Annotated in this window: 56 protein-coding genes (2 of these 56 only partly in view); 25 read left to right on the forward strand and 31 right to left on the reverse strand. The window is 37.7% G+C overall.

What is annotated here, in order from left to right; genetic code table 11:
• From rpsD to LQ227_RS12375, 4 genes are all read left to right on the forward strand, one after another.
• Window positions 1-15, forward strand: partial view of a 30S ribosomal protein S4 gene (gene rpsD / locus LQ227_RS12360; RefSeq protein WP_029282720.1) — the 3' portion only. The gene continues 594 nt to the left of window position 1, outside the view; only the last 15 of its 609 coding nucleotides appear in the window; the start codon falls outside the window, past its left edge; its stop codon occupies window positions 13-15.
• Window positions 16-100: 85 nt separating this feature from the next.
• On the forward strand, window positions 101-1,093 hold the full coding sequence (locus LQ227_RS12365; protein WP_025145205.1) for a DNA-directed RNA polymerase subunit alpha: 993 nt from the start codon (window positions 101-103) through the stop codon (window positions 1,091-1,093).
• Between the two features lie 111 nt (window positions 1,094-1,204).
• Window positions 1,205-1,729 (forward strand): 50S ribosomal protein L17, encoded by a 525-nt coding sequence (gene rplQ / locus LQ227_RS12370; protein WP_029278659.1) that lies wholly within the window; start codon window positions 1,205-1,207, stop codon window positions 1,727-1,729.
• A gap of 336 nt (window positions 1,730-2,065) precedes the next feature.
• On the forward strand, window positions 2,066-5,035 hold the full coding sequence (locus LQ227_RS12375) for a glycoside hydrolase domain-containing protein (protein ID WP_230149487.1): 2,970 nt from the start codon (window positions 2,066-2,068) through the stop codon (window positions 5,033-5,035).
• 105 nt (window positions 5,036-5,140) lie between these two features.
• On the opposite strand, the gene LQ227_RS12380 is transcribed toward LQ227_RS12375, so the two are convergent.
• Window positions 5,141-5,773, reverse strand: coding sequence for a gluconate 2-dehydrogenase subunit 3 family protein (locus LQ227_RS12380; protein ID WP_230144622.1), 633 nt, complete (start codon window positions 5,771-5,773; stop codon window positions 5,141-5,143).
• An 11-nt stretch (window positions 5,774-5,784) separates the two neighbouring features.
• Window positions 5,785-7,521 carry a GMC family oxidoreductase gene (locus LQ227_RS12385; protein ID WP_230149488.1) on the reverse strand — a complete coding sequence of 579 codons (1,737 nt, stop codon included), beginning with the start codon at window positions 7,519-7,521 and terminating at the stop codon, window positions 5,785-5,787.
• Between the two features lie 244 nt (window positions 7,522-7,765).
• Between LQ227_RS12385 and LQ227_RS12390 the strand changes: the two genes are divergently transcribed.
• Window positions 7,766-8,953 (forward strand): SAM-dependent methyltransferase, encoded by a 1,188-nt coding sequence (locus LQ227_RS12390; RefSeq protein ID WP_230149490.1) that lies wholly within the window; start codon window positions 7,766-7,768, stop codon window positions 8,951-8,953.
• 148 nt (window positions 8,954-9,101) lie between these two features.
• Here LQ227_RS12390 and LQ227_RS12395 read toward each other — a convergent pair whose 3' ends face one another.
• Together LQ227_RS12395 and LQ227_RS12400 are read right to left on the reverse strand one after the other, a co-directional pair.
• Window positions 9,102-9,677 (reverse strand): murein L,D-transpeptidase catalytic domain-containing protein, encoded by a 576-nt coding sequence (locus LQ227_RS12395; RefSeq protein WP_256450279.1) that lies wholly within the window; start codon window positions 9,675-9,677, stop codon window positions 9,102-9,104.
• Between the two features lie 65 nt (window positions 9,678-9,742).
• Window positions 9,743-10,102, reverse strand: coding sequence for a DUF1304 domain-containing protein (locus LQ227_RS12400; RefSeq protein ID WP_230149494.1), 360 nt, complete (start codon window positions 10,100-10,102; stop codon window positions 9,743-9,745).
• A 456-nt stretch (window positions 10,103-10,558) separates the two neighbouring features.
• Between LQ227_RS12400 and dnaK the strand changes: the two genes are divergently transcribed.
• Window positions 10,559-12,469: a molecular chaperone DnaK gene (gene dnaK / locus LQ227_RS12405; RefSeq protein WP_230144626.1), complete on the forward strand. Its 1,911-nt coding sequence runs from the start codon at window positions 10,559-10,561 to the stop codon at window positions 12,467-12,469.
• A 705-nt stretch (window positions 12,470-13,174) separates the two neighbouring features.
• Here dnaK and LQ227_RS12410 read toward each other — a convergent pair.
• From LQ227_RS12410 to LQ227_RS12430, 5 genes are all read right to left on the reverse strand, one after another.
• Window positions 13,175-14,251, reverse strand: coding sequence for a phosphotransferase enzyme family protein (locus LQ227_RS12410; RefSeq protein ID WP_230144627.1), 1,077 nt, complete (start codon window positions 14,249-14,251; stop codon window positions 13,175-13,177).
• On the reverse strand, window positions 14,242-15,141 hold the full coding sequence (locus LQ227_RS12415) for a sugar phosphate nucleotidyltransferase (RefSeq protein WP_230149496.1): 900 nt from the start codon (window positions 15,139-15,141) through the stop codon (window positions 14,242-14,244). The genes LQ227_RS12410 and LQ227_RS12415 overlap by 10 nt, the downstream gene beginning before the upstream one ends.
• A 120-nt stretch (window positions 15,142-15,261) precedes the next feature.
• Window positions 15,262-16,836, reverse strand: coding sequence for a helicase HerA-like domain-containing protein (locus LQ227_RS12420; protein WP_230149498.1), 1,575 nt, complete (start codon window positions 16,834-16,836; stop codon window positions 15,262-15,264).
• Window positions 16,837-16,930: 94 nt separating this feature from the next.
• Window positions 16,931-17,236 carry a chaperone modulator CbpM gene (locus LQ227_RS12425; RefSeq protein WP_057932139.1) on the reverse strand — a complete coding sequence of 102 codons (306 nt, stop codon included), beginning with the start codon at window positions 17,234-17,236 and terminating at the stop codon, window positions 16,931-16,933.
• A gap of 5 nt (window positions 17,237-17,241) precedes the next feature.
• Complete coding sequence (locus LQ227_RS12430) at window positions 17,242-18,138, reverse strand: DnaJ C-terminal domain-containing protein (protein WP_230144630.1); 897 nt, start codon at window positions 18,136-18,138, stop codon at window positions 17,242-17,244.
• 238 nt (window positions 18,139-18,376) lie between these two features.
• Here LQ227_RS12430 and LQ227_RS12435 point away from each other — a divergent pair, with 238 nt between their 5' ends.
• Window positions 18,377-18,541: a hypothetical protein gene (locus LQ227_RS12435; protein WP_230144631.1), complete on the forward strand. Its 165-nt coding sequence runs from the start codon at window positions 18,377-18,379 to the stop codon at window positions 18,539-18,541.
• Window positions 18,542-18,719: 178 nt separating this feature from the next.
• Here the strand turns inward: LQ227_RS12435 and LQ227_RS12440 are convergent, their stop codons facing one another.
• The gene (locus tag LQ227_RS12440; RefSeq protein ID WP_230144632.1) at window positions 18,720-21,137 is read right to left on the reverse strand and encodes a S9 family peptidase; all 2,418 of its coding nucleotides are present in this window, start codon (window positions 21,135-21,137) and stop codon (window positions 18,720-18,722) included.
• A gap of 381 nt (window positions 21,138-21,518) precedes the next feature.
• A complete protein-coding gene (locus LQ227_RS12445) occupies window positions 21,519-21,935 on the reverse strand; it encodes a DUF1801 domain-containing protein (RefSeq protein WP_230144633.1) in 417 nt (138 codons plus the stop codon).
• 274 nt (window positions 21,936-22,209) lie between these two features.
• Between LQ227_RS12445 and LQ227_RS12450 the strand changes: the two genes are divergently transcribed.
• The 7 genes from LQ227_RS12450 (at window position 22,210) to xth (ending at window position 28,573) form a co-directional block, all read left to right on the forward strand.
• Window positions 22,210-22,635 carry a helix-turn-helix domain-containing protein gene (locus tag LQ227_RS12450; protein WP_230144634.1) on the forward strand — a complete coding sequence of 142 codons (426 nt, stop codon included), beginning with the start codon at window positions 22,210-22,212 and terminating at the stop codon, window positions 22,633-22,635.
• 147 nt (window positions 22,636-22,782) lie between these two features.
• Window positions 22,783-23,928, forward strand: coding sequence for a Gfo/Idh/MocA family protein (locus tag LQ227_RS12455; RefSeq protein ID WP_230149500.1), 1,146 nt, complete (start codon window positions 22,783-22,785; stop codon window positions 23,926-23,928).
• A gap of 697 nt (window positions 23,929-24,625) precedes the next feature.
• Window positions 24,626-25,702: a PAS domain-containing sensor histidine kinase gene (locus tag LQ227_RS12460; protein WP_230149502.1), complete on the forward strand. Its 1,077-nt coding sequence runs from the start codon at window positions 24,626-24,628 to the stop codon at window positions 25,700-25,702.
• A gap of 40 nt (window positions 25,703-25,742) precedes the next feature.
• The gene (locus tag LQ227_RS12465) at window positions 25,743-26,393 is read left to right on the forward strand and encodes a response regulator transcription factor (RefSeq protein ID WP_230149504.1); all 651 of its coding nucleotides are present in this window, start codon (window positions 25,743-25,745) and stop codon (window positions 26,391-26,393) included.
• 124 nt (window positions 26,394-26,517) lie between these two features.
• On the forward strand, window positions 26,518-27,036 hold the full coding sequence (locus LQ227_RS12470) for an RNA polymerase sigma factor (protein ID WP_057932132.1): 519 nt from the start codon (window positions 26,518-26,520) through the stop codon (window positions 27,034-27,036).
• Between the two features lie 79 nt (window positions 27,037-27,115).
• Complete coding sequence (locus tag LQ227_RS12475; RefSeq protein ID WP_230149506.1) at window positions 27,116-27,484, forward strand: two-component system response regulator; 369 nt, start codon at window positions 27,116-27,118, stop codon at window positions 27,482-27,484.
• 312 nt (window positions 27,485-27,796) lie between these two features.
• On the forward strand, window positions 27,797-28,573 hold the full coding sequence (gene xth, locus LQ227_RS12480) for an exodeoxyribonuclease III (protein WP_230144640.1): 777 nt from the start codon (window positions 27,797-27,799) through the stop codon (window positions 28,571-28,573).
• 2 nt (window positions 28,574-28,575) lie between these two features.
• Here xth and LQ227_RS12485 read toward each other — a convergent pair whose 3' ends face one another.
• The 7 genes from LQ227_RS12485 to LQ227_RS12515 all read right to left on the reverse strand — a co-directional run bounded on the left by LQ227_RS12485 (window position 28,576) and on the right by LQ227_RS12515 (window position 34,443).
• Entirely contained in the window at window positions 28,576-28,986 is a 411-nt protein-coding gene (locus LQ227_RS12485; RefSeq protein WP_230144641.1) for a PAS domain-containing protein, read from the reverse strand.
• 187 nt (window positions 28,987-29,173) lie between these two features.
• Window positions 29,174-29,440 carry a hypothetical protein gene (locus LQ227_RS12490; RefSeq protein WP_029275483.1) on the reverse strand — a complete coding sequence of 89 codons (267 nt, stop codon included), beginning with the start codon at window positions 29,438-29,440 and terminating at the stop codon, window positions 29,174-29,176.
• Window positions 29,440-30,555: a M42 family metallopeptidase gene (locus LQ227_RS12495; protein ID WP_057932128.1), complete on the reverse strand. Its 1,116-nt coding sequence runs from the start codon at window positions 30,553-30,555 to the stop codon at window positions 29,440-29,442. Before LQ227_RS12495 ends, LQ227_RS12490 begins: the two co-directional genes overlap by 1 nt.
• A 56-nt stretch (window positions 30,556-30,611) precedes the next feature.
• Window positions 30,612-31,025, reverse strand: coding sequence for a GNAT family N-acetyltransferase (locus LQ227_RS12500; RefSeq protein ID WP_230144643.1), 414 nt, complete (start codon window positions 31,023-31,025; stop codon window positions 30,612-30,614).
• Window positions 31,026-31,027: 2 nt separating this feature from the next.
• Window positions 31,028-31,621 (reverse strand): hypothetical protein, encoded by a 594-nt coding sequence (locus tag LQ227_RS12505; protein WP_230149508.1) that lies wholly within the window; start codon window positions 31,619-31,621, stop codon window positions 31,028-31,030.
• Window positions 31,622-31,639: 18 nt separating this feature from the next.
• Window positions 31,640-32,812 (reverse strand): MFS transporter, encoded by a 1,173-nt coding sequence (locus tag LQ227_RS12510; RefSeq protein WP_230144645.1) that lies wholly within the window; start codon window positions 32,810-32,812, stop codon window positions 31,640-31,642.
• Window positions 32,813-32,901: 89 nt separating this feature from the next.
• On the reverse strand, window positions 32,902-34,443 hold the full coding sequence (locus LQ227_RS12515; RefSeq protein WP_230144646.1) for an acyl-CoA carboxylase subunit beta: 1,542 nt from the start codon (window positions 34,441-34,443) through the stop codon (window positions 32,902-32,904).
• Window positions 34,444-35,410: 967 nt separating this feature from the next.
• Here LQ227_RS12515 and LQ227_RS12520 point away from each other — a divergent pair.
• The 3 genes from LQ227_RS12520 to can all read left to right on the forward strand — a co-directional run bounded on the left by LQ227_RS12520 (window position 35,411) and on the right by can (window position 38,053).
• Complete coding sequence (locus LQ227_RS12520; RefSeq protein WP_230146655.1) at window positions 35,411-35,641, forward strand: hypothetical protein; 231 nt, start codon at window positions 35,411-35,413, stop codon at window positions 35,639-35,641.
• A gap of 145 nt (window positions 35,642-35,786) precedes the next feature.
• Entirely contained in the window at window positions 35,787-37,394 is a 1,608-nt protein-coding gene (locus tag LQ227_RS12525) for a SulP family inorganic anion transporter (protein WP_230144648.1), read from the forward strand.
• Between the two features lie 2 nt (window positions 37,395-37,396).
• Window positions 37,397-38,053: a carbonate dehydratase gene (gene can / locus LQ227_RS12530; protein WP_230144649.1), complete on the forward strand. Its 657-nt coding sequence runs from the start codon at window positions 37,397-37,399 to the stop codon at window positions 38,051-38,053.
• A gap of 64 nt (window positions 38,054-38,117) precedes the next feature.
• Here the strand turns inward: can and LQ227_RS12535 are convergent, their stop codons facing one another.
• The 8 genes from LQ227_RS12535 to LQ227_RS12570 all read right to left on the reverse strand — a co-directional run bounded on the left by LQ227_RS12535 (window position 38,118) and on the right by LQ227_RS12570 (window position 46,992).
• Window positions 38,118-38,378 (reverse strand): hypothetical protein, encoded by a 261-nt coding sequence (locus LQ227_RS12535; protein ID WP_230144650.1) that lies wholly within the window; start codon window positions 38,376-38,378, stop codon window positions 38,118-38,120.
• Between the two features lie 113 nt (window positions 38,379-38,491).
• Complete coding sequence (locus LQ227_RS12540; RefSeq protein WP_230144651.1) at window positions 38,492-40,000, reverse strand: arylsulfatase; 1,509 nt, start codon at window positions 39,998-40,000, stop codon at window positions 38,492-38,494.
• 69 nt (window positions 40,001-40,069) lie between these two features.
• Window positions 40,070-41,704: an L-glutamate gamma-semialdehyde dehydrogenase gene (pruA, locus tag LQ227_RS12545; RefSeq protein ID WP_230144652.1), complete on the reverse strand. Its 1,635-nt coding sequence runs from the start codon at window positions 41,702-41,704 to the stop codon at window positions 40,070-40,072.
• Window positions 41,705-41,928: 224 nt separating this feature from the next.
• Window positions 41,929-42,654 (reverse strand): LytTR family DNA-binding domain-containing protein, encoded by a 726-nt coding sequence (locus LQ227_RS12550; protein ID WP_230144653.1) that lies wholly within the window; start codon window positions 42,652-42,654, stop codon window positions 41,929-41,931.
• Complete coding sequence (locus LQ227_RS12555) at window positions 42,651-43,787, reverse strand: sensor histidine kinase (RefSeq protein ID WP_230144654.1); 1,137 nt, start codon at window positions 43,785-43,787, stop codon at window positions 42,651-42,653. The genes LQ227_RS12550 and LQ227_RS12555 overlap by 4 nt, the downstream gene beginning before the upstream one ends.
• Window positions 43,784-45,196: a S41 family peptidase gene (locus tag LQ227_RS12560; RefSeq protein WP_230144655.1), complete on the reverse strand. Its 1,413-nt coding sequence runs from the start codon at window positions 45,194-45,196 to the stop codon at window positions 43,784-43,786. Before LQ227_RS12560 ends, LQ227_RS12555 begins: the two co-directional genes overlap by 4 nt.
• A 71-nt stretch (window positions 45,197-45,267) precedes the next feature.
• Entirely contained in the window at window positions 45,268-45,447 is a 180-nt protein-coding gene (locus tag LQ227_RS12565) for a hypothetical protein (RefSeq protein ID WP_057932114.1), read from the reverse strand.
• A gap of 132 nt (window positions 45,448-45,579) precedes the next feature.
• On the reverse strand, window positions 45,580-46,992 hold the full coding sequence (locus tag LQ227_RS12570) for a S41 family peptidase (protein ID WP_230144656.1): 1,413 nt from the start codon (window positions 46,990-46,992) through the stop codon (window positions 45,580-45,582).
• A gap of 287 nt (window positions 46,993-47,279) precedes the next feature.
• Here LQ227_RS12570 and LQ227_RS12575 point away from each other — a divergent pair, with 287 nt between their 5' ends.
• The 8 genes from LQ227_RS12575 (at window position 47,280) to LQ227_RS12610 (ending at window position 55,084) form a co-directional block, all read left to right on the forward strand.
• Window positions 47,280-47,513: a hypothetical protein gene (locus LQ227_RS12575; RefSeq protein WP_230149510.1), complete on the forward strand. Its 234-nt coding sequence runs from the start codon at window positions 47,280-47,282 to the stop codon at window positions 47,511-47,513.
• A 100-nt stretch (window positions 47,514-47,613) separates the two neighbouring features.
• Complete coding sequence (locus LQ227_RS12580; RefSeq protein WP_230149512.1) at window positions 47,614-49,323, forward strand: hypothetical protein; 1,710 nt, start codon at window positions 47,614-47,616, stop codon at window positions 49,321-49,323.
• 309 nt (window positions 49,324-49,632) lie between these two features.
• Window positions 49,633-50,820, forward strand: a complete 1,188-nt coding sequence (locus LQ227_RS12585; protein WP_230144659.1) for an HlyD family secretion protein — start codon at window positions 49,633-49,635, stop codon at window positions 50,818-50,820.
• Between the two features lie 72 nt (window positions 50,821-50,892).
• The gene (locus LQ227_RS12590; RefSeq protein WP_230149514.1) at window positions 50,893-53,094 is read left to right on the forward strand and encodes a peptidase domain-containing ABC transporter; all 2,202 of its coding nucleotides are present in this window, start codon (window positions 50,893-50,895) and stop codon (window positions 53,092-53,094) included.
• Between the two features lie 17 nt (window positions 53,095-53,111).
• A complete protein-coding gene (locus LQ227_RS12595; protein ID WP_230144661.1) occupies window positions 53,112-53,420 on the forward strand; it encodes a hypothetical protein in 309 nt (102 codons plus the stop codon).
• A gap of 89 nt (window positions 53,421-53,509) precedes the next feature.
• Window positions 53,510-53,689, forward strand: a complete 180-nt coding sequence (locus tag LQ227_RS12600; RefSeq protein WP_230144662.1) for a hypothetical protein — start codon at window positions 53,510-53,512, stop codon at window positions 53,687-53,689.
• Window positions 53,690-53,750: 61 nt separating this feature from the next.
• Window positions 53,751-53,933: a hypothetical protein gene (locus tag LQ227_RS12605; protein WP_121283822.1), complete on the forward strand. Its 183-nt coding sequence runs from the start codon at window positions 53,751-53,753 to the stop codon at window positions 53,931-53,933.
• Between the two features lie 59 nt (window positions 53,934-53,992).
• Entirely contained in the window at window positions 53,993-55,084 is a 1,092-nt protein-coding gene (locus tag LQ227_RS12610) for a carboxypeptidase-like regulatory domain-containing protein (protein WP_230149516.1), read from the forward strand.
• Between the two features lie 41 nt (window positions 55,085-55,125).
• Here the strand turns inward: LQ227_RS12610 and LQ227_RS12615 are convergent, their stop codons facing one another.
• The 5 genes in view from LQ227_RS12615 to LQ227_RS12635 are tightly spaced (at most 18 nt apart) and all read right to left on the reverse strand, a layout consistent with a single transcriptional unit that may run on beyond the window.
• Window positions 55,126-55,590 carry a 4'-phosphopantetheinyl transferase superfamily protein gene (locus LQ227_RS12615; protein ID WP_230149519.1) on the reverse strand — a complete coding sequence of 155 codons (465 nt, stop codon included), beginning with the start codon at window positions 55,588-55,590 and terminating at the stop codon, window positions 55,126-55,128.
• Complete coding sequence (locus tag LQ227_RS12620; protein ID WP_230149532.1) at window positions 55,580-55,840, reverse strand: acyl carrier protein; 261 nt, start codon at window positions 55,838-55,840, stop codon at window positions 55,580-55,582. Before LQ227_RS12620 ends, LQ227_RS12615 begins: the two co-directional genes overlap by 11 nt.
• Window positions 55,833-57,110, reverse strand: a complete 1,278-nt coding sequence (locus tag LQ227_RS12625) for a beta-ketoacyl synthase (protein WP_230149534.1) — start codon at window positions 57,108-57,110, stop codon at window positions 55,833-55,835. Before LQ227_RS12625 ends, LQ227_RS12620 begins: the two co-directional genes overlap by 8 nt.
• Entirely contained in the window at window positions 57,103-57,540 is a 438-nt protein-coding gene (locus LQ227_RS12630) for a 3-hydroxyacyl-ACP dehydratase FabZ family protein (RefSeq protein WP_230144666.1), read from the reverse strand. The genes LQ227_RS12625 and LQ227_RS12630 overlap by 8 nt, the downstream gene beginning before the upstream one ends.
• Window positions 57,541-57,558: 18 nt before the next feature.
• Window positions 57,559-57,671 carry the final stretch of a type III polyketide synthase gene (locus tag LQ227_RS12635; RefSeq protein ID WP_230149535.1) on the reverse strand. It continues 940 nt past the right edge of the window, so only the last 113 of its 1,053 coding nucleotides appear in the window; the start codon falls outside the window, past its right edge; it ends in the stop codon at window positions 57,559-57,561.

The following is a 57,671-nucleotide window of genomic DNA, read 5'->3' on the forward strand; positions in this document are numbered from 1 at the left end:
TTGTACTCAAAGTAATAAATGAACTAGTTAATTACCTCAAAAGGGTAATTAACTTTTTTCATGTTACTATATATTCAATAACGAATTTAAAAAATTATAAATGGCAATTTTAGCATTTCAGAAACCAGACAAAGTGATCATGCAGAAATCAACTGATTTCGATGGCACATTTGAATTTCGTCCTTTAGAGCCCGGTTTCGGTGTAACAATTGGTAATGCCTTAAGAAGAATTTTACTTTCTTCATTAGAAGGTTATGCTATTACTACTATTCGTTTTTCAGGCGTATCTCACGAGTTTTCTACCATGAAAGGTGTTGTAGAAGATTTAACTGATATTATCTTAAACTTAAAACAAGTTCGTTTTAAGAAAACAGGTGATTCAGGTGATTCTGAAAAAGTTTTCATCATCGTTAATGGTCAAGATCAGTTTAAAGCTGGTGATATCACTAAATTCTCTAACAACTTTACAGTTTTAAACCCTGAGCATGTAATTTGCAATATGGATAAATCTGTTACTTTGGAAGTGGAATTAACCATCAATAAAGGACGTGGTTATGTACCTGCTGAAGAAAATAAAGTTGCTGATGCTGTTGTAGGTGTAATCGCAATCGATTCGATTTATACTCCGATGAAAAATGTTAAATACACGATCGAAAACTTTCGTGTTGAGCAAAAAACGGATTATGAAAAATTGGTTTTAGATATCTCTACTGACGGTTCAATTCATCCAGAAGAAGCATTAAAAGAAGCGGCTAAAATCCTTATCCAACACTTTATGTTATTCTCTGATGAGAATCTAGTATTAGAATCTCAAGCTAAAGAAGAAACTAAAGAAGTTGATGAGGAAATTTTACACATGCGTAAAATCCTTAAAACTGAATTGGTAGATATGGATCTTTCAGTTAGAGCATTAAACTGCTTAAAAGCTGCTGATATCCGTACTTTAGCTGATTTAGTTTCTTACGATGTTGCTGATATGTTAAAATTCAGAAACTTCGGTAAAAAATCTTTAACAGAGATCCAAGAATTAGTAAAATCAAAAGGTTTATCATTTGGTATGAACCTGTCTAAATTTAAATTAGACGAAGAATAAAAAGCATGGCGCCATGCGCTTAGCGCAAAGCGTTGAACAAAATATTATTTCACAGTGTATAATTCCCTCAGCTTAATTGCAACGAGACGGTATACACTCAATTAAAAAACAATGAGACACGGTAAAAAAGTAAACCACTTAGGTAGAACCGCAAGCCACAGAAAGGCGATGTTAGCTAACATGGCTTCATCACTTATTTTGCACAAAAGAATTACAACAACTTTAGCTAAAGCTAAAGCTTTACGTACTTATGTTGAGCCAATTATCACTAAATCAAAAAATGATACTACTCACTCACGTCGTACAGTATTTGCTTATTTACAAGATAAAGAAGTAGTAACAATTTTATTCCGCGAAATTGCTGAGAAAGTTGCAAACCGTCCAGGTGGTTACACTCGTATCATTAAATTAAACAACCGTTTAGGTGATAACGCTGAAATGGCTTTAATTGAATTGGTAGACTACAATACAGTTTACGGTAAAGATGCAGAGGTTAAAGAAGAGAAGAAAACAACTCGTCGTGGTAGAAGTAAAGCTACTGCTGCACCTAAAGCTGCTGAAGCGAAAGCCGAAGTTGCCGAAGAAGTTGCTCCTGCTGAAGAAGCTCCTGCTACTGAAGAACCAAAAGGAGAATAATTTTATTCACCTTAAGATCGAAAAAGTCCTGTTCGAAAGAGCAGGACTTTTTTTGTGCCGTTTTGTACTGTCAGATGTTATTCTGTGACGTCGGATGTTACCATCTGACGGTTTGTTAAAAATAAATTAGAACTTAAAGAATTTCTTCTACGTGTCAGATGGCAACATCTGACACCACTATCAATCTATGGCATAACTCCATAGGCACGTGATAGCCACTGATGAACTATTGACCAGTGAACTAATGAACCAATCAATCAAACGTTTGTCTCATTTTTTCATTACATAGCTTTATTTTAGCTAGGTATCTATAAATTAGCCGAAAACAAATTTGAAATGAAATTCAGGCTTTTTCTATTACTCTGTCTTTTCGGACAGTTATCTCTTAATGCACAAATACTAAAATACACCAATGGTAACAATGCCTGGAACCCCGATTCGTTAGGTAACCACAGAGTTTTGGTGCAGTTTGCTGGTACAGGCAAAATTGCCCATGCTAAAATCGATTGGCGCCGGAGAGATGAGCATCCAGAACTAAAAGGAATCATCGTGCAAGATGCCAGTGGTAAAACTATTTCGGTTGTTGGCACAGGTAAATTGACAAGAGAAAGTGCTGATATTTATTTTGAAGCACCTGGTGCGGGAAAATATTATGTTTACTACCTCGCTTATAAAAATGAGGGAAGAAATAATTATCCGAAAGGAGTTTATTTAAAGCCTAAACAGACTGACCAGGCATGGTTAACGGCGGCAAAACAGGTTAAAGTGAATACATCTGTTGTAGAGATCCAGTCTATCGATGCTTTCAACTCTTTTTATCCAATGGAAATAATTGCCACTGGCAAAGAAACCGCTGCAATAAAGGCCAAATATGCTTCAGAAGCTTTTGTCGTTTTTCCAGAGGACAGAATGTTTCCAATCAAAATGCAGAACGATTTACCTTATCGCTGGGTACAGAAAGGCGCTGCAAATACTTTTACAGGATCGGCTGGAAAAGGTGAAAGCTATGCTTTTCAATTAGGTGTATTTGCTTTGAAAGACCTGAAAAATGTAGTGGTTAGCTTTGGCGATTTAAAAAACGCAGCCGGAAAAGTAATTTCTTCAAAATATATTAACTGCTTAAATACCAATGGAACAAGTTACGATAACAAACCTTTGGTTGAAACTGTAAACGTAGCCTCTGGCAAAATTCAGCCGATGTGGATTACGGTTAACATTCCTAAAAATATCGCTGCAGGTATTTATGCTGGAAAATTTACGGTTAAAGCCAATGGGAAATCGAAAGTAATCGATGCTAAAATCACAATAGGTAATGAAGTTTTAGCCGATGCTGGTGTAGGGACCCCAGATAAACAGACTCGCTTAACCTGGTTAAATTCTACTTTAGCACAAGCAAACACGGTTGTAGCACCATATACGCCACTAATAGTTGATGGGAATGTAATCTCGCTTTTAGGTAGAAAATTTGAAATTAATACCGATGGTTTCCCTAAGCAGATTCAAACGTTCTTTAATGCTGAGATGACGGCTTACAGCGAAAAACCTAATAATATCCTGGCAGAACCTATTCACTTTCACTTCTTTAATACGCCAAAAACGCAGGAGAAATTTGTACCAAGCAATTTTCAGATTACCGATAAAGAAGCTGGAACGGTAAAATGGAAGGTCACCAATACTTCTGAAAACCTGAAAATGGATTTAGAAGGTGCTTTAGAGTTTGATGGCTATGTACATTATGTAATTAAAGTAACGGCTTTAAAAGATGTCGATTTCAGTAATGTCGATTTTCATATCCCTTTTGATAAGAATTCTACAAAATATTTGATGGGCTTAGGTGAAAAAGGTGGCGTTAGACCAGATACCGTAAAATGGAAATGGGATGTAGCGAATAAAAATCAGGATGCCGTTTGGATCGGGAATGTAAATGCAGGCCTTTATTACAACTTAAGAGACGAAAACTATGTTCGCCCGCTTAATACTAATTTCTATCTTCAAAAGCCCTTATTATTGCCTAAATCGTGGGGTAATGGAGATAAAGGTGGTATCCAGATCAATGTTAAGGGCAGTTCGATGCTGGCTGATAACTTTACCGGTGCAAGAAGCATGAAAAAAGGCGATGTGTTATATTATAATTTCAATTTACTGATCACACCATTCCATCTACTTAACACCGATTTTCAATGGGACAACCGTTTCTATCATAAATATGGTGACTTAGATACGATCAAAGCTAAAGGTGCAACGGTGGTGAACATTCACCATGCCACGCCGATCAACCCTTGGATCAATTATCCATTTATCGAATGGAAAAAGATGAAAGATTATATCGGTAATGCACATTCAAAAGGATTAAAAGTTAAAATTTACAATACTGTTCGCGAACTTTCTAACCATGCATACGAGTGGCCGGCTTTAAGGAGTTTAGGTACTGAAGTATACTCTCCTGGTAAAGGAGGAGGCTTTAGCTGGTTACAGGAGCATTTAGATTCCAATTATATTGCTGCCTGGTTTGTTCCTGAAATAAAAGATGCCGCCGTAATTAACAGCGGAATGAACCGTTGGCACAACTATTACGTAGAAGGAATGAATTGGTTGGTAAACAACGTTGGGATTGATGGTGTTTACCTGGATGATGTGGCATTTGACCGTGTAACCATGAAGCGTATAAAACGTGTGTTGACACAGGATAACCACCCTGGTATTATCGACTTGCACTCTGCCAATCAATACAATAAAAGTGATGGCTTTAACAATAGTGCCATTTTATACCTGGAACATTTTCCTTATTTAAACCGTTTATGGTTTGGCGAATATTTCGATTACCAAAAAAACAATCCCGATTTCTTTTTAACAGAGGTAAGCGGAATACCTTTTGGATTAATGGGAGAGATGTTACAGGATGATGGAAACCCTTGGCGTGGTATGATTTACGGCATGACAAGCCGCTTGGGATGGTCTGACAAAAGTGACCCAAAACCATTATGGAAAGCCTGGGATAATTTCGGCATAAAAGGATCTGAGATGATCGGTTACTGGAGCGAAAACTGTCCGGTTAAAACTGATAACCCCAAAGTATTGGCAACTGTATACAAACAAAAAGGTAAAACAATGATTTCATTAGCAAGCTGGGCAGAAGGAGATGTAAAGGTTAATTTAACTATCGATTGGGCCAAGCTGGGGTTAGATGCCGGGAAAGTAAAATTAGCCGCTCCTTCAATTGACAAGTTTCAAACTTCGGGAAGTTATCCTGATGGAAAATCTGTTCCTGTTGAAAAAGGAAAAGGTTTGATTTTGATAGTAGAATAGTTTATATAAGTTTTCGTCATTGCGAGGCACGAAGCAATCTTAATGCGCTAAAAGGTAGCGATAGTTGTAGGATTGTTTCGTGCCTCGCAATGACGATTTTTTGCATTATACCTTTACATTCTCCATTCCGTACTGTTTCAGTACATCTGCTGGAACACCGGCCCACTGGTTTGGTGCATTACCAACATAACCAATATCCTTTACACCAATTTCTGTCGTGTAAAAACCCGATGCTGTTAAGTTTCTCATTCTATTGAAAAAAGTTACACCAGCCTGCATTTCTGGTCTGGCTTTTTTAGGATATGCAATTTCATCTACAATCGAAATTTGCTGATCCTCGGATGCCTCAACAAATGATTTTTGGAATTTATTAAAGCTGTACACATCCAGCCATTTCAGGCCGCCACGCATCGGTACTTTATGTTCAGGAATATCTTTTACAATAAATTCGATAAACTCAGGCACTTTGGCGTCAGATGCGCTGCCCGATACTTCATCTTTAGGAATGATAATATCAGCCAGAACTGTAATGGTAGCCATTTCATGTTTAGTGAAAAAGGTTTCAGCTTTTAATTTCTTATCACGGTCTATTTCCCATTGTTCTCTTCCGGCTTCTTTTGCAGTTTCTTCTGGTGCGGCTACTTCGGTTTTTGTTTCAGGTTGTTTACAGGCATCGAGCAGCACGGTTGTGCTGATGGCTGTTAAACCTAATGCTTTTAGTGAATCACGTCTGTTCATATGGCAATTCTTTAAATGTTTTGTTTTTTCTTTTGAGCTAAAATATATTCGGCTGTACGCATCGAAAGCGCTAAAATCGTCCAGGTGGCATTTTTATCACCTTGTTGAACAAACGGACCAGCATCAACCACAAACAGGTTTTTACAGTCGTGTGCCTGGCAATATTTATTTAACGCCGATTTTTTAGGATCGTCGCCCATGCGGATGGTTCCAACTTCGTGAATAATTTTTCCTGGGTTCAGTAAACCATAATTGGTATCTGCGCCCTGAATTTCGGAGGTAACCACGGCACCCATTTCTTTCATAATCGAAAGAAAGGTTTCCTGCATGTGCTTAGCCTGTAGAATTTCATCTTTGGCCCATTTATAGTTAAACCTTAAAACAGGAATACCATATTTATCCACGGTGTCCGGATCAATTTCACAGTAGTTGTCTTCTCTGGCAATTGCCGTTCCACGACCAGCCATGCCAACGCCAGTTCCATAGAAACGGCGATAATCATCCTTTAACGATTTTCCATAACCTCCTGCTTCTTTCATTTTGCCATCTCTGCCAGGTACCATTCCGTTCATCTGGGCTATACCGCCGCCAAAACCATATGCAGGCATACCCATGCCACCCCAATATTCGATGTGGTAACCACGGGGGAAGTTTAGTTTACGGTTATCTAACCACCAGGGCGAATAGATATGCACACTGCCCAAACCATCCTCATTGTAACGTTTTCTGTCCATTAACTGTGGAAGAAAGCCCGAAACACTTGCTCCGGTAGAGTCATGCAGATATTTTCCAACCACGCCACTACTATTGGCCAGACCGTTTGGATGAGAAGTTGATTTTGAATTTAATAAAATACGTGCCGATTCGCAGGCACTGGCACCTAAAATAACGAGTTTGCCATTTACCTGATATTCTTGCAGGTCTTTACGGTTTACATATGAAACGCCTTTTGCAGTACCATCCTTATCCGTAATGACTTCGCGCACCATGGCATCGGTAATTACAGTCAGGTTCCCTGTTTTTACTGCAGGATTCACCAAACATGATGATGATGAAAAATCGCCATAAACTTTGCAGCTTCTTCCGCACTGACCGCAATAGAAACAAGGTGCACGGTCGTTGTTATTGGGTAAGGCTTCGGTAAGCACAGACCCACGGCCGGTAATTACTTTTACACCCGCTTTTTCTGCACCTTTTTTGATAAAAAGTTCGTTTAATCTTGGTTTTGGTGGTTTCATAAAGATTCCGTCTGGCTCATTCTCTAAACCTTCTGCTGTTCCATAAATACCGATCATACGGTCAACTTTATCGTAGAATGGTTTTACATCCGCGTAAGTAATGGGCCAGGCATCGGTTAAACCATCTTTAGGTTTAAAATCGTCCGGACCCATCCGTAAAGAAATTCGTCCCCAGTGATTGGTACGGCCACCGAGCATCCGCGAACGGAACCATTCGAATTCGCTTTTGTTTTTCTGGGTATAGGGTTCGCCTTCTAATTCCCATCCTCCATACGAAGCATCAAAATCTCCAAACGGACGCGTTGTACTGGCACCACGACGAGGAGATTCCCAAGGCCATTTTAATTGATGTGAATCTAATCGCGGATCGAAATTTTGACCAGCTTCGAGCATTAAAACCTTTTGACCTGCATGTGCCAGAACATATGCAGCCATTCCACCTCCCGCACCTGAGCCAACAACAATGGCATCATAAACGGTAGGCGATTTTTTTATCTGAAAGTCACTCATTGATTATGGTTAGCTATTTTTATATACTCTAATCTAAAGCTTAATTTTTTGAAATAAAAGTGTTCGGCTATTTTGGAATCAATATAGATAATATTGCCAATGCGTATTTCTAAATCGTATTACGTGAGTGCTTGATTAGCCGTTTTTAAGTAAATAAATCTTAAATGGTCGCTCTATTGTTACATTATTATGGATATGTTCTGCTCCTGATAAACTTGATTATCTTTGTCCTTAAAATTTATCGATGCCAGTGTTAGAATATATAGAACAATTTACCATAGCTTTAAAAGAAAGCCTAAATGCAGCAAGTTTTGTAAAGGTATCTTTAGGACACTATAAAGGAGAAGAGGAAGCATTAAAGCAGATTCTTATCCGCAAAGTGGTGATTAAACGTGAAGATAAATTGGCCTTTACTTATCGCTATAAAACCCGCGATGTGGTGAAAAACTATGCAGTTGATGAAGCAATGGGCTTGATTACCGATTATCTTGAAAAAGGTTTTAAAATCGGTACTTTGTTTACCACCGAAAAGGATCTGATTTTGGAGGAACTGAACAATGGCAAGGTTGTTTTTAGGGAAAGCAAAGCATCAAGTGCAGCAGCGCCGTCGGCCAACCACGATAAAGAAAAAGCGAGGTTGATTAAACCTGAGGCGAAGTCATATTTGAAAGAATTGAAAATCACCGATGCAGAAGGGAAGGTTTTCAAAAATGCGCAGGATAAATTCCGCCAGATTAACCATTATATCGAAATTTTAAGTTCTTTAATTAAAGAGCTGCCAGAAGGAACCATTAAAAAGGTTGCTGATATGGGTTCAGGTAAAGGTTATCTAACTTTTGCACTCTACGATTATCTGCATTCGGTTTTAAAGCTCGAAACTGAAGTTATAGGCGTAGAATATAGGCAGGATATGGTTGATTTGTGTAACCAGGTTGCTGTAAAATCTGCTTTCAATAAATTAAATTTTGTTCAGGGAACGATTGAAGATTATAAGGCTGAGGAAGTGAATCTCTTAATTGCATTACATGCCTGTGATACCGCTACCGACGATGCCATTTTTAAAGGGATAAAAGCCAATGCGGAGCTGATTGTTGTTGCGCCTTGTTGCCACAAACAGATCCGGAGAGAGATTGAGCAAAATAAAGTGAAGAATGATGTTTCGTTTTTAACTAAATATGGTATCTTTTTAGAACGTCAGGCCGAAATGGTGACTGATGGGATACGTGCACTGATATTAGAATATTTTGGCTATAAAACCAAAGTATTCGAATTTATTTCGGATGCACATACACCTAAAAATGTGCTTGTGGTGGGGGTAAAGGGCAAGGAGCATGGAACAGAGAAGAAAGCAGATATTTTACAGAAAATTAAAGCAAGCAAGGAATACTTTGGAATTGGCTATCATCATTTAGAAAGATTGTTGGAACTATAGATTTTCTGATGCGGTCGTCATGCTGAATTTATTTCAGCATCTATCATACATTTAGAAAAAAATAGGCCTTATCAATCAGTGAGACGCAGACCGATAAGATCAATCCCCTTGCAAACTAGACCCTGAAACAAGTTCAGGGTGACGACAGCTAAATATATATCCAAAGCAACACGGGTTTTTTCTTGGTTTTGAGCACCCCGTCTATTTTTCGCATGGTACCGTCTGACAAAACGGGGCAGCCAGCACTTTGTCCGAATAAAGTTTGGGGGTAAATTTCCTGGTTGGGAACTGGCGTGTAGGAATGTAAAACCACAATCCGTTTAAAAGCATTATTATTCGTTTTTTCTAAACCGTACATTTTATAATGCACATTAATCCCCCAATTGCTGTACGAGCGGCCTTTAACTTTGTATTTGCCTAAAGAGGTGCAATAACTGCCTTCTTTGTTGCTGAAAACCGGTTTTGTTGGCGTACTGCCGGCACCAACACCATGGGCACAAAGCCCCTTGATGGTGATTTCTTGTTTGTTAAAATCGTAGACAAAAATTCTGTTTTTGCCGGAATGGATACTCATATCAACCATGATAGCGATTGTGGTATCCATCTTATTTTTCTTACAGAAGGCTAATGCATCCTTGATTCTGTATGCACTTATTTCATTATTGACCCTGGGTTTAAAACCGAACAACGTAAACAAGATAAGGAGAGCGGATAGCTTATGCATATAATGTTGATGGCGCTAGGAACTTACTATGTAGGTTGGTGCGACACCAACCAATGGAATGGAACTTACAGATGCAATAAAATCAAGGCTACCAATGCCGGTATCGACTGTACGTAGAGAATTTTTTTACTGGCTGTGGCTGCGCCATAAATGCCAGCGATAATGACACAGGTTAAAAAGAATATGGCCACATAAAATTTCCAGTGATGATCGGCTATACATAACGACCAAATTAATCCTGCTGCTAAAAAGCCATTGTATAATCCCTGGTTTGCTGCCAATGTTTTTGTTGGCACAAATAAATCTTTTGGTATGGTTTTAAAAACTTTTGGCGCTCTTGTGGTCCAGGCAAACATTTCTAACCAAAGGATATAGATGTGGATGAAGGCCACTAAGCCGATTACGATTTGTGCTGCTAATTGCATTTTATAAGGGATTATACAGGTTTAAATGATTGTACCGATTGGATTGTAATTTAAAGGTATAAAACTTTGAGGGCATTTAGATGATCATTCATTATTTCTGCTTGCGCTTTTATCACCGAAGCGCTAAAAATGCTGTTCAATAAACCCGATAATAGCGAACCCGAGTGAAACGGAGTAAAGCGATTAGCTCCAAAGGAGTCCCTTTAGGACGGGACTGTTGCCTCCGAAGCACTGCTGACTTTCATTTTCAAATCATTTTGAGGAATTGGCGCTTTGCTTTAGTCTTTAAGCTTTAGCCTTTCAGCTTATTTCTGTCATGCTGTCAGTAAACTATAGTCTCTTTTTTTACATTTTATCAGTCTTTTACCAGTATTATCTGCCAAAACCCAATTGGCACAAGCATTGTTTAATAGGAGTAGAAATTATAATACTTTAAAAAGAGAAAATACAAATACAATGGGAAAAATTATTGGAATAGACTTAGGAACAACAAACTCTTGCGTGAGCGTAATGGAGGGCAACGAGCCTGTAGTTATCGCAAACAGTGAGGGTAAACGTACTACACCGTCTATTGTTGCTTTTGCAGAAAACGGTGAGCGTAAGGTTGGCGAGCCTGCTAAACGTCAGGCTATAACCAACCCAACAAAAACGATATATTCGATTAAACGCTTTATGGGTAACAGCTACGACGAAAGTGCGAAAGAAGCTGGGCGTGTACCATATAAAGTAGTTAAAGGTGATAACAATACACCACGTGTTGAAATCGACGACAGAAAATATACTCCACAAGAGATTTCTGCAATGATTTTACAGAAAATGAAAAAAACTGCTGAAGATTTCTTGGGTCAGGAAGTAACTGAAGCAGTAATTACTGTACCGGCTTATTTTAACGATGCACAACGTCAGGCTACTAAAGAAGCTGGCGAGATTGCAGGTTTAACTGTAAAACGTATCATTAACGAGCCTACTGCAGCTGCTTTAGCTTATGGTTTGGATAAAGCACACAAAGACATGAAAATTGTTGTGTTTGACTGTGGTGGTGGTACGCATGACGTTTCTGTTTTAGAATTAGGTGATGGTGTTTTCGAAGTAAAATCTACTGATGGTGATACACACTTAGGTGGTGATGACTTTGACCACATTATTATTGATTGGTTAACTAGCGAATTCAAAGCTGAAAACAGCATGGATTTAGCTAAAGACCCAATGGCTTTACAACGTTTAAAAGAAGCTGCTGAGAAAGCTAAAATCGAGTTATCAAGCACAACTTCGACTGAAATTAACTTACCATACATCACTGCTGATGCTAGCGGCCCTAAACACTTAGTACGTACATTATCCCGTGCTAAATTTGAGCAATTGGCTGATAGTTTGATTAAACGTACTATCGATCCTTGTAAATCTGCTTTGAAAAATGCTGGTTTAAGCACAAGCGATATCGACGAAATTATCTTGGTAGGTGGTTCTACACGTATTCCTGCTATTCAGGAAGCGGTTAAAGCTTTCTTCGGTAAAGAGCCAAGTAAAGGTGTTAACCCTGATGAGGTTGTGGCAATCGGTGCTGCTATTCAAGGTGGTGTGTTAACTGGTGATGTTAAAGATGTATTGTTATTAGACGTTACGCCTTTATCATTAGGTATCGAAACTATGGGTGGTGTAATGACTAAATTAATCGAGTCTAACACAACTATCCCAACTAAAAAATCGGAAACTTTCTCAACTGCAGCTGATAACCAGCCTTCAGTAGAAATCCATATTTTACAAGGCGAGCGCCCAATGGCTGCTCAAAACCGTACAATTGGTCGTTTCATTTTAGATGGTATTCCACCAGCACCTCGTGGTGTGCCTCAGGTAGAAGTATCGTTTGATATTGATGCCAACGGTATCTTACACGTTAGTGCTAAAGATAAAGCTACCGGCAAAGAGCAAAAAATCCGTATCGAAGCATCTTCAGGTTTAACTGATGCTGAGATCAAAAAAATGAAAGAAGAAGCTGAAGCTAATGCAGCAGACGATGCTAAGCAGAAAGAAGAAGCTGATAAAATCAATGGTGCTGATGCTTTAATTTTCTCAACTGAGAAACAATTAAAAGAGTTTGGTGATAAATTATCTGCTGATAAAAAAGCACCGATCGAAGCTGGTTTAGAGAAATTAAAAGCAGCGCACGGTTCTCGTAACTTTGCAGATATCGATGCAGCACAAGCTGAATTGCAAAATGCATGGAACGCAGCATCTGAGGAAATGTACAAAGCTGGTGAGCAACCTCAGGGTGGCGAACAAGCACAAGCTGATGGTCAGCCTCAAGGTGGTGGCGATAACGTTACCGATGTTGATTTTGAAGAAGTAAAAGAAGACGATAAGAAATAATAGTCTTAAGTCTGAGTCCTGAGTCGTAAGTCTTGGGAGGATAAAATAAAAGCGTTTCTGATTAAATTCAGGAGCGCTTTTTTTGCTTTTAAGCATTGACCATATAAGAGATGTAAAACCCCATTAAGCTTATATGTTTCTAATATGTCTTATATGGTTAAAAGAATTTGGAAATGAATGGTTCTGTGCTTTTCAGGAACTAAAGCCCCGCCATCGCTGTAGCCCTCATGAAAAATTCGGGGCTGCCGCTGCTGTCGGGTTTAGGAAGGGCGTTTAGTACTTTTGGAAGGGTTTGAATAGCGATAAGGTGAACTTATGTGTTCCTTAAATGCCTGGTATGGTTAAATATTGGCATATTGTTTAATTTTTTTTGCTAAACGCAGAAACGATCCTTTCGGTTATAAAACTGTAGAATAAACAATTTATTCCTAGTCCGAGAAAGAAGAAAATTCCATCCATAAAGTTGAAAAATATGGTATGCGTAGGAAAACGAAAGATATAAAATAGTTTGGCTAATGCTTGTATTACGGTACTATTGCCATCCGTACCTTCATCAACAGCTCCAGCTGCAAGAAGCGTTATGAAAGTGAAAATACAAAAAATGAACATGGCAGGAATAAAAAGCCAAACCTTAAAATTATTTATTTTCACCTTCTTCTTTTTAAAATCATATGTATGTGGGGATTCGACTAGGTTATTTTGAAACTAAATTAAATTCTGTTCAATAATATCCTGTAACTCTTTTTCGTTCGCAGCAATTTCTTGCAATAGTTTAAACTGATTCTTGGTCCGGTCTAAATTTTGTGTGGGGTAACTAATAGGATAGTACTTGTTACCGCTCAAATAATCAGTTAAGAAGCGCAGGGCCTGCATATAAATCATGTATTTGCCTGAGAATAAGATGAGTTCTTTTTCTGTTTCTGTCAAAATACTTTTCATTTCGGATAAATAACCCTTTATCGTGGCCTCAAAGTAAGGTAAGCGTATTTTAGTCTTATCTAAATCAGTTTCATTTTCAGAGAAGGCACAAAGATAAGTACGCATCATATCGCCCAGGTCAGAAATGAATTTACCAGGCATAATCGTGTCTAAATCGATTACGCAGATACCCTCGTAAGTCTTATTATCTAATAAAACATTGCTGATTTTGGTATCGTGGTGCATTACACGATCAGGGAAATCAGTTCTGTGCGAGTATGAGGTATAATAATCTAAAATATATTTATGTGCTAAAGCATCTTCAATTTGTGCTTTTGCCTCATCTTTTAATGTTTCTTCTGCATGGCTTAGGGCTAAAATAAACTGTTCGTACCTTAAGCCTAAATCGTGGAAACCTGGGATAGTAGGCTGAAGTGTTTTCGCATCAAAATCATCCAATAATCTACTCAGTTTGCCAAATTGTTTTGCAGCTTCATATGCTTGCTTAGGATCGGCTAAAACTTCTAATGAGATGGTATTTGGCACGAAAGGAAGCATCCGCCAGTATTGATGATGAATGTGCGCCATTTCTTCACTATTTGTTGTAGAAACAGGCTTTATGAAAAGATATTCAGGGTAAGTGAAGGTGAGGTAATCGGCAATAGACCTCAGATTGTTGGCAATGGCCTGGGGTGATTTAAAAACCGAAGTATTTATATTTTGAAGAATGTATTTCTTCTTTTCGGATAGGGGTGAAAGCAAATAAGTACGGTTAATTAAACCCGTACCTATTTGTGTAATTTTTGTATTTTCTTTAGCGTATCCGTAGGCTTTTAAAACTTCGGAATCTAAATTTAGCTCCATAGTTTTTCTGGATATGTTCCGTTTTTAACCAATTGGTCAATACTATCCTGAACATAAGGTTTGTCTTCTTTATACGTAACACCAAACCATTTGTTTGAGGTTGGCACTACTTTGAAGGTTGCAATATTGCTTTTTACCAGGTTTTCGCCAATTAATGGAATAAAGAATTCAGCCTTAGGCTTATCTTTGTTTGCTTCAGCAAATTCTCTGAACAATTCTTCCGTAATTTTGAAAACCGCTGGTGTAAATCCCCAGAAATTCATTGAAACAGGCGTTTCATAAGCTAAAGGGAACTCTTCGCCATTTTCTTCGTAAAAAATATTGCCATCTTTAGGATAAACCTTTGTACGTTCTACAATTTCTTTTAAGTTACCAGATTCATCTACCTGGCAAACACCACGCGAAACGGCACCAAACTCTGATAGGGTTTTGCCGATCTCATAGCCGATAATAGAATAATTGCTATCCGTTACTTCGGTGGTTAAGAAATCGACCATTTTTTTAAAGGCATCGTAACCATAATAATCATCAGCGTTTATTACACAGAATGGTTCTTTAATTACGTTTCTGCCCGAAAGGATTGCATGTGCGGTACCCCAGGGTTTCTCCCTATATATTTCTTCTTCTATGCCAAATTGTTTTAAATCGAAGTTTTGGAAAACATAATCTGTTTCTATTCTACCTGCAAGCTTCGGTTCAAAAATGGCTTTAAATTCGTTTACAAACTCTTCTTTAATAATAAATACAACTTTGCCAAAGCCAGCATTAATTGCATCATATATTGAATAATCGATAATGGTTTCTCCATTTGGGCCGAAACCATCGATTTGTTTCATACTTCCGTAACGGCTAGCCATTCCTGCAGCCAATATTAATAGGGTGGGTTTCATCTATTATTTATTATTTTTTGTGGGTGAAGACCTCGATGATGGAACGATTAATTCACCATCATGGTTTCATTTTGCGAAATTAGTTATTTGAGCGTTTATTGTGTTAATTAATAAGTTTTTTTAAAATCCAAAAAGTCCACCACCGGTTTTTGAACGTGTTTTCTTTCCTGTAAGCATGCCAAAAATACCGCGAACAATTTCTTTACCAATCTGGCGTGTTATTGTTGCGCCCATTACCTGTTCAACAAGGCTCTTTTCGCCCGGTTTAGGCTTGCTTTCCTGTTCGGCCTGTTTCTGAGCCTCAACTTCCTGCTTTTCTTGTTCTGCTGCTGCAGTTTGCTCATTAATGCGTTTAGTTAAAATATCATAAGCACTTTCAGGATCGACAGGATCTTTATATTTAGTATACTTCGAACTGGCATGAACAAGCTGATCGAAATCTGCAGCGGTAAGTGGCCCCATTACAGCCCTTGGTGGGGTAAGCATAGTAGCAGATACTTCCGTTGGTATACCTTTTTCATTTAATACGGTAACCAAAGCCTGCCCTGTTCCAAGCGAAGTTAATATTTTATCGATCTCATAGAAATCTGATTTTGGATACGTATTAACAGTTTTTTTCAAGGCATCTACATCATTAGGGGTAAATGCCCTTAATGCATGTTGCACGCGGTTACCCAATTGCCCTAAAACACTTTCAGGAACATCGGTAGGTGCCTGGGTGCAGAAGAAAACACCAATTCCTTTTGAACGGATTAACCTGATAATGGTTTCAATCTGCTCTAAAAATGCTTTCGAAGAATTTTTGAACAATAAATGTGCTTCATCAAAAAAGAAGATCAGTTTTGGTTTGTCTAAATCGCCAACTTCGGGCATGGTATTAAATAACTCAGCCAGTAAGCTCAATAAAAATGTAGAATATAATACGGGCTGATTTTGAACATCTGCAATATTTAACAAACTGATGGTTCCTTTGCCATCAACACGTTCGAAAAGATCTTCAATGTCAAAAGATTTTTCGCCAAACATACCTGCTAGTCCTTGCTGCTCTATGGCGACAATTTTTCTTAATATTGTACCGGAAGTAGCGGTAGAAATGGTGCCATAACTACTTTTTATTTCGGCGGCTCCGGCACCTTCTGATAAATAAGAAACTAATTTCTTTAAATCATTTAAGTCGATAATCGGCATTTTGTTATCGTCGGCGTATTTGAATATTACTGCCATAACGCCTGACTGGGTATCATTTAAATCTAATACTTTCGATAAAAGTGTTGGCCCGAATTCTAATACCGTTGCCCGCATCTGAGAACCCATTTTACCCGAAAGGGAGTAAATTTCGATGGGAAAGCCTAATGGAGAAAAAGGTTTGTTGAGCTGTTGTGCTCTTTCTTCTATTTTTGGATTAACGGAACCGGGCTGGTTTAAGCCTGATAAATCGCCCTTCACATCTAACATAAAAACAGGTACGCCGGCATCTGACAGTTGTTCTGCCAGTAACTGTAGGGTCCGTGTTTTACCTGTTCCGGTTGCTCCAGCAATTAAACCATGTCTATTCATCATTTTTAGCGACAAATTAACCTCAGCTTCACTGTAAACCTGACCGTCTAAAATTCCGGCGCCTAAATAAATGTACGAGCCTGTAGGGGCATAGGATGATTTTATTTTTTCGATGAATTTTGAAGAAAGATCGCTCATTTTTTTAAATTAGATTGCCAATTTAAGAAAGATATCTTAAAAAGATTGTGTTTTTGTTTCCACTTTTAATGCAAAATACTGCACAAACGGTTGTTTAATGGTGTTGGTTAAGCTGCTTATAATAATTTAGTTCGTTCTGAAGTGCAGTTATTTCTTCCTGCATATTTTGCAATTGATTAAGCAGATGCGAAACAGCATGAATACCCTCTAAGTTGATTTCCAGATCATGTGCTAGACGAAGATATTGCTCCAATTTGGTCAATTCATCAACTGGCAAAAAGAGCGATTGCTTTTTAACGGTGGTGTGGATCAGGCCGAAATCTTCAAGCGATTGGATAAAGTTGATCTCTACGTGGTGGTAAGCACAGATGTCTTCTACAGGTATTAGATTGGTTCCCATAATTGTTAGAATTTGGAAAGTTTTTCGAATAGTTCTTTTTGTTCGACATTTAGATTGGTAGGTAATTTTACCTGCCACTTGATATATAAATCCCCAAACTGATTTTCTTTTTTATAAAGTGGAAACCCTTTTCCTTTTAAACGTAAAGTAGCATCGGGCTGTGTTCCCTCTGGCACTTTAAGTTTGACCTTGCCGTTTAAGGTTTCTACAATTTTTTCGCCACCTAAAATGGCAGTATATAGGTCTATTTCTTCCTGGAGGTAGATGTCGTTCCCTTTTCGTTTAAATTTAGGATGATCTGTAATGTTAAATTTGATGTATAGATCTCCTGGAGGGCCATTGTTAACACCTGGTGCACCGTAACCTGGTAGTTTAATTTTCTGCCCATTTTCTACGCCCGCCGGAATGGTAATGCGTACTTGTTTGCCGTTTACGGTTAAGGTCTGTTTGTGTGTGGTATACGCATCGAGTAGATCCAATTGCAAATCGGCATTGTAATCCTGACCTTTAAAAGGAGAATTTCTACTGCTCCTGCCTCCGCCTCCGCCAAACATCGAAGAAAAGAAATCAGAAAAATCTTCGCCTCCAAAACCTCCTGAATAACTATTACCGCCATATCCGCCGCCTTGCGACTGGTATTGCCTTTGCTGCTGTTGCTGGGCATCTAACTGATCGGCATGTTGCCAATCTTTACCATACTTGTCATATTTCTTACGCTTTTCCGGATCACTTAAAACTTCGTTTGCCTCATTAATTTGCTGAAATTTTTTATTGGCTTCTTCATTGTTGGGATTAAGATCAGGGTGGTGCTTTCGGGCTAATTTTCTATAAGCTTTTTTAATATCCTCAGTTGTTGCATCTTTTTTTAAATCGAGGATTTTATAATAGTCTATGTAGTCCATAATGGCTTTAACAAATAAGTAAAAGTAATGTTCAATTTAATTGTATAAATGTAGGTTTTATAATGGTGTATTTCAATGGGAATTGTCTTAACCACTTAGTTGGTAGTTTGTTTGTAGTTTGAAGTACCTTATAATTAAGTTGAGAAAGTTAAGGTTTTGTTTCCGCAGATTACGCTGATCTCCGCTGAGTATATCCCATCAACGGTTTACACCTTCTATCCCAGGTTAAATAGCCCTGATGGCAGCGAAATCCCTTTTGGTTAATGATGGATTATTAATCGGCACGGATATCCAAAAGGATTGTAGCGGACAGCAGGATGGAACCCGACCTAATGTTGCTGTCATTGCGCTCCAGATCCTCAAAATATTAATCATGCGTGTGCAGTTAGATGTTACCATCTGACTGATTAAGGAACTTTAGCATAAACATAATTATAAGAAAGGCAGAAACTAAGTGATTGAACTAATATTACTTTATCGTATCAGATAGGAATAACTGTCAGCGCGCAAAGGAAAGGCCGTTAAACAAAAAAAGCGCCCCATATAGAGGCACTTTAATCGATAAAGGTAGAGAGAGAGATTTATTTTTTGTTTTTCACATATTTTTCTAACCATTGGTCTTGTTCCCAAAGCATGTGAAGCAAATTTTCTTTGCCGCGGTAGCTGTGTGCTTCATAAGGTAAAAATACAAAACGGGTAGTGCCGCCTGCACCTTTAATCGCATTGAACAAACGTTCGCTATTAATAGGGAAAGTGCCTGGGTTATCGTCAGAATCGCCGTGGATTAACAATATTGGAGTTTTAATTTTATTTGCATAACTGAACGGGCTCATTTCGTAATACAACTGCGGTACTTGCCAATAAGTACGCTCTTCGTTTTGAAAACCAAAGGGCGTAAGCGTCCGGTTATAAGCTCCGCTGCGGGCAATACCTGCAGCAAAGAGATTAGTGTGAGCCAATAAGTTTGCGGTCATAAATGCGCCATAACTATGCCCTCCAACGGCCATCCGTTTTTTATCGCCAACGCCTAAATCAGCCAGTTTATTAATGGCTGCCTCCGCATTGAGTTGTAATTGATCTACAAAGGTATCGTTAGGCTTTTTACCATCTTTGGCAACAATTGGCATTTCTGCGTTATCTAATACGGCATAACCACGGGTTACCCAGAAAATGGGAGAGGCCCAGCTAATGGTAGTAAATTTGTCTTTCGATCCACGGATCTGTGCCGCATCTGCTGCAGAGTTAAACTCGCGTGGGTAAGCCCAAATTAATGAAGGTAATGGACCATCTTTGTCTTTGTTGTAACCTTTGGGTAAATACAGATCGCCTGTTAAATCTACACCATCGGCACGTTTGTAAGAAATTTTCTGTTTGGTAATGCCTTCTAAAGATGGATATGGATTAGTGAAATTAGTAATGGGTTGATCGGCGATGCGAAGCATCAGGTTTTTAATAAAGTAGTTGGGGACTAATTTTTGACTCTCTTTACGGGTAAGCAAAACCAGTTTGTCAGGATTAATTACATCGCTTACATATTCGAAGGTTCCTTCGGCGCTGCGCCAGATAATCTCATTCTTTTTAGTGGTTAAATCGAATTTGGCTAAGAAAGGTAAGTCTCCTTTTTCTGATGAACCTACTATATTGTTCATTAACAGTTTAGTGCCATTGTCAACCGTTTTAATTACCTGTCGGCCATATTTGTTTTTAGTAGTAACCGGAGAACCAGGGTTACCATAGGCATCTGTTTGATTACGGCTGTACAATTCTTCTGCTTCGCCTGTTGTAGGGTTATAACGGCTCACTTTATTGGTTTGTTTGCTGCGTAAACCTTCCATAATGAGGGCAAGGTTGGCATCACCCCATTGCACGCCACGGTAACGGGTCTGTGTTTTAAATAATTCTTTTTCTGTGCCGGTAAAAGGTGCACTTAGCGCATAAACTGCATCATGAAAGGGAACATCTTTTTTAATTAAACCGCTATCCAATGGTTTGCTCCAAACCAGTGTAGCAGGTTCATCATCCCTCCAATCGAAACCACGCGGTACATTTTGCGTATTGTCGTAACCAGATGGTGTACCTTCAGATGAAGGCAGTTCAGCAATAACCTTAATGGTTTTACCGGTTAAATCGGTAATGGTTACTGTTGATGGAAAACCGTTTGCAGTAACCAAATAAGAAAAAGGTTTGCGTATAGTTTCGATCATCATGTAATTTTTATCAGGCGATAAACTTGTCGAACCGTAAATAGCTGGTTTTCCAATTGCCGTTTCTACACCTGCTGTATTTTTTACCAATTGGGAGGTTGCAAAAAACTCGAACAATTGTTCATCGAAAGGTGATTTAATTAAATCCTGAAAAGTGGCGCTAGGTGCGGCTTTACCTAAATTTTGCTGAATGGTTGGCCCTTTTGGCATCAATGGTTTTGTAGGTGCAGCACTTGCTGGTTTAGTTACCGTACGGTAGATAATGGTATTATCATTTAACCAGGTAAGGCCACTACCTAAAACCACATTTAAAAAAGCCTTATTGGTTTTGACAGCTTTTTTTGTAGCCAGATCAATAATATAAAGATCTACTCCTTTTTGAGTGGTATGGGTAAAGGCAATTTTATTTTCTGACGGGTTCCAGCTAATGTTGCTGGCATATAGTGGTTTTGGCAGTCCTGTAACCTGAAACGTTTGGTTGGATTTGATGTTTTTTAAGCTAAAATTGTTGATGTAGGTTTGCCTGCTGGGTGAGTAATTATTTGGGTTTAACCTTAAACCTGCAATTCTGTATTCGGGCAAAGCCAGTTCTTCGACTGAGGGATAGGAGTTGCGCTCGCTAAACAAGATCCATTCTGCTTTGCCATCAATACTTACGCCAGGTGTTGGTTTGGCAAGTAATAAATCGGCAATTTCTTTTGGGGGTGTTTGGTAGCTTACTGCATCTTGTGCAACCGAGTTAAGCGAAACACAAGCGCCCGCTATCAATAAATAGAGGTGTAATTTTTTTATCATTTCCGGTTAATTTGTTCGAAATAAGGAATAATCAAATATTGTAAAATTTAACTTATTACCGCGTAACTTCTTATTTACATCATGAAGGGATACTTGTAAAGAGCTCGTCATCGCGAGGAACGAGGAAGCAATCTTTCCTGCTAACGATCGTTGCCAGAAAGATTGCTTTCGCGAAGGTCGGGACAGGCTGTCGGCTGAAAAAGCCTTCTCGCAACGATGATACTTGAAGTGATTTATCTCCGTTAATATATCCTGTCATCTATATTGATCTATATATAATAAATTGACCCTCAGAATGACATATCTATAAATTTGTGCAGCTATGGCAAAAGAAAAGCACTAATCAACGGCGGCTTCAGCTCCATCATACATTTTCCATCCTTAAGGATATAAACTTTTTATCCGCTCTACAGAATTGATAGTCATTTCTTTTAAAACCGCAACATCGATATCGCTCATTTTTTTTAGGTAAATACAAGCTTTCGCTGTTTTGTGTTTGCCAAATTTAGCCAGTAGTTCTTCACGATCTTTAAATTGCGAAGATAAGTATAAAGCTATGGCATCTTTACGTGGCGAAAAACCAACCAATGGTGCATCGCCCTCCCGGCCGCTTTCATATTTGTAATGGTAACTTCCAAAACCAACAATGGCATTTCCCCACATTTTAGCTTCAAAACCTGTGATTAAACTTAAGATATCCGACAGGTTAAAACAATCTGCTCTTTTATTTTCATCGGGAATGGTATTTAAAAAGTCTGGAACGCTTAAATCGTTTTCGGTAGTTTTATTCTTTGCCATGTCTTTTTTTATAATGAATATAAGATTTGATTAAATAATTTCAATTTCTGCGGCAATTGTATTTAAAGTAATACGTTATTTCTTGGGAAAAGTAGATTTAGAAATCACTCATTTTGAGCATATTTCACAGTAATTCGCTAATGCAGTTTGACATATGTCAAAAAATCAACACCTTTTATACAACCTTATACACTTATTCTTACATTTGAATTGTCAATCGTCCCCGATAACTGATTTAATTATTTTTTCATTTTTTTTAAAATTAATTATCTCAATGACAACACAACAACTAAAACAAGGAGAAATTCTTGAACGCTTAGTGCGCAGAGATCGCATGGGCATCAGTGAGCTTTCAAGGAAACTTAATGTAAGCCGCAGAACAATTTACAACTGGTTTGGTCAAGACAGAATCGGGCATGAAGTAATTTGGCAGGTAGGCAAGTTATTAGGTCAGGATCTTTCTTCGGCATTTCCAGAAGCTTTCCCCAAGTACAACCCCGAATCCATCAATCAAGCGGCAGATCCCGGTAAACAAATCGGTTCGGATAATAATTCTGTGTATTTCTGGATGAATAAATATATTCATCTGCTAGAAAAATACAACGACCTGTTAATTACAGAAGAGCAGCAAGAGTTAGAGCCAATTAATAAGGAATTTCCACTTAGAAATAAAAGACCTGATACATTTTTATATCAATAAAACTAAGTTTTCGCCAATAGAAATAAGCTAAGTCATCCCGTTAGATTTTTCTTTTTATTTATATCTTAATCCTACCACTTCGTTTCCTATCTTCAACATTGTAATATTTTTAGGTATTAGCATCAAGAGCTTTTTAAATTTTCTAATTTGGTAACCATCAAATTTAGAAATGAGCGTATGATGACTACTTATCTGATGAAGTGTTTTTTTAGGGCCAATACCTTTATTCTTTGCTTTTTACTTCTTTCTTGCACTGTTAAAGCACAGCAAAAATTAAATGTGGCAATAGCAGGACTAACTCACGATCACGTTTATCTCATCATGAACAGCTACCAAAAAGCTGAAGTGAACATTATTGGTATTGCCGAAAGTAATCCTGGGCTTGTTAAAAGGTTTAAAAACCGCTATAAAATTCCCGATAGCTTATTTTATAATAACCTTACTAATTTATTAAAGAAAAAGAAACCTGATGTTGTTTTGGCATACAATGCTATAAGCGAACATTTGGCTGTAGTAGAAGCTGCCGCTCCCCTCGGCATATCGGTAATGGTAGAAAAACCATTGGCGATAACAGTTAAGCAGGCAGAAAGAATGGCTGAACTAGCAGTACAGTATAAAGTACATGTACTCACCAATTACGAAACTACCTGGTATCCGAGTAATCAAGAGCTTTACAAGGAAGTAAAGGAATCCAATACCATTGGTGCCTTACGTAAAATAATCGTGCACGATGGCCATCAGGGACCGAAAGAAATTGGAGTGAGTGCTGAGTTTTTAAGCTGGTTAACCGATCCCGATCAGAACGGGGCAGGCGCATTGGTAGATTTTGGCTGTTATGGTGCTAATTTAATGACTTGGTTAATGGATGGAAAAGCCCCAATTTCGGTTAGTGCAATTACCCATCAGATTAAAAAAGATGTTTATCCGAATGTTGATGACGATGCAACAATTTTATTGGAGTACCCATCGGCTACGGGGATTATCGAAGCATCGTGGAATTGGCCCTTTAGCATAAAAGATATGGAAGTATTTGGTGCAAATGGATACATGCAGGCCGTTAATGATAAAACGTTAAGGCTAAAGAATAATGGGAAGGATGATTATAAAATTTATCAGGCTAAGACATCGAAGCCAATTTATTCAAACCATTTAAGTTATCTGTCTGCAGTTTTAAAAGGAGAAATTAATCCAGCAAATGATTTATCATCGCTGCCGAATAATTTAATTGTGGTCAAAATTTTAGCGGCCGCTAAAAAATCAGCTCAAACAGGCAAAAAGGTGATTTTAAAATAGTCACTACATCATAAAAATAGCCACCTGTGCGATGGCTATTGGTAAGAAGAATAGTGTTTTCTCTATGGTGTGCCTGCCCTCCGCGGATCTCCCGCTCACAGGACTTTTTTATCTTTCTTTTATGCTTAACAATTTAGGCAATAGTTGGTTTTGATCCGCAAAATAATTTTGCACATCCTGTGGAAAATGTTAATATCTCTAAAAACGGATCAAGCGTAATCTACATCAAGAACTGGCAAAAACTTATGGAGAAATTAACTGTTGAGATGGGTTTGGTTCGGAGTTGGTTCGGACTTAAGACGGAGTTGTGACAATGTTACCCGAACAAAGCCTGTTTAAACTCCGAGATTTATACATTACAAAATGCCAATAATGGTTTACTTGAATGAAATTAAATATTAGGGAGTCATTTGCTGTGGTCAGTTTCTTCTGCCATGCGAATTATAAAAGGCTAGTAGATAACCTGAAAATGAATAAAATGTGTGGCTAAAGAGAAACTTAGATTAGGCTAACTTCTGCTCTATAGCTTAAATATTCATCTTCTTTCCCGGTCATAAGGGTTTTAGCCGCTTGTTTCCATATGAAGTATTGTACGCGTTTTTTGATTAAAACTTTTTAAGGTGTGTGATGTTTGTGATGTGGTTGCTGCCGATGATACAATTAAATCGTTTAGTGGCAAATTATCAAACATTAAATCATGGTCGAATTAAATAAAGAGCTTTTTTGTAACCTGGGCAACCGGTCTGTTGACGGGTATTTTATTTTCGATTATACGGCAAAAAATTTTTCATACCTCAATAAATCGATAAGTAAAATTTGGGAACTCGGCCTTGATGAAATTGCGGCTAATCCTCAACTACTTTTAGCGCGGGTACATCCTGAAGATATTGTACATGTAATGTCCTGTTACAAAGAATGCCTGGAAGAAGGTACGGAGAAAAAATATGAATTCAGGTTAATATTTGCCGGTAGAGAAAAATATGTGCGGGTAATTGTGTTTGCCGTTGCCGATGAGGAAGTAAAGCGTTTAGTAGGTACAGTAGAAGATACCACGATAATGCGGCACAATAAAATCCATATTGAACAAATAAACGCCCGAAAAAATATAACCTTAGAAGTATTGGCACACGACTTAAAGGAACCGTTGGCCATGATGAAATTAACTGCTTCGTCTATGAAAAATGGTGTTGCCCAAACAGGCGATGAGCAGATGATAAACTCACTAGCTTTTATTCTGGATATGTGTGAGCGTAACCTGCTTTTGGTACGGAGCATGATTAACCGGGAGTTTTTAAAATCGTCGGTAATAGAAATTGGCAAGGAGCGGGCCGATTTGGTCTGGGAACTTAGGGATGTTGTTCGTTTTTACAAACGATCGAAACTAGGCAAAATGAAGAATATTAAATTCACAAGTTCTGCCGAACAGATTTACCTGCACCTGGATAGCATGAAATTTATGCAGGTGATCAATAATCTAATCTCAAATTCAATAAAATTCACTGCCGATTATGGGAATATTACTTTACATGCCGAGGAATATGAAAGTACTGTTTTAATTACAGTAGCCGATAATGGGGTTGGAATTCCAGATGAGTTGCAGGCTGGCCTTTTTGATCATTTGCCCGAAACTTTAAGGCCAGGTTTGAAAGGCGAAGAATCGGGAGGATTTGGTATGGGAATAATCAAAGCAATTGTTGAATTGCACCAAGGGAAAATCTGGTTTAAAAGCAAAATTGGTATCGGAACTACCTTCTATATTGAGCTGCCTAAGTAGCCTTTTTTAATTTTAAAACAGTGTAAGTTATATTTGAATTATGATTAACATTATTCTTGCGGATGATCACCATATTATCCGAACCTCACTTAAAGCACTTATAGAAAAACACGAAGGCATCAAGGTTGTTGCAGAAGTATCAGACGGTTTAGCGGTTTTGGAACTTTTGGGAAAGGGAATAAAAGCTGATATCATTTTATCAGATATTGTAATGCCTGGGCTCGATGGAATAGGTTTAGCCAGCACCATTAAGGAGCGGGGATACGACGTGAAAGTAGTTGTCTTGTCTATTTTAGATGACGAAAAGTACGCGTCAAATGCCTTTACATCAGGTGCTTTTGCTTACCTGTCAAAAGATATTGAAGAAGATGAATTGCTGTTTTGCCTAAAGCATGTAATGAAAGGAAAACGCTATCTTTCCTCTAATTTATGCATCTCCATTTTAGAGCGTTTTAATACCCAGTTAAATATGCTTTCGCAAAAAATGAATACTGAAATCAACTTTTCTGAGCGCGAAATTAATGTATTAAAACTCATTGCAGATGGGTTGACGAATCAGGAAATAGCGGACAAATTGTACTTAAGCAGGCGGACAGTAGAGAGCCAGAGGGAAGCTTTAATCAGTAAAACCGGCACAAAAAACTCTGCTTCTTTGGTTCGTTTTGCGATGCGAAATGGTTATGTAGCCTAGTATTTTTGATCGTTTTAGGGCAATTTTTTAGTGTTTTAAATAAACCGTAAAAAATCGGGTATTTCTACAAATAACATTGCATGGTACTGTTTGTTGAATATCTACATCATACCTAAAACGAATCATGGAAACATTAAATTTCAATTGTGACATATACCAATACAGACAACCACTTTTTGATCGCGCATTAGCGTATACGCGTGATGAAGACGATGCTGCTGATTTAGTTCAGGACACCTTTATGAAGGCATTTAGGTTTTCGGCTAAGTTTGAAATGGGAAGTAATGTACGCGCTTGGCTTTTTACAATTCTAAAAAATACCTTTCTTAATCATTATTATAAGGTAAAAAGGAAAAATGAAATGATCCAGCAGGAAGAGGATTTAACTTCCATCCAATTGGTTCCAAGTGCATCATTTAATGGTGGTGCGGCAAAGTTTATGATGGAGGACATCCAGAAATCATTAAATGCTTTGCCAGAAGACTGCCGTTTTTGTTTTTGCCGTTATTTTGAAGGTTATAAATATCATGAAATTGCAGCTGAGCTCGATATCCCGTTGGGCACTGTGAAAACCAAAATACATGTAGCAAGAGGGCTTCTTAAAAAGATGCTTAAAAATTATAAATCTGGTTTGGCTGCCTAATGTTCTCATCATTTATTCGGGTTAATTCAGGTATAAATACATCATGTGAGCTAATTAACTTAAACTAGATTTGTTGCATATGAGCAACATGCTAGTTAAGAAAATCTTCATAGTTGATGATGATGAAAACATCCACGACATTATAAATTTAATTTTTGAGGAAGAGCATTACCTTATTAAAGGCGCTTTAAGCGCCGATGATCTGGAAGAAGCAATCGCTGATTTTCTGCCAGATATTATTTTATTGGATATCTGTATTGGTAAACATGATGGTCGGGATATTTGCAATAAATTAAAGCACAATCCTAAAACAGCTCATTTGCCCATTATATTGCTTTCGGCTTTAAATATGGATAATTTAGGCTGCTCACCAACGGCCATCATTGAAAAACCTTTTGATATTATGGATCTCCAACAGAAGGTGAAAACATTGTTGGATAAAAACTAAAGATCATTTGAGCATAAAAAAGGGATAGACTAACAGCCTATCCCTATATCTAAACTCAAACATGCGCTCAAACATGAATGAATCTCCAAAATTAAACATTTTAGTTTATTATTAGTTTTAAAAAGCAGTGTAAATAGTTAAAGATTACATATTAGAAGGGTGTTAAGCCACGCTTAGTTTTACTATCTGAAATACTTAGTTTCATTTTTGAGTTTTATTGCTGAGATTTATCAAATGAAATTATCATGATTTTCAAACTGTACTCCAGGTCAATCATGATTGCTTCATTACCATTAAAACATATTGACACAGATGAAAATAGCAACTTATAATGTAAACGGAATAAATGGGCGCTTACCTGTGCTGTTACGTTGGCTGGAAGAAACCCAACCTGATGTAGTGTGTTTACAGGAATTAAAGGCACCGCAAGAAAAGTTTCCGGAGCAGGCTATTAAAGATGCTGGTTATAATGCCATTTGGCATGGTCAAAAAAGTTGGAATGGCGTTGCTATATTGGCTCGAAACCTGGAAATAAAAGAGCTAAAACGAAATTTGGATGGCGATCCTGAAGATTTGCACAGCCGATACATCGAAGCAATGGTGAATAATGTTATAATTGGTTGTCTTTACCTTCCGAACGGAAATCCGGCACCAGGACCAAAATTCGAATACAAGTTGCGATGGTTTGAGCGTTTTACGGCCCACGCGGCAAAACTGTTGGAATATAATTTACCGGTAGTTTTATGTGGCGATTATAACGTAATACCTACAGAGCTTGATGCTTATAAACCAGAACGTTGGGTTGAAGATGCTTTATTCCGTCCTGAAACCCGTTTGGCATTTCAAAATTTAATGGCGCAAGGCTGGACAGATGCGATCAGAAAATTATACCCTACGGAAACGATATATACCTTTTGGGATTATTTCAGGAATGCATACGGTAGAGATGCGGGATTAAGAATTGATCATTTTTTACTAAGCCCTCAGGTTAGTGATCGCTTAAAATCTGCGGGAGTAGATAAACACGTGAGGGGCTGGGAAAAAACAAGCGATCACGGGCCGGTATGGATTGAACTTAGCGAGGTTTAATATTATTGCAGCTTATTCTTTAAATCGGTTACATCTAAAATTGTTCCTATTAATTTTAAGCATTCGCCGTCCGGTTGGGATAGTATTCCATCGGCTTTAATCCATCTAATTTCTCCATCAGGCCTGCAAATCCTGTATACCGAGTGGTAACTGTTTTTTTCTTTCGAAACCGTGAGTTCAATTTCATCCTGAACGTGGTCAAGGTCGTCTGGTAAAATTAGGCCTAAAACTTTTTCATAACTTAAAACCTCATCTGGTGGGCAACCTAGGCTTTTCTTAAATGATCGGGTTGAACGGAGGATGCCCGTTGCTATACTTAATTCCCAAAAACCAAGACCAAGGTGGTCGAACACCACATCCCAATGATCATCGCAAATAATGGATAGATCAATATTTTTCTTATTTGTACTCATAAATAAAGGATAAACTATTTGGGGAAATTACATAAACAATGTAAAAGTATTTTGAGTATTAATAAAAATAAGCGTAGTGCTCAGGGGTTTAAATAAAATGAGAAGCAAAAGGTAGGATGGTTTTGCGTAGTTGCCCGAGCAGGCAAAAAATAAGTCAAGCTTTAAAACTTGACTTACTTGGGAATAATTAATGCTGATTGGTGTTTTTTGACTTTTCTATCAGTTCTTTTTGATCGCTCAAATCTTTATAGTAGAAATAACCACCAAATCCTAAGATGAGGATGATATTACTTATTTTGAAACTATGATCAAGCCAATAACTGAATGCTGGCACATTGCCACTAAAACTCTGTTTAATGTTTGGCCATGAGTTAAGAATGAAAATAATAACAATCATTAGCAAAACCTTTAGCAAGGTGCTGATGATGATCTTTTGATGATTTACTTTTTCCATTATTTAAACTCTCTGAAATCCTGACCGTCGGTAATGTTCAATAAGCTTTCATAAATCAAGCTGATTACATTGTCAACATCCTCTTTGTGCACCATTTCTACGGTAGTATGCATATAACGTAACGGCAAAGAAATTAATGCTGATGGTACGCCGCCATTCGAATAGGCAAAAGCATCGGTATCGGTTCCGGTAGAACGCGAAGATGCCTGGCGCTGGAAAGGAATATGGTTTTTCTCAGCCGTTTTAATTAATAATTTATTTAAATTGGTTTGAACAGCTGGCGCATACGACACCACAGGGCCTTTACCGGCTGATAAATCGCCTTGAATGTTTTTGTTAATCATTGGCGTAGTGGTATCGTGTGTTACATCGGTAATAATGGCCACATTAGGTTTAATTCGCTGGGCAATCATCTCGGCACCGCGTAAACCGATTTCTTCCTGTACAGAGTTTACAATGTATAAGCCGAAAGGAAGTTTTTTCTTGTTCTCTTTTAATAAACGTGCTACTTCGGCAATCATAAAGCCGCCCACACGGTTATCTAAGGCACGACCAACATAGTAGCGGTCATTCAAAACCATAAACTCATCTTCGTAGGTAATTACACAGCCTACGTGGATGCCCAATTTTTCTACTTCTTCCTTTGTAGTACAACCACAGTCTAAAAAGATATTTTTTAATTCTGGTGCCTGTTCTTTTTCGCCATGTCGGGTGTGGATCGCTGGCCAACCGAATACTGCTTTAACCAATCCCTTTTCAGTATGAATATTTACCCGTTTTGATGGCGCAATCTGATGATCTGAACCACCATTGCGGATTACATAAATTAAACCATCTGCGGTAATGTAATTTACATACCAGGAAATTTCATCGGCATGTGCTTCTATAACTACTTTAAAAGCAGCTTTAGGGTTAATAACACCTACAGCGGTACCGTAATTATCGATAAAGTGTTCGTCGATATATGGTTTTAAATAGTTTAACCAAAGTTTTTGCCCTTCCCATTCGTAGCCGGTAGGAGCAGGGTTGTTAATGTATTCTTCAAGAAACTGCAGCGATTTTTTAGTTACCACAGCAACATGTTTTTTCTTTTCGTCGTCTTTTTTCTTAGCCATTTTAATAGATATGAGATTTGAGTATTTAGATTTGAGACATCATACTCATTTTTAACTTAACTTGATAATTCTTTTTCCATTACCACAAAATCGTAACCATCTTTAAAAAAGGTTTTATCGGTTTCGTGGAAGCCAAATTTAAAATAAAATTCCTTAGCATTTACACGTGCGTTGCACCATAGTTTTGTCGCTTTTTGAATTTTACAAAAATCAAGGATATAGGCCATTAGTTGTGAGCCATAACCTGCTTTTTGAGTATCGGGCAGAACGGCAAGTTTACGGAACTGATAAACATCTCCATCATGAAACAAAGAAACTACTCCTGTCAACTTATGATCGAGGTATAATCCAAAATGGATGCCTTCAAAATCATCCGGAAGCTTTACGCTATCAAAAGGTAATTCTGGATACATGGCCTCATGCCTGATCCGCCAGGTTAGAGAAGGGAATATTTGCTCAATTTGAACCATAATTATAATAAAAAGCTAAAGCCGATTTTTCCGCCAATTCCGTAATAGGTATCGGTTTTGTTAATTGCAGCTAAAGGGCCTAAAGCCAATTCGAAGTTAACTTTTCTACGAATAGCAGTTTGAAATCCCCATTGCGGCATAATATTAATCTGATAACCATATACGGTATCACTTTGTGTTGGGATAATGGCTAATACATCAAGGCCTACATAACCAGCACTGTTATTTAAAGTTCTTTTACCTTTTTTAATCCTTCTGTTAAAATTGTAATAGTGCCTAAATCCTCCATTAAGAGCAGGGTAAACTTTGAAATCTGTGTCTGTGTTAAAACTAAAATTATAATTGTTATCAATGGAAATCTCAGTTCGATAAATAAAAACGCCTTGGGCCCCTGCACCAAAATAAACTGAAGTTGTTTTACCCACTTTTTGCTCCCTTTCGTAGCCAAGTCCCAATATGGTCAACCTGATTTTATTTAATGATTTTACTTCGGTTGGCTGTTCTACTTTTGTACTGTCTTGCGCTTTTGCTTTACCGAAAATGGCCAGGCAAATAAGTAAGGCCGAAAATGTTTTGATCGCGTTTTTAGATTTCATGAAATTTTTATTGATTAGTTATTTGTTTTTTCTTCCGTAGAACTGATAAATTAAGATATTAAGGACAATTATTCCCGTCATTCCATAACAGAATAATGCCCATCCGCCTTGGTCCCACAGCCACAAACCCAAAGCTGAGCCACAGCTGGCGCCAATAAAACTAACCGACATAAAAATGGTGTTTAGTCTGTTTCTGGCCTCTGGTATTAGGGTGTAAATTCGGGTCTGGTTGGTTACGTGTATGGCTTGCTGACCGATGTCTATAAGCACAATGCCAATTACAAACAGGTACAAATGGCTGCCAGTAAAATAAAACAAGGCGATACTAACGATTTGTAATATAAAACCAATCATTAAGTTTTTGCGCGGATTGTTACCGTCGCTTAACTTTCCAACCAATGGCGCTGCCAATGCGCCTGCGGCGCCAGCAATTCCAAATAATCCAATCTGCAGGGTTTGGAAATTAAAGGGTGGGTTAGCCAGAAACAATACCATGGTAGTCCAAAATGCACTAATAATGGCGAAAGCCAGGAAGTTAATAATCGAAGTCTCCCTTAAGGCAGGTTGGGTTTTAATGTAACTGAACATCGAACGCATGAGTTCTTTGTAGGTACCTTTAAAGGCAGGATAACTCTGTGGAAAACGTTTGGCCATTAAAAAAATAAGCAGGCCACAAATTCCGGCCGCAATATAATAAACGGCTCTCCAGCCTAGCCAAAAGCCAATACTGCCGCTTACCGCCCGCGAAGCTAAAATTCCGACCAGTAAACCGCTCATAATCATACCGATATTGGCTCCCCGGTTCTCGTCGGTACTTAAATTAGCCGCTAAGGGCAAAATCAATTGGGGTACAATAGAGCAGGTGCCAATTAAAATTGAGGCAACTTCCAGTACAAAAAAGGTATGTGAAACCGCGGCAACCAGTAAGGCGAAGATTGCCAGTCCCGTAATTACAAGGATCTGTTTTTTGCGCTCAAACATATCGCCCAGCGGTACTAAAAGGAAAAGCCCTAAAGCATAACCGATCTGCGTGAGGTAGGTAATCCGTCCGGCATCGGTTTCGGTGAGGTTAAAATCTTTTGCAATTAAGATTACCAAAGGTTGGCAGTAGTAAATATTTGCAACAATCAGGCCTGTGCAAAAAGCCATGAGGAGGATATCGGCGCGTGATAATTTCTGAGTAATCTGCATTTAGTCTTAAGTCGGAAGCCCTCAGTCATGAGTCTCTATAGTCTGGATTGATACAAACCTTACTATGGACCAATGACTGGGATTATTTTCTACAAAGGTATATTTCCATGTTTCTTTCTTGGATTATTCACCACCTTATTTTCCAACATCTTAAAGGCTTTTATCAACTTTGTACGGGTTTGGGCTGGTTCAATCACCTCATCAACAAAGCCGCGCTCGGCCGCGCGATAAGGGTTGGCAAAGATATCTGAATATAATTTTTCTTTCTCCAGCCATTTCTCTTCAGGGTGTTCTGCTGAAGTAATTTCTCTTTTAAAAATAATTTCGGCAGCACCTTTAGCACCCATTACAGCAATTTCTGCACTTGGCCAGGCGTAGTTCATATCTGCACCAATATGTTTGCTGTTCATCACATCATAGGCACCACCATAAGCTTTTCTGGTAATTACAGTAATGCGTGGTACAGTAGCCTCACTAAAAGCGTATAGCAATTTTGCCCCATTGGTGATAATGCCATTCCACTCCTGATCTGTACCCGGCAAAAATCCTGGAACATCTTCAAATACCAATAATGGAATATTAAAACAATCGCAAAAGCGGACAAAACGTGCTGCCTTGGTAGAAGAATTGCTATCTAAAACGCCTGCCAAATAAGCGGGTTGATTGGCTACAATACCAATACTTCTCCCTGCAAGGCGGGCAAAGCCTACCACAATATTTTCGGCATAAGCAGCATGCACCTCTAAAAAGCTATCCGTATCGGCCACGACAGAAATCACTTCACGTATATCGTAAGGTTGTGAAGCATTTTCGGGCATAAAAGTGTTTAATTCTGGTCGGCTTTCATCGGCTGTTTCATAAGGTAAATGATCGGCTATTTCCTCACAGTTTTGCGGCATATAGCTCAGTAGTTTCTTTACATGGTTAATAGCCTCAATTTCGTTGGCACAGGCAAAATGGGTAACGCCCGATTTTGTAGCATGTGTGCTGGCACCGCCTAATTCTTCTGAGGTTACTTCTTCGTGCGTTACCGTTTTAACCACATTTGGGCCCGTAACAAACATATAAGAAGTATTTTCTACCATTAAAATAAAATCGGTAATGGCTGGCGAATAAACAGCACCCCCTGCGCATGGCCCCATAATGGCCGATAGCTGCGGAATTACACCCGAAGCCTGTACGTTTTTATAAAAGATATCGGCATAACCGCCCAAAGAAACAACCCCTTCCTGAATGCGGGCACCGCCACTATCATTTAAACCGATCAGTGGTGCACCATTTTCCATGGCCATATCCATAAGCTTGCAAATTTTCTCTGCATGGGTTTCGGATAGTGAGCCTCCAAACACGGTGAAATCCTGAGAGAATACATAAGTTAACCTGCCATTAATTGTTCCATAGCCCGTTACTACACCATCGCCAAGATATTTTTCGCGTTCCATTCCAAAGTCAGTACTTCGGTGCGTAACCATCATGCCAATTTCTTCAAAGCTCCCTTCATCCATTAAAAAATGAATGCGCTCGCGGGCTGTAAGTTTACCTTTTTTATGCTGACTGTCGATTCGGGCCTGTCCACCGCCAAGGTTTGCCTGGTTAATTTTATCTTTAAGTAATGCTATTTTTTTGTCCATTTGCAACGCTATGAGATTTTAAAATTAAAAATTACCAGCGGTAATACAAGGTAAACGAGGTGTTATTTTAAGCATACCATGTCGAGTAAAGCAGAAGGCTGGCTATGGAAACGGTTGGTTCTGCGCTTTTGGCTTTTTTAGCCCCGCTTTTTGGTACGAGTTCCGATGAAGGATCGGAAGCTCTTCCCGGCAATCGGGTTTATTTCACCTAGGCCTGTGCTTGGAAAACAAACCGCTGTTAACTAAACCCGACAGCAGCGGTTCCGATTCTTCATCGGAATTAGCGAATGGCGGGACTACAGCACCTATGAAATACTAACCTTTCATTTTCAAATAAAGAATAATAATTTTAATAGGAAACGGTTGGTTCTGCGCTTTTGGCTTTTTTAGCCCCGCTTTTTGGTACGAGTTCCGATGAAGGATCGGAAGCTCTTCCCGGCAATCGGGTTTATTTCACTTAGGCCGGTGTTTGGAAAACAAACCGCTGTTAACTAAACCCAACAGCAGCGGTTCCGATTCTTCATCGGAATTAGCGAATGGCGGGACTACAGCACCTATGAAATACTAACCTTTCATTTCCAAATAAAAAATAATAATATTTAATAAGAAACGGTTGGCTCTGAGCTTTTGGTAGGTTAGGTCCCGCTTTTTGGTACGAGTTCCGATGAAGGATCGGAAGCTCTTCCCGACAATCGGGTTTATTTAACCTAAGGCAGTGCAAGAAACAGCTTTTATGTCGAATGCAATCGCCTTATCTGTTAAATTACATTTTTTTTACAGCTTAAAGCATTGAAAAACCAATTATCCGTTTATTTTTGTAACCGTTAGTATTAAAACAACATTAGGATTTTAGATGTTTTTAAGGAAATACAAGTATTTAATCGTTGCCTCATTCATGTTCATCTTCATGGCGAAGATGGGTATATCTGGTGCGCCGGTATTTTGTACGAGTATTGACAAGGAAATCATGAACGCTGTAATCATGCAAATCGAGTTAGAGCATGAAGGCGGGAAGGATACCGCCAAAGACACTGCAAAATTTACCGATTTCAAACTCGTTGAACTTAATCATCCTATCTTCTCTTACGAATTCTCTTCAAGCCATTTCTTTCTGAAGAGCAGTTTCATCGAACATTTCAAAAGATATGTAGATCCATATCACCCTACGGTACCAACACCGCCACCTAACTTTATTTAGTCTTTTTTATTGGGGTAACTTATTGCAATCAGTAATTTGAGCAGGTATGTTGTGTTAAATATTTATACGATATGCTTGTTCCTTGATCGCTTTTAAGATTCCTCCGCGATTTATTCGTTAAAATTTATTAGATAATTATATCGTTATGCAAAAGTTTAACCCGGCCTTTTCAGGTTCGGACGTGAAGAAATATATTCTTAAAAAGAATTTAAAGAAAGATTTACCTGCAAGTATTGTAGTGTTTTTAGTGGCTTTGCCATTGTGTTTAGGTATTGCACTAGCCTCAGGTGCACCGTTATTTGCTGGTTTGATCACTGGTATTATTGGAGGGGTAGTGGTTGCCTCTTTCAGTGGATCGCAATTGAGCGTTAGTGGCCCTGCAGCGGGTTTAACCGTTATTGTTTTGGGTGCCATAACATCTTTGGGGAGTTATCAAACCTTTTTACTTGCAGTTGTATTGGCTGGGGTATTCCAAATGATTTTAGGCCTGGTAAAAGCCGGAACTATTGGTAATTACTTCCCTTCGAGTGTAATTGAGGGGATGCTTGCAGCAATCGGACTGATTTTGATTTTAAAACAGTTGCCACATGCGTTGGGTGTTGATACCGATTTTAGTGGCGACGAAGGATTCTTTCAGCAAGATCACGAAAATACTTTTTCTGCGATTACAGCAGCGGTAAGCCATTTTAGTTTGGCTGCTGTGGTTATCAGTTTATTATCGATAGCTATTCTGATTGTTTGGCCTAAATTTCCAAAATTAGCGGTTGTACCTGCACCATTGTTGGTGGTAACACTTGGGGTTCTTGGAACTATACTTTTTGCTGGTACCGATCATCCGCTACGCGCCGATCAGATGGTGAAAATTCCAGTGGTAAGTGGTTTTGGCGAATTTTTAGGCCTGTTTACCATGCCCGATTTCTCTCAGTTGGCTAATAAAAATGTTTATATAACAGCTGCAACTATTGCCGTTGTGGCAAGTTTAGAAACTTTATTAAGCATAGAGGCAGTAGATAAAATAGATCCAATTAAACGTGTATCGCCAACAAATAGAGAATTAATCGCCCAAGGTTTAGGCAACATCACCAGTGGTATGGTTGGTGGCTTACCTATGACATCGGTAATTGTTCGTAGTTCGGCGAATGTTAACGCTGGTGCCCGGACCAAAATGTCGGCTATTTTTCATGGTTGTTGGTTATTACTTTCACTTTTGTTTATTCCAGGGGTAATTAACATGATTCCGTTGTCGTGTTTGGCCGCAATCCTTTTGGTAACAGGATATAAACTAACCCGTATTAGTTTATTTAAACACATGTACCATAAAGGATGGGACCAGTTTGTGCCATTTGTAGTTACGGTGCTTGCAGTTTTATTTACCGATCTGCTAAAAGGTGTGGCCGTTGGTATGTTGGTTTCTATTTTCTATTTACTCCGTACCAATATGCGTAACCCGTTCTTTTACAGAATTACAAATGAAGGTGATAAAAAGCACATCAGGATTAAACTGGCAGAAGAGGTTTCTTTTCTGAACAAAGCAGCAATACAAGTAGTTTTAACGAATATTCCGAAAGAAACAGATGTAATTATTGATGGTTCGAATGCCAGGTATATCGATCCTGATGTATTGGAAACGATTTATAATTACAAACATAATGCTTATACCAAGGGTATTATCGTCACATTGGAGAATATCCAAAAACATTATACAGTACCAAAATTAAATATAAAAGTAGAAGAAGATATTAATAAGTCATAATTATGTGCGCAAAAACAATAGATACGAAAGATATAACATACGATAGCCTGTTACAAGGCAATAGGGACTGGGTTAAAGATACAATTGACAATGATCCTGCCTTTTTTGATAAACTGTCTGAAGGTCAGAGCCCACCGGTATTGTGGATCGGTTGTTCTGATAGCCGTGTGCCGGCAAACCAGATTACCAACACCAGACCAGGCGATATTTTTGTACATAGAAACATCGCCAATGTGGTGGTTCATACCGATATGAATTTACTTTCAGTGCTGGATTATTCCATTAATGTATTAAAAGTAAAACACGTTATTGTTTGTGGCCATTATGGCTGCGGTGGCGTGAAAGCTGCATTAGGCAATAAACAGGTTGGAATTATTGATAACTGGTTGAGAAATATCCGTGATGTATACCGTACGCACGAACGTGAAATGGCGACAATCAAAGATCCTGATCAGCGTTTTGACCGCTTAGTTGAATTAAATGCCATTGAGGGCGCTGCAAATGTAACCAATACATCAATTGTACAAAGCGCCTGGGCCAATGGCCAGGAATTAGCGGTACATGCCTGGGTTTATAGTTTAAAAACAGGAATCATTAAAGACTTAAAAGTAACCTGTACTTGTCTTGATGATGTTGCCCCTGCGTTTAAAGTAGGATAAAAAGCACCAATAAGTGCTATTTTTTAGTTGTTAGGGAAGGCTCCCGATTTTACATCGGGGGCTTTTATTTTTCTGTGGTATTGGGCATATTTCCTGCTTCTCCCTTATTGCCTTTTTCTGCATCTGTTCTTGCTTCTTCCGAACCAAAATCGCCCATTCCGAAATCTCTGCCAAGGTTACCCGCTTCAGTTTCAACACTATTTTTCTTTTCGTTATCGTTGCTCCGGTGGCGCGGCACCTGCTGATCGGGCATATTGGTTTTATCGGCGCTGTTATCAGCATTTTTATTGCCCAGATTTTTGTTGTTATCTTTTGTGTTTTCCATGATCTTCTTTTAAGCTATTTATATAAAACAGCATAAAAGAAGATTGGTTTTACATCTTTAAAATGGTGTTGTATAAGTAGAGTTGGTCAGGGAAATCGACCAGCCGATCGGTTTTATTTGGTTTTCGCTTCTTCGGTACTTAATAAAGATTCCAATTCTTTCACCTTTTCCGGATATTTTAGTGCAAGGTTGTTCTTTTCACCCAAATCATCATTTAAGTTATACAGTTGCACTGTAGGCAGGTTTCCACTATCGGTATGGGTAAGTTTATAAAAAGCTTCTCCTTTTGATGGCCTGATATATTTCCAGTTATCTTTAACAATTGCCAGTTGATTACTCTGTTCGATAAAGAAATCACGGCCTTTTTGGTCTTTTCCGGTAAAAGCATCCCATACATTTTTACTGTCAATTGCGTTTTTGCTTTCTACATTGAAAAAGCTGGCAAACGAGGCCAAAAAATCAATCTGTGAAACTAAGGCTCCGGAAACACCCGGTTTGATTGTTGCTGGCCACGAAATAATAAAAGGTTCACGTGTACCACCTTCTAAAATGCTGTATTTTCCTCCACGTAAACTACCTGCAGGTGTATGGCCGTTTAATTTTTCGAAACCCTGATCTTCGTAGCCGTCCATAATTACAGGACCATTGTCGCTACTGAAAATGATCATCGTATTTTTATCAAGGCCCAGGTATTTTAGTTGTTTTGTTATTTCGCCAACTGCCCAATCGAGTTGTAAAATTACATCACCACGATTGCCCAGTTCACTTTTCCCTTTAAACATGGTGGCAGGCAAACGCGGTACATGCGGTTCGGTTAATGCATAATACAGGAAAAAAGGTTCCTGTTTATGATTTTCGATAAAATTCTTCGCTTTGGTTAAAAAGGTAACCGGAATTTCCTCATCAGTCCAGCGTGCAAGTTTGCCTCCCTGCATATAGCCAATACGGCCAATGCCGTTTACAATGGTTTGGTTGTGCCCATGATTAGCTTCAGCAGGCATTTTTAACAGTTCTGGATGGTCTTTTCCTGTTGGATCAGTACCAACCGGACTTTTATAATCAACTGTAATCGGATCTTTAGGGTCTAAACCCACTACCAATTGATTTTCCATAAAAACAGTAGGTACCCTATCGGCCGTAGCCGGGAAAATAAAGGAATAATCAAAACCGACTTCTTTTGGCCCGGGCTTCACTTCTTTGTTCCAGTCTTTTTCTACTGCATTGCCCAAGCCTAAGTGCCATTTGCCAACAAGACCTGTTTTATAACCAGCCTGCTGAAAAATTGATGGGAGGGAACTATTATCTGTTGGGATAATCAATGCAGCATCGCCTGGCAAAACACCCGTTCCTTTTTTACGCCATGCATATCTTCCCGTCATTAAGGAATAACGTGAAGGCGTACAGGTAGATGCGGTTGCATGACCATTGGTAAACCGCAGCCCTTGCTTTGCCAATGCGTCAATATTTGGGGTTTTTATTTTTGTTGCGCCGTAACAGCTGAGGTCGCCATAACCCAAATCATCAGCATAGATAATAATTACATTGGGTTTCTTTTGTGCTGTGGCGTAAAAGTTAAAGCTGGCGAGGACAATAATGAGGGATAGTAAAAATTTGTGGTTCATGGTTAGAAAGGGATATTCGGTTAGGCATAAAAAAGGCCAAACAATGATGCTTGGCCTTATATGTTAATATTAATCTTCAGCTAAAAACGGATAACGGTAATCAGTTGGCGGATTAAAAGTTTCCTTAATAGTCCGTGGAGAAACCCAGCGCAACAAGTTAATCATTGCACCTGCTTTATCGTTTGTACCTGATCCTCTGGCGCCGCCAAATGGCTGTTGCCCAACTACTGCACCTGTACATTTATCGTTAATGTAAAAATTACCAGCTGAGTTGCGTAATGCGTAACTGGCTTTTTCTATAGCATATCTATCTTGTGATAAAATAGCCCCTGTTAAAGCATAAGGTGAAGTGGTATCAATTACTTCTAAAATCTGGTCGAATTCTTGATCTTGGTATACGTATACAGATAATACCGGGCCAAAAAGTTCTTCACACATAGTGGTATATTTCGGATCGTCAACCACTAAAACAGTTGGTTCTATGAAATAACCTTTGCTCTTATCATAATTACCACCGGCAATAACTTCAACCCCTTTATCTTTTTTAGCCTGATCAATATATTTAGCCAGTTTATCGAAAGAACGTTCATCAATTACAGCATTAATGAAATTGCTGAAATCTTCAGTTCCACCCATTTTAAATGAAGCTAAATCTCTGATCATTAATTTCTTGATCTCAGGCCAAAGGCTTTGTGGGATATAAGTACGGCTGGCAGCAGAACATTTTTGTCCCTGGTATTCGAAAGCACCACGTACAATTGCAGTAGCCGAAGCTGCAACATCTGCACTTGGGTGAACCAAAATAAAGTCTTTACCACCAGTTTCACCAACTATGCGTGGGTATGATTTGTACTTATGGATATTTGTGCCGATTGTTTTCCATATCTCCTGAAAAACTTTGGTAGAACCGGTAAAGTGAATACCTGCAAAATCAGCGTGATTAAAAACTACATCGCCTACTTCAGGACCATCGGCAAAAATAAGGTTAATTACACCATCAGGTAAGCCCGCTTCGCGAAAAACTTGCATAATTACATTAGCCGCATAAACTTGCGTATCAGCAGGCTTCCAAACCACCACATTACCCATCATGGCTACACAAGCAGGTAGATTACCCGCAATTGCTGTAAAGTTGAAAGGAGTTAAAGCAAATATAAAACCTTCTAAAGGGCGTTGTTCGGTTCTGTTCCACATGCCATTTGGAGATACTGGAGGCTGCTGGCCATAAATATCCTGCATATAACTTACGTTAAAACGTAAGAAATCTACCAATTCGCAAGCGGCATCTATCTCTGCCTGATAGGCATTTTTACTTTGCCCAAGCATGGTTGCAGCATTAATTTTGTAACGGTATTTTGTAGCAATCAAATCTGCAGCTTTCATAAAGATGGCAGCTCTGTGTTCCCAAGCTAAAGCTTCCCAATCAGCTTTGGCAGCTAAGGCAGCATCTATAGCTTGTTTCACATGACTTTTGTCGCCATAACTAAATGTGGCCAGTACATGCTGATGATCATGTGGAGCTACTACTTTCTTTTTGTTTTTAGTATGTATTTCTTCTCCGCCAATAAACATTGGAATATCCAATTGTTTAGAACGTGCCTCTGCGATAGCCTCTTTTAAAAGCGAACGTTCTTTTGTGCCTGGCGCATAGCTATTAATAGGCTCGTTAACCGGGGTAGGTACGTTAAAAAATCCTTTAAGCATATTTTATTTTTTATGATTTGGACAAAGATAATGCTTTTTGGGGTAGGCAATTCTATTATTCTGTAAAGAAAATAGAGCAAACGTTTGACTGGAATAGCCAGAGATAGAAGCCTGGAGACCAAAGCCAATGAGCAGGTAATTTTAAAGAAGTTGTGGTTAAAATGTGGGTATAAGAAAAGTTGACAACTTTACTAATAAGGTGGCAAGAAAGTTGTCAACACGGGTTACAAAAGCAGCTTTTGCTTCATCATGTCTAAAAAATCTTTGCGATAAGTTTCTCCAATCAATATTTCTGCAGAAATGCCTTTTAAAATAATCCTGTTTCCATCAATGGAGGTGATTTTATTAAGCGCAACTATAAACGATTTCTGCACACGGATAAATTGCGCTTTTGGCAACCTTTCCTCTACATCTTTCATGGTTAGGAGCGCAAGCGTTCTAATCCCATTATGGTGAAAAGCAATATAATTTTTCATGCCTTCAACAAAATCAATTTCGCCGATATTAATTTTTAGCATTTTACCTTTAGCCTCTGTTTTAACCATGAAATAATCATCATCTTGCTGGTTCACAGGGATATGAACTTTTTTAGTGTTAATAATCTTTTGAGCCTTGTTTATGGCTTGTAAAAAACGGGGCAAGGGGATAGGTTTAACTAAATAATCAACCACATCAAGATCAAAACCGGCAGTGGCAAACTCTTTATAGGCAGTGGTAAGTATTACCTGTACATCTTTGTTGTTCATCGTTTGGATGAAATCAATGCCCGATATCTCTGGCATATGAATATCCAGAAAAATGAGATCTACAGGGTTGCTGCTTAAAAAACTCAGGGCATCAATCGGATTGGTGAATGTTGCGGCGATCTGTATTGCCGCAACAGACTTTAGGTAATGTTGTATTACTTCAATGGCATGATCTTCGTCATCAACAATAATGCAGTTAATCATGAGGCGTATGGTTGAGGTTTAATTTGTGGTATCTTGAACTGTTCCAAAAAGCCTAAATTGTCAGATGATGATGGTTTTTCTTGGTGATCGGCAACCTTATTGTAAGGCAAAGTTAATTCAAGGCTGTAATCAATCTCGGTTTCATTAATGTTTAATGCAACCCCTTTTTTGTAATGATTTGAGAGTCTTTTCCTTATGTTTTCCATACCTATACCACTCGAGAGTTCTTTAGGCCCTTTTTTCTTTTTGTTCCAAGTGCTTAAACGGATATGATGGTCGGTTTCGTTGATGCTTAAGGCTATTTTAACAGGATGCAAATTATCTGTACAATTGCCATGTTTTAAGATATTCTCTACAACAGTAATTAGAATTAATGGAATCAATCTTACATTATCGGTATTTCCATTCACACTAAAATCGATCTGTAACTTGTTATTGAAACGAAGCTGATTAATTTTAATTACATTTTTAATATGCTCAATTTCCTCTTCTATTAATGTCATGCGGTCATCTTTATCCATTTCCAGGGAATAGCGCATGATTTTACTGAGTGTCATAATGCCATCGGCAAGCTCTTGAGATAAGGGTAACGATTTCGCAAAAAAGAAATTAAGGGTGTTGTTTAAAAAGTGAGGATTAATCTGTGCACGGAGAAAAGCGTATTCTGCTTCATGTTTTTCTTTTTCGATGAGGCGTAGTTTTCGTTCGCGTTTAATTCCTTCAGAGGCAAAATAATACCCAAAGCCCAAAATAGAATACTTTATGAAAACCCATAATACTGCAGCTCCATAATTTAAAAAATTAAATGGAGGGGATTTTGGACCATTCACTCTAAAATGGGGTCTTATATGGTAACTTGTGATGTACCATAGTAAAAAACAAACTGTAAAAGCAAATACTGTCCCCAAAATAAGTAAAAGCGGTTTTATTGGACTAGCAAATTTTTTGCAAACTAAAATACACACGTATACTGTACAAATGTTTGGCAGCTGAGAGATTAATATATCAATCGGGCTAAAAACAAATCCTTCTGGATCTAAGGGATATTCCAATAGATTGCCTAATAGCATATAAGCTATCCAAAAAATCAAATGATATATAAATACCCTGTAATTCTTCTTTGTGTTTATCATTTAAAAAAATATGTTCTTACAAAATCAACCCAATTAGTTGTATCGCTAGGTATTTTTACATTAGGTGTAATACCGACATTGTCTAGTGGTCGCTTTACGCTATGTAGTGATTTGCTAGCAGGATAACTAAGAGAGTAAAAGTTACATGGTAATTTTATAAGTACAGTTTCACCATAGTCAACTGCGCCTGATGTGTTACTGCCATATAAAACCACTTTTTTACTTTGCTCTGCTCTTAATATGAAAAGTTCAGCGCTGCTTGCCGTATTCTCATTAATTATAATTGAGACCCGCGACGGATTTTTTAAAACCTTCGAAAACTTTATTCTATACTCTTTATACAAAAGATAGTGCTCTTCTAGGTGAGCTCTTAATTTCTTAACATCATTTTTCATTTCTATCTTACTCTGCTTAGAAATATTAGGATAATCTATTTCGTAACAATCACGTATATTGTCCTCTGTAGCCAAAACAATTCCTCCATCCACTTTTATGGGGTTGGTGTATAAATAAGGCAATAGTTTCTCAAAGCACTTAGTCGAGCCTCCAGAGTTATCCCTTACGTCAAGAATCAAATGCTCAGTACGGTCAAGTTGAGACTTGTTTTTAAGAATTAAATTATCGATTTGAGTTTTATATTTAGAATTAAATGATGGGAGTTTAATGAGTGAGGTTTTCCGATCAAGAATGCTAAATGATGGGGCGCTATTATTCACAGTTATTGGTTGTAGCGTCTCTTGCTTAGTTTTAGGGCTTTTTATCCACTTGCCAAAGATCCCAAAATTTAGGGTGTCACCATTTTTTAAAAGTATAGGATGTTGTTCTGAGTGATCGCCTCCATTAAAGAATATTGTTTGATATTGACTATCTTTCTTTATCAATTTAAACTTAATTTGTTGTGGCATCCATCTGATCGAATCTGCCTTTAATATAAAGCCAATAAATTGATTAGGCTTTATGTCTTTAATAATTCCAACTTCATATATGCCAAAGCTCCAAATCCCTTCAATACTATCAATGCTTTCTTTGTTTTGCGCGAGGTAAGATTTAAAAACGTTTTCTGTCCAGCTAGTTTTTTCCTCCATTGAAAAAAAATGTCTCACAGAATCAGGATTTAATTTATCAAACTCCATTCCAAATGATATATGTTTATCCTTAAAAAAGGCGAGCCATTCTCTGCCTAAATTCAAACATTTATAAGCATTTGATCTGTCTGCTATTGTTTGCAGGCTATCGGTAAATTTCTGAAATTGTTGCTGATTTTTTATTGTAATCTTATCTTTAAACCCCACATAATTTTTCGTTATCCTATTAGTAAGGTAACGAAAGTTATCAGAGCAGTTGCAGTTCTGTGCCCATAAGCTATTAAAGGAAAAGAACAACAAAACAGATAAGATGATATTTTTCATATTTAATGGGATGATTATAGTTTACATTTTCATTCTTAATGTAAACTATAATTGTTAGCTTCAGTTATCTCTTAACCACTTACTGTTTGATTTACCGTTTTTAGTTCATCACATTGTGGATTTCCTGAATGGCCTCCTCCTGTAGGATTACTTCCTCCATTAATTCTCCTCAACTGGTCATTATCTAAATTAATAATAGTTTTTTTCTTAAAGATAAACTGTGTTCTTTTTTCTAATTTTTTGTTTTTCATAATCGTAATAATAGATAGTTAAATAAATGTGTTTAAAAGTGTTATTTCTGAATTCAATAGCCAAAAATTATACACCAAACAGCCATTTATCTGTATCAAACCAGTAGATTGTATAGTTTAAATAGTGAATCGTTATTTAGTTTTATATTTCTTTACAAAATCAATCCAATCGGCGGTATCGGCAGGTATTTCTACATCGGGTTTAATCCCAATATTATCTAAAGGATAATCTGGTAATCTTAAAGACTTACAAGCAGGATAATAAAGAGTATAGTATTTACATGGCATTTCTATTTTTATAAACTCGGTGTAATCTACAGCACCAGCAGAATTTTGGCCATATAATTTCACCTTTTTGCTCTGTTTGGCTTCTAGCAAAAACAGTTCGGCAGCGCTTCCTGTGCCGCCGTTAACGAGAAACGAAACGCGTTCAGGGTTCTTATAAACTGTTTTAAATCTGATAGTGTCAATAGGGTACAGCTTATAAAGTTCTCCCTCGTGAGCTTTTAACTTGATGAGGCGTTTCTTAAAAGTATTTCTAATACTGTCAGAAGCTTCAGGGTATTCTTTGGAATAACCGTCTTTAATATTGTCTGGTGTTGCCAAAACGTAACCGCCTTCTTGTAGAATGGGATTGGTATATAGATATGGCATCAGTTTTTCGTACACTAAAACAGAGCCACCGCTGTTATTTCTTAAGTCGACAATTAAATGTTTGGTGTTCTTTAGTATGTTTTCATTCTTTTTGATTAAGGCTGCTGTGGGGGCCACATAATCTAATTTGCCGAAAGATGGCATTTCAAAGATGGCCGTTTCATTGTCCAAAACCCGGAATTTTGGGGAGAGATCTATCTCTTTTTTTGGTGTAATAGCTGCAGTTGGCTTGGGTGCCTTTATCCATTTACCGAATATGCCAAGGGTTATGGTATCTTTTTGCTTTGATAATTTGGGGTGCTGTTCCGAATGGTCTCCTCCGCTGAAATAAATCATTTCATATCGTCCATCCTTTTTTACTAACCTGAATTTAACTTGCTGGGTCATCCATCTTATCGAATCAGCCTTTAATACAAATCCCATAAACTGATTAGGGTTAGTGTCTTTAACCACCCCAACTTCATATATACCAGCACTCCAAATCCCTTCTATACTATCGAGTTTGGTTTTATTCTGGTGCAGGTAAGATTTAAAACTGTTTTCTGTCCAGGTGGTTTTTTCTTCGTTTGCAAAAAATGTCCTTACCGAATCAGCGGTGAGCTTATCGAAGTCCATGCCAAAAGCCATGTGTTTATCTTTAAAAAAATCTATCCATTCTCGGCATACACTCAGGCATTTATAGGGATTAGCTTTATTCGCTACCTGTTGCAGACTATCGGTGAATTTTTTAAACTGCTGGCTATTTGCAGGTGTGACTTTATCAGCATAACCTACATAGTTTTTTGTTATTCTATTGGTAAGATAACTAAAGTTATCACCGCAATCGCAGTTCTGGGCTTGTAGATTATAAAATGGAAATAAGAGCAATAAGTAGAAGATAATTTTTTTCATAGTTTTCAATTACAATTATAGTCGATATTTATACTTAAAGGGTAAACTATTTTAAAATACATATCTGTATTATCTTCTGTGTAGGTTAATGTAGCATCTAATTAGCGCCAGTTTGATTCAATTGAGCTATTTCTGATGTAATGCCTCTTTTATCCCTATAAAAAGGCTTTTAGTGTATCTTTTTTTTTGATTGAAATTTAATATCCAATACTTGTTTCGTGTTAGGCCGGCATGGGCGAAACCTGAAAAGCCTTTAAAGAGTAGGGAATAAACTTTAAAAACTAAAAATGAAAAATTTAGAATTACAAGACTTCGGTGTTCAGGAGATGGATGCTAAAGAAATAAATGAAACTGTAGGAGGTGGCTTTTTTGGAGCGCTAATTGGTTTTGTTGTTGGTGCCACTCTTGCTCTTGTTTCTGGCGAGATTACTATAAATGGTGAGGTGGTATCTGGTAGTGATAACTGGTTTACCGCAGGATTAATTGGCGCCGGAGCTGGTGCAGTTATTATTCCAATCTAATTGACTAATATTAATTAGGAATTGGAAATAATTAAAATTATTTCCAATTCCTTCTTTATCTGTTTTTAGAATAAATTCTTCAGATCACTTATTGTTAAATATGAAATTTACACTTATAATTTATCTTTTATTATTAGTATCAAGCAATGCTTATACACAATCCGTAACTTTAAAAGGTAGGGTAGTAGATGCAAAAAATAACATAAAATTATCAGGAGCGACCGTAAAAGTAGGTAATGAGTATACACGTACAGATCACGATGGTTATTTTGAAATGACTGCTCCATTAAAGACTTTAACAGCGCTTGGGATAAATTTTAGTCATGTAGGCTATTTCAATATTCGTTTAATATATCAATCTAATCATTTTTATGAAGTTAAATTAACCGAAAGCAGTATTGAATTACAGGAAGTTATCATTGCAGCAGGTGATGATATTATAAAAAAAGCAATTAAAAGAATTGTTTACAACTACCCAAATAAGCCTATTATCATTAAAGGAATATTGAGAACACAATCATGGCGTAACCAGTCTGAATATTTTAAGTCGGATGCATTAATAAAAGCTTATGTACCAGCCTACGATTCGAAAGAAAAAACCACGGTTGCTGTGGTGCAAAATCGCATGGATACGTTGTATGATAAAACTCTTAAGTATCTGAAACATACATCGAACTATAATGTTGTTGATTTTCAGGATATCGCTCACAATAATTATATCCTTCATAAAATTGCTAAAAAGAAGAAATTTGATTATTTACTTGCTGGTAAGGAGATATACGATAATCATAAAGTATTTGTAATTAATATAACAACACGTGATACCAGTAAGCAATATGATAAAATCCAGGCAACATTGTATATAGATACAGCTACCTACGCATTTGTTGCCGCAAACACATATACTTATAACCTGATAAGGGCTGGCTTTTTACCTCTTAAAATGTTAAATTATCGGGTCGCTTATGAAAAAATAGGGGAGAAGTGGTACTTGAAAGAAACCCATACTTTTGCTTCGTCCGAATTGAAAAAAGAATCACCTCGCACTACAGTTGATTTTATTCGAACTGAAATCGATAGCATAGATGTGGATAAGATTTCATATAAAGATATTGTTCAACATCGGGATGATGTTTTATTAATTAATAAACCCAGAAATAATGAGGAATGGGAGAATAATAGTCATTTGTTTCAAAAAGCCGAAAAGGAAGGGCGAATGGAAAGATTATCCAGTGAATCACTTGATACAATAAAAAGTAATAATGGAATAGCTAATTCAGATAATCAAAAAATAAAGAGACAGTTTGGAAGAAGGGTATTTGACTATTTTAATAAAGATAATGTACGTACCACATTAGGTTTGACAAAATTTCCAGTATTAATGAATGATCAATTTTATCGCGTTTCAGAAAGTATCAATTATGGCTTTGGATTAGGTATCAATTATAGATTATATAAAAATCTATTTTTAGGATTTCAGGTAAATACGAACCTGCGTAACGATAAACATATCAATCTTTCTACATATGATTTGAATATTTCACATGATTTTATTTTAAATAAAAATTCAAGAAATTTAACATTTACACCTTACGCTGGTTTTGAGCAGATAGTTGTTCGTTACAATGAGGTTAAAGTCCGTAATAATACTTTTAATTATGGGCTTAGGGTAGCCTATGAATTAACCCATAAAAAAGCAATATTTTTATCTTCTGGATTCAACTCTGGACTAAATAGCACTATACTAAATACCCTAAGCATTACCCCTAGCCATTATGCTATAGGGTTAGGCGTTATATTTAAGAAATAACGGAGTGGTGTTTCTCTAATAATTTTTGCGGAAAAGTTTAGTCAACAAAGAAAAATAATCTGATGGTTAAATTGAAAATCCCAGTAACCCTCAAATTAATTTAAACTGTATTTTGAGTAGAAAGCTGTATTTAATTAAATATGATATAAATTAATTCTTAGAAAGCTTAATACGATTAAAATATTGTTAACCGATATTGCCTGCTGTGCATCTATCGGTTTTTTTATTTTCTAAGGTCAAAAACAGTTTCATCCCTACAATCCCCCTTTTCGTGTATCTTTTTTCTGGCATAATTTAATAATTACAAACTTGGCCTTAACCAAGCCAATTGATGATATGCCTTTTACAGAAGAAGCCAATTTCGAAGATAATTCCATCATTTTTTTACACCATACCAAGGTAAGGACACAAATTATTTATTCTGCCACAATTCTATTCATTCTTGTGGCTTTAGCGGCCTTACCATTTATTTATACAACGGTAAGCGTTAAGGGCAATGGTTCTTTGCAGAGTAATATTGAAAGAACAGAACTGCTGGCACCTGTGGGAGGGAAAATTACCCTGATTAATTTAACCGATAATAAAAAAATAAAAAAAGGACAACTTCTTTTAAATATAGACCCTACTATACCTGAAACACAAAATGTGATTTTGAATAATCGCTCAGGTGAATTAAAAAATTTGTTAAATGATGCGCTCCTCGTTTTAAAACTGGTCGACTTAAGCAATGCAGGGCAACCTGCATTGCAAACCGGCCTGTATGCGGCAAGTTGGCAACAATACGCGGAGCAGATTCAAAATGCACTAAATGCACGCGAACAGGCCTACAAGATTTATAAAAGGTATGAAACACTGTATAGCAAGAAGGTGGTTACCGAAGCAGAGTATGAGCAATATAAGTTTAATTACGATCAGGCGCTTTCTGATTTTAATCTGGTGGCTAAAAAGTACAAAACACAGTGGCAAACAGAATCTAATCAATATAGAAAAGAATTAAAAGATCTCGATGGTCAGAAAATCCAGCTTACCGAGCAGGAGAAATTATATCATTTAACCGCAGGGGTATCCGGAACAGTGCAAAATCTATCAGGTTTACAATTGGGTTCGTTCATTACCGCCAATCAGAAAATTGGTGAGATATCGCCTGATAGTGCTTTGTTGGCCATCTGTTATATTAAACCTGCTGATATCGGTTTAATTAAAGCTGGCCAAACCGTCAGGTTTCAGATCGATGCCTTTAACTATAACCAATGGGGCCTGCTTGCCGGTGTAGTAGCCGACATTTCTGACGATATTATATTGATTAACCAAAGCCCTTATTTTAAAGTGAAGTGTAAATTAGACAAGGATTATTTAAAGTTAAAAAACGGTTATAAAGGGCAGGTAAAAAAGGGAATGACCTTTAATGCACACTTTACTATTGCAGAACGAAACTTGTATCAATTGCTTTATGATAAAGTTGATGATTGGTTAAATCCAAACGGAGTTAAAAGCTAAAAGACCAAAGCCGAAAATTCTCAAATCATCCAATCTCACATCTCCAGTCTCGCATCTAATATCTCCCTTCTAATGTCTACACTAATAAAACAACGCGATATTACCGATTGTGGCGCTGCTTGTTTGGCATCTATAGCTGCATTTTATAAATTAAAAATGCCTGTTGCGCGCATCCGCCAATTGGCCAGCACCGATCAAAAAGGAACCAATGTTTTAGGTTTGATAGAAGCTGCAAATAAACTGGGTTTTGAAGCAAAAGGCGTAAAGGGCAGTTTAGATAGTCTTTCTAAAATTCCATTGCCAACCATTGCGCATGTGGTGGTAAAGAAGCAATTGCAGCATTATGTAGTTATTTATAAAGTAACCGATAAATCCATTGAAGTAATGGACCCCGGTGATGGGAAAATACACCGCAAAACTATTGACGAATTTACAAGTGAATGGACAGGTGTACTGGTTCTGTTGTTACCTGATGAGGGTTTTAAGCAAGGGAATGAAAAGGTCGATACCAAAAGCCGCTTTTGGAACCTGATTAAACCGCATAAAAGTATTGTAACGCAGGCACTTTTTGGTGCTTTGATTTATACCATTCTTGGACTATCTACCTCAGTTTTTGTTCAAAAAATAACCGACCATGTTCTGGTAGAAGGTAATCGGAACCTGCTTAATTTAATGAGCTTAATGATGGTGGCCATTTTAGCGCTGCAATTATTTATTGGAACGGCTAAAACTATTTTTACAATCCGCACGGGCCAGCAGATAGATGCCCGATTGATATTGGGCTACTACAAACACCTCTTAAAACTGCCTCAGCAGTTTTTCGATACCATGCGGGTGGGCGAAATTATCTCAAGGGTAAATGATGCCGTTAAAATAAGGGCTTTTATCAACGATGTTTCCATTAACCTGGTTGTAAACGGCTTTATTGTTGTATTCTCTTTTATTTTAATGTTCAGTTACTATTGGAAACTCGCCTTAATGATGTTGGCGGTTATTCCATTGTATTTACTGATTTATTTCATCAGCAATAAACTGAACAAGAAAATGCAGCGCAAGTTGATGGAGGAGTCGGCCGAGTTGGAATCGCAATTGGTTGAAGGCTTAAATAATGTAGCCACAATTAAAAGATTTGGTCTTGAAAGGTTTACCAACGAAAAAACAGAAACTCATTTTATTGGCCTGCTCAGAACAATTTATAAATCAGGATTAAACTCTGTTTTCTCTGGAACATCAACCGAAGTTATTGCCCGTATGCTCACTATCATCTTGCTTTGGGTGGGCGCAGGTTATGTTTTAGATGGCGAAATTACCCCTGGGGAATTATTTTCCTTCTATACCCTTATTGGTTACTTCACTGGTCCGGCTACTTCCTTAATTGGAGCAAATAAATCTATCCAGGATGCCATGATCGCCTCCGATCGTTTGTTCGAAATTATGGACCTGGAGATTGAACAAAATTCGTCGGGCATTTTCCTTACGAAAGAATTAATGGGCGATATCAGGTTTGAACATGTAGCCTTTAGATATGGCAGTCGTGTAAATGTGTTTGAAGATTTAAACCTAAAAATTAAGGCTGGAAGTTTTACCGCAATCGTAGGAGAAAGCGGATCTGGGAAGTCTACCTTAATGTCGTTACTACAAAATATTTATCCGATACAATCGGGCAATATTTTTATCGGTAATCATGCGCTTAAGTATTTGAACAATGCCTCTTTAAGGAATTTACTAAGCGTTGTGCCGCAAAAAATTGACCTTTTTGCAGGAAATGTAATCGAAAACATTGCCATTGGCGATTATGAACCAAATATGCAACAGATTATTAGTATTTGCACACAACTGGGGATTATCGATTTTATTGAAGCTTTGCCAGAAGGTTTTCAGACTTATTTAGGTGAAAACGGAGCCTCTTTATCGGGCGGACAAAAACAAAGGATTGCAATAGCAAGGGCACTGTACCGCAATCCTGAAATTTTAATTCTGGATGAAGCCACTTCCGCTTTAGATTCGGCTTCTGAGCAGTATGTGCAGCGAACAATAGATTTGTTGAGGATGCAAAAGAAAACAATCATCATCATTGCGCACCGGTTACCTACGATTAGAAAAGCAGATCAGATTATTGTATTAGATAAAGGAAAGGTTGTAGAGGAGGGGAGCCATATTGAAATGATGATTGCAAATGGCCATTACGCCAACTTATGGAAACAGCAATTTGGTGATGATGACCTAACAAGTTTGATAACACCCACACTAGAGTTTGTAAGGGATAACATTTAATTATCATCAGTTTTACTATGAAACTATTAGAATATATCGATCGCATTAAGATTATCCATAAATTGATAAAAGAAAGCCGTACAGGCGCTCCTGAAAATTTAGCAAGAAGGTTATCAATTTCAACCTCGAGATTATATGTAGTATTAGATGAGCTGAAACTAATGGGCGCTCCAATAGAATACTCGAGACAGTTACAAACATATTATTATACCCAGGCATTCGAAGTAAATATTAGCGCCGATTTTACGGTTTTAAAGCCTCAGGAGTTAATGAATATAAATGCTGGTTTTTTTTACCAGCAAAATTATCCACTCCTTTTTTTATAGAGTGGGCAAAAGTAATTTAGTAGCGTTGCAACAAAAAGGCGTATACCGAAAAGCCTTTAACGAGTAGGTGAACTAAATAAATCTAAATTGTGAAAAAATTAAATCTGGAGAATTTCAATGTTCAGGAGATGAGCCGCTCAGAAATATCTCTTATTGAAGGAGGCAGCTGGATTGGCAGGGCGTGGAATTCGATAAAAGAGTTTGTTTTGGATGTAGTGCACGAAATCGTTACCGATGTGGTAGGTGCTGATCCCACTTCAAACCTTTAAATAACTAAATATAAACCCATTGGTCTAAATAGCTGACCTAAAACTAATTAAAAATTATAACATGAAAAATCTAAAAAAATACGAGGTAGAAGAATTATCTTTAACAGAAATGAAATCAATTGATGGCGGAAGCTGGTTTAGCAGAGCATTCGAAGCAGTTGGTAATGCTTTGGATGATGCTTATCATTGGTTACAGGATAATATTGGACTTACCTTAGGCTCAGACGGAGCACATGGAAAATAATTAAACGAAAAGAGCAGGTATTTGTCCTGCTCTTTTTATTTCCTCTTACAAACCATCTTATGTTTAACTATATATTTAACGTTAAAAATGTTTTTTTAGCGACTTTGTTTTTTATATTCTCTGGTAATGTTGATGCGCAATCATTTTACCTTACAGGGCATGTTTTTGATGGTAAAGAGCCTCTAATAGGCGCTTCAATAATAATTTCCGGCAAGCATGTTGGCAATAGTGATGCAGCTGGTTATTTTGAAGTCAGTACAAAATTGGGCGATACATTGAAGGTAACCTTTCCTTTTTATGAAGCTTCCACTTTTGTTTTAACTGATTCACTTCAGAAAAATATAATTTTAACTGCAAAGACATTTCAATTAGATGATGTTCAAGTAAGTTTTAACAAACGAAAAACAATTGATTCATTATTGAACGCATCTTTTCTACAATTAAATCCAAATGCTTTTAACGCAAAGGTTTTTTTGAGGCAGTCTGTTGTTAGAAATAACGAAAAGGTTATCTTGTTAAATGAAGGGCTGTTAAACCTGAATTGTCCTGATTTAAAAGAGCTTATTGTAGCTGGTAGCAGTAAAAAAGTAAAATTAAATATTGATTACGCTTGTAATCCAATTAACTCAAATAGCCGTCCGAAGGTAACTTATGGGAGTAATCCTCAAATTAAATTACGTTTGGGATTATTGCCAAATCATTTCTATGAGCTGGTAAAGTTGAATATTACGGAAGAAAGTATTAAATCTGATAGTATTAATATCGTTATTAATGTTAAAGGAAACCTTTCTGCCAATGAAAAGCTTGTGGTTTCTTACCTATGGATTTTGGATAAAAAAACTAATTCATTAAAACAAGCCCGGTATTACGAGCAATATGTAAATAAAAAGCATTTTTTATTTTATGATTATGCTTATCTAAATAATGAACTCTTTTCTGGATCTATAAGTGCAAAGCAAGTGATTGGAAGAAATTCCTATTCAACAAATGATGAAATATTTGTATTCCGTCAAATGGGTGCAGATATAGATAAATGGAATTTTGATGTTAATAAGTGTGGGTTAGAAAAATACCTCGAACAAACTGGGGATTGTGATGAATTGAGCAAATTTAAAACTAAACATGAAATACCAGTTCATAGATTCTTTTAGTTTATCAGATCTGCCTTCTTAACTTTAAAGCATAAGCTTAATTAATACACCAAAGCCAAATACTGCCCATGATGGCTTATACAGCCTGGTTTAGTGCATTTATAGTTACTTGGATGATTTGGTGATTCGTAAATGGTTACTTTAATTTCTTCTAGCTTGCCATAAACAGGAGCAGCAATGGTATGAATATATTGTAGCTGTATGTCGCTTTTAGTGAAATATGTATCGTTGTCTATACTTACTATGCCTTTTATCTGATCGATGTTTGGATAAATAGTGCAGTTTAAACTTTTAGGGGCGAAATTTCTGATTCCGGTTTTACGGTTATAAATTTTATAAGCCGATTCTTTCATACTCCATAACAGCCATACCATTTCATCAGGTTTTTTTGCTGACGCAACCAGTAACTGTTCTTTGGCGGTGAAAATTTTATCGAGATAATTTTTACGCCTCCAGTTACTTTGGATTTTAGCCAGATCCAGATCAACGATATCGTTACCCAGCATGTGCTTCCAGTTTTTCTGCTATAATTTCGGTGGTGGCTTTTACTGTAAGCATTTTAGCCATCGAATCGTTGTCTATTTCGATGTTGAATTTCTCTTCAATATCTAAAACAATATCAACCAGGTTGGCCGAATTTATTTTTAAATCGTTTATAAAATCGGTGTTTTCGTCAATATGTGCCAGGGCTGATACCTCCTCGCTATAAGGTTCAACTATTGTTTTTAAGGCTTCGATAATCTCTTCTTTATTCATAGGTATATTTTTTAAAAATAATGCAGGCGTTAATATCACCAAAACCAAAACTGGCTTTAGCTAAGATATTAAATGGTTGTTGAATTAAAGTTTGCGGAATGCATTTCGCATCAATTAAAGCGGAAATCTCGGGGCTTAGGTCTTCGCAATTAATATTGGGAAAAATAAATCCTTCTGAAAGCTCAAGCATTGAGGCTACACATTCTATGCTCCCTGATGCTGCAATACAATGGCCAATCATACCTTTTAAAGAATTGATATACGGAAAATCATCGGCAGGTAATTGTAGTGCTGCTTTCCAGTTTTCTATTTCCAGGGCATCTTTGGTGGTTGCGGTAAGATGGCCATTAATCACATCGATTTCCTGAGCTTCAATACCCGCATTTTTTAATGCTGTTTGGATACATCGCTGTACAGCGGTAGGATTTGGTGCAGTCATCGTACCTAAGCCCCGCTGACCGCCAGAATTGATATGGCCGCCGAGTACTTCGCCATATATTTTGGCTTTTCTAGCCATTGCACTTTCGAGCGATTCTAATACCAAAGCACCCGCGCCGCTTCCAGGTACAAAGCCACTTGCCGTTTCACTCATAGGGCGGCTACCTTTTTCCGGTTCATCATTATGTTTAAAGGTGCAAACTTTCATGGCATCAAAACCACCCCAGATATAAGGGCCGCTATCGCTTGTACTTCCTGCTAACATTCTTGTAGCCTGACCTGTTTTAATTCTTTCGTAAGCCAGCAATATGCTTTCTGCTCCTGTTGCGCAGGCAGATGAGTTGGTACTTACCTGATTACCTAAGCCGAGCTTGCCGCTGATAAACGCACTCACACCGCTGGCCATGGTTTGTATCACTACAGAACTTCCCAGTTTTTTGATTTCAAGCGCATCTATTTTATTAATTGCCCATCTAAATTTATCTATACCAGAAGTGCCTGCTCCGAAAATAGTACCGCTGTCCCAGTCGGGTTCTTCATTATTTTCGATGGTTAAGCCCGCATCTTTCCAGGCATCCAAGCCAGCAATAACACCATATATAATTCCTGTACTGTTTAGGTTTCGTAATTCAAGCGGTGTAAAATACTGGCTGATCCGCTTTTCGCTAAGTACTGGCTTGCCTGCAATCTGACAAGAGAAGTTTAAGGCTTCCAGATCGGGCTGATGGCGGATGCCAGAAAGTCCTTTTTTTATGGCATCTGAAAACTCATCAATGGTAGTGCCATTGGGTGCGCATACGCCTAAACCGGTAATTACGACTCTGTTACCCATTTCCTTTTGATATTAACATGCCCGAAATACTGCCTTTGCAAATTATTTCGCCTGCTGCATTTTCCATTTTTACTTTGCAACTCAGTTTATTAAACCTAAAATACACTTTCTCACTCGTTACCGTAACCCGCTCACCAGGGTAAACCGGTTTTAAAAAGTCAATAGCGTTTGAAGTCATGGCGATGGATATATTTTGATCAATATCTTTTAACAGGTAAATACCTAAACAGACCAATCCAATCTGCGCCATGGTTTCAGTGAGGATTACTGCCGGGGTAACAGGGTGGTTTTTAAAGTGACCTTTGTAAAAGGGAAGGTCTTTAGCGTAAGTATAAGTGCCTTTCGTTCCATTTTCGTCAACATGCAGCAACTCATCAACAAATAGAAAAGATTTGCCGTAAGGGAGTTTAGCTAAGATCTTTTTTTTCATTTGTGATTAGTTGAATGATTACCATTGTAAAAGTATGCGCTGTGCCGAAAATCCAGGACCAAAACTTAACATCAGTCCTTTTTCTCCGGGCATTGGCTTTTTATCCATAATCCGTTCTAAAACATAGAGAA

Origin of the sequence: Pedobacter sp. Bi27, from assembly GCF_918698255.1 — a bacterium.
Classification (GTDB): domain Bacteria; phylum Bacteroidota; class Bacteroidia; order Sphingobacteriales; family Sphingobacteriaceae; genus Pedobacter.

Coding starts and splice junctions, on each gene's coding strand:
- LQ227_RS12465 (WP_230149504.1), top strand. CDS start 25,743: ATGATTAACATTATTCTTGCGGATGATCACCATATTATCCGAACCTCA.
- LQ227_RS12575 (WP_230149510.1), top strand. CDS start 47,280: ATGAAAAATTTAGAATTACAAGACTTCGGTGTTCAGGAGATGGATGCT.
- LQ227_RS12625 (WP_230149534.1), bottom strand. CDS start 57,110: ATGGGTAACAGAGTCGTAATTACCGGTTTAGGCGTATGCGCACCCAAT.
- LQ227_RS12570 (WP_230144656.1), bottom strand. CDS start 46,992: ATGAAAAAAATTATCTTCTACTTATTGCTCTTATTTCCATTTTATAAT.
- LQ227_RS12470 (WP_057932132.1), top strand. CDS start 26,518: ATGGAAACATTAAATTTCAATTGTGACATATACCAATACAGACAACCA.
- LQ227_RS12445 (WP_230144633.1), bottom strand. CDS start 21,935: ATGGCAAAGAATAAAACTACCGAAAACGATTTAAGCGTTCCAGACTTT.
- LQ227_RS12380 (WP_230144622.1), bottom strand. CDS start 5,773: ATGAACAGACGTGATTCACTAAAAGCATTAGGTTTAACAGCCATCAGC.
- dnaK (WP_230144626.1), top strand. CDS start 10,559: ATGGGAAAAATTATTGGAATAGACTTAGGAACAACAAACTCTTGCGTG.
- can (WP_230144649.1), top strand. CDS start 37,397: ATGTGCGCAAAAACAATAGATACGAAAGATATAACATACGATAGCCTG.
- LQ227_RS12555 (WP_230144654.1), bottom strand. CDS start 43,787: ATGATAAACACAAAGAAGAATTACAGGGTATTTATATATCATTTGATT.
- LQ227_RS12490 (WP_029275483.1), bottom strand. CDS start 29,440: ATGGAAAAAGTAAATCATCAAAAGATCATCATCAGCACCTTGCTAAAG.
- LQ227_RS12435 (WP_230144631.1), top strand. CDS start 18,377: ATGGCAGCGAAATCCCTTTTGGTTAATGATGGATTATTAATCGGCACG.
- LQ227_RS12630 (WP_230144666.1), bottom strand. CDS start 57,540: ATGAAAAAAAAGATCTTAGCTAAACTCCCTTACGGCAAATCTTTTCTA.
- LQ227_RS12540 (WP_230144651.1), bottom strand. CDS start 40,000: ATGAACCACAAATTTTTACTATCCCTCATTATTGTCCTCGCCAGCTTT.
- LQ227_RS12460 (WP_230149502.1), top strand. CDS start 24,626: ATGGTCGAATTAAATAAAGAGCTTTTTTGTAACCTGGGCAACCGGTCT.
- xth (WP_230144640.1), top strand. CDS start 27,797: ATGAAAATAGCAACTTATAATGTAAACGGAATAAATGGGCGCTTACCT.
- LQ227_RS12420 (WP_230149498.1), bottom strand. CDS start 16,836: ATGAGCGATCTTTCTTCAAAATTCATCGAAAAAATAAAATCATCCTAT.
- LQ227_RS12550 (WP_230144653.1), bottom strand. CDS start 42,654: ATGATTAACTGCATTATTGTTGATGACGAAGATCATGCCATTGAAGTA.
- LQ227_RS12415 (WP_230149496.1), bottom strand. CDS start 15,141: ATGAAACCCACCCTATTAATATTGGCTGCAGGAATGGCTAGCCGTTAC.
- LQ227_RS12565 (WP_057932114.1), bottom strand. CDS start 45,447: ATGAAAAACAAAAAATTAGAAAAAAGAACACAGTTTATCTTTAAGAAA.
- LQ227_RS12595 (WP_230144661.1), top strand. CDS start 53,112: ATGAAACTATTAGAATATATCGATCGCATTAAGATTATCCATAAATTG.
- LQ227_RS12580 (WP_230149512.1), top strand. CDS start 47,614: ATGAAATTTACACTTATAATTTATCTTTTATTATTAGTATCAAGCAAT.
- LQ227_RS12535 (WP_230144650.1), bottom strand. CDS start 38,378: ATGGAAAACACAAAAGATAACAACAAAAATCTGGGCAATAAAAATGCT.
- LQ227_RS12615 (WP_230149519.1), bottom strand. CDS start 55,590: ATGCTGGGTAACGATATCGTTGATCTGGATCTGGCTAAAATCCAAAGT.
- LQ227_RS12485 (WP_230144641.1), bottom strand. CDS start 28,986: ATGAGTACAAATAAGAAAAATATTGATCTATCCATTATTTGCGATGAT.
- rplQ (WP_029278659.1), top strand. CDS start 1,205: ATGAGACACGGTAAAAAAGTAAACCACTTAGGTAGAACCGCAAGCCAC.
- LQ227_RS12385 (WP_230149488.1), bottom strand. CDS start 7,521: ATGAGTGACTTTCAGATAAAAAAATCGCCTACCGTTTATGATGCCATT.
- LQ227_RS12440 (WP_230144632.1), bottom strand. CDS start 21,137: ATGATAAAAAAATTACACCTCTATTTATTGATAGCGGGCGCTTGTGTT.
- LQ227_RS12375 (WP_230149487.1), top strand. CDS start 2,066: ATGAAATTCAGGCTTTTTCTATTACTCTGTCTTTTCGGACAGTTATCT.
- LQ227_RS12500 (WP_230144643.1), bottom strand. CDS start 31,025: ATGGTTCAAATTGAGCAAATATTCCCTTCTCTAACCTGGCGGATCAGG.
- LQ227_RS12520 (WP_230146655.1), top strand. CDS start 35,411: ATGAACGCTGTAATCATGCAAATCGAGTTAGAGCATGAAGGCGGGAAG.
- LQ227_RS12590 (WP_230149514.1), top strand. CDS start 50,893: ATGTCTACACTAATAAAACAACGCGATATTACCGATTGTGGCGCTGCT.
- LQ227_RS12525 (WP_230144648.1), top strand. CDS start 35,787: ATGCAAAAGTTTAACCCGGCCTTTTCAGGTTCGGACGTGAAGAAATAT.
- LQ227_RS12495 (WP_057932128.1), bottom strand. CDS start 30,555: ATGGCTAAGAAAAAAGACGACGAAAAGAAAAAACATGTTGCTGTGGTA.
- LQ227_RS12390 (WP_230149490.1), top strand. CDS start 7,766: ATGCCAGTGTTAGAATATATAGAACAATTTACCATAGCTTTAAAAGAA.
- LQ227_RS12425 (WP_057932139.1), bottom strand. CDS start 17,236: ATGGGAACCAATCTAATACCTGTAGAAGACATCTGTGCTTACCACCAC.
- LQ227_RS12605 (WP_121283822.1), top strand. CDS start 53,751: ATGAAAAATCTAAAAAAATACGAGGTAGAAGAATTATCTTTAACAGAA.
- LQ227_RS12505 (WP_230149508.1), bottom strand. CDS start 31,621: ATGAAATCTAAAAACGCGATCAAAACATTTTCGGCCTTACTTATTTGC.
- LQ227_RS12510 (WP_230144645.1), bottom strand. CDS start 32,812: ATGCAGATTACTCAGAAATTATCACGCGCCGATATCCTCCTCATGGCT.
- LQ227_RS12400 (WP_230149494.1), bottom strand. CDS start 10,102: ATGCAATTAGCAGCACAAATCGTAATCGGCTTAGTGGCCTTCATCCAC.
- LQ227_RS12430 (WP_230144630.1), bottom strand. CDS start 18,138: ATGGACTACATAGACTATTATAAAATCCTCGATTTAAAAAAAGATGCA.
- LQ227_RS12365 (WP_025145205.1), top strand. CDS start 101: ATGGCAATTTTAGCATTTCAGAAACCAGACAAAGTGATCATGCAGAAA.
- pruA (WP_230144652.1), bottom strand. CDS start 41,704: ATGCTTAAAGGATTTTTTAACGTACCTACCCCGGTTAACGAGCCTATT.
- LQ227_RS12560 (WP_230144655.1), bottom strand. CDS start 45,196: ATGAAAAATATCATCTTATCTGTTTTGTTGTTCTTTTCCTTTAATAGC.
- LQ227_RS12450 (WP_230144634.1), top strand. CDS start 22,210: ATGACAACACAACAACTAAAACAAGGAGAAATTCTTGAACGCTTAGTG.
- LQ227_RS12475 (WP_230149506.1), top strand. CDS start 27,116: ATGAGCAACATGCTAGTTAAGAAAATCTTCATAGTTGATGATGATGAA.
- LQ227_RS12410 (WP_230144627.1), bottom strand. CDS start 14,251: ATGGAGCTAAATTTAGATTCCGAAGTTTTAAAAGCCTACGGATACGCT.
- LQ227_RS12395 (WP_256450279.1), bottom strand. CDS start 9,677: ATGCATAAGCTATCCGCTCTCCTTATCTTGTTTACGTTGTTCGGTTTT.
- LQ227_RS12610 (WP_230149516.1), top strand. CDS start 53,993: ATGTTTAACTATATATTTAACGTTAAAAATGTTTTTTTAGCGACTTTG.
- LQ227_RS12620 (WP_230149532.1), bottom strand. CDS start 55,840: ATGAATAAAGAAGAGATTATCGAAGCCTTAAAAACAATAGTTGAACCT.
- LQ227_RS12515 (WP_230144646.1), bottom strand. CDS start 34,443: ATGGACAAAAAAATAGCATTACTTAAAGATAAAATTAACCAGGCAAAC.